This window comes from Rummeliibacillus suwonensis (assembly GCF_007896435.1).
GTDB classification, from domain to species: Bacteria; Bacillota; Bacilli; order Bacillales_A; family Planococcaceae; genus Rummeliibacillus; species Rummeliibacillus suwonensis.
On the sequence record NZ_VCBL01000005.1, the window covers coordinates 1 to 57,671 of the forward strand.

The 57,671-nt window shown below is 36.5% G+C and carries 57 protein-coding genes and 1 riboswitch; of the genes, 13 read left to right on the top strand and 44 right to left on the bottom strand.

The window, feature by feature from the left end; all coding sequences use genetic code 11:
• Positions 1-250: 250 nt before the first annotated feature.
• Positions 251-1,150, bottom strand: coding sequence for a DMT family transporter (locus FEU33_RS17130; RefSeq protein ID WP_146550707.1), 900 nt, complete (start codon positions 1,148-1,150; stop codon positions 251-253).
• 128 nt (positions 1,151-1,278) lie between these two features.
• Between FEU33_RS17130 and FEU33_RS17135 the strand changes: the two genes are divergently transcribed.
• The 3 genes from FEU33_RS17135 to FEU33_RS17145 all read left to right on the top strand — a co-directional run bounded on the left by FEU33_RS17135 (position 1,279) and on the right by FEU33_RS17145 (position 3,355).
• Entirely contained in the window at positions 1,279-2,004 is a 726-nt protein-coding gene (locus FEU33_RS17135; RefSeq protein WP_146550708.1) for an MgtC/SapB family protein, read from the top strand.
• An 11-nt stretch (positions 2,005-2,015) separates the two neighbouring features.
• On the top strand, positions 2,016-2,996 hold the full coding sequence (locus FEU33_RS17140) for a cation diffusion facilitator family transporter (protein ID WP_146550709.1): 981 nt from the start codon (positions 2,016-2,018) through the stop codon (positions 2,994-2,996).
• A 107-nt stretch (positions 2,997-3,103) separates the two neighbouring features.
• Complete coding sequence (locus FEU33_RS17145; RefSeq protein ID WP_146550710.1) at positions 3,104-3,355, top strand: DUF378 domain-containing protein; 252 nt, start codon at positions 3,104-3,106, stop codon at positions 3,353-3,355.
• 201 nt (positions 3,356-3,556) lie between these two features.
• On the opposite strand, the gene FEU33_RS17150 is transcribed toward FEU33_RS17145, so the two are convergent.
• From FEU33_RS17150 to pruA, 3 genes are all read right to left on the bottom strand, one after another.
• A complete protein-coding gene (locus FEU33_RS17150; protein ID WP_146550711.1) occupies positions 3,557-4,801 on the bottom strand; it encodes a Glu/Leu/Phe/Val family dehydrogenase in 1,245 nt (414 codons plus the stop codon).
• Positions 4,802-4,900: 99 nt separating this feature from the next.
• Positions 4,901-6,100 (bottom strand): ornithine--oxo-acid transaminase, encoded by a 1,200-nt coding sequence (locus FEU33_RS17155; protein ID WP_146550712.1) that lies wholly within the window; start codon positions 6,098-6,100, stop codon positions 4,901-4,903.
• A 287-nt stretch (positions 6,101-6,387) separates the two neighbouring features.
• Positions 6,388-7,932, bottom strand: coding sequence for an L-glutamate gamma-semialdehyde dehydrogenase (gene pruA / locus FEU33_RS17160; protein ID WP_146550713.1), 1,545 nt, complete (start codon positions 7,930-7,932; stop codon positions 6,388-6,390).
• Between the two features lie 137 nt (positions 7,933-8,069).
• Between pruA and FEU33_RS17165 the strand changes: the two genes are divergently transcribed.
• Complete coding sequence (locus FEU33_RS17165) at positions 8,070-9,377, top strand: AAA-type ATPase lid domain-containing protein (protein WP_146550714.1); 1,308 nt, start codon at positions 8,070-8,072, stop codon at positions 9,375-9,377.
• Between the two features lie 211 nt (positions 9,378-9,588).
• Here the strand turns inward: FEU33_RS17165 and yugI are convergent, their stop codons facing one another.
• On the bottom strand, positions 9,589-9,969 hold the full coding sequence (gene yugI, locus FEU33_RS17170; RefSeq protein ID WP_146550715.1) for a S1 domain-containing post-transcriptional regulator GSP13: 381 nt from the start codon (positions 9,967-9,969) through the stop codon (positions 9,589-9,591).
• A 376-nt stretch (positions 9,970-10,345) separates the two neighbouring features.
• Here yugI and FEU33_RS17175 point away from each other — a divergent pair, with 376 nt between their 5' ends.
• The gene (locus FEU33_RS17175; RefSeq protein ID WP_312753343.1) at positions 10,346-10,564 is read left to right on the top strand and encodes a helix-turn-helix domain-containing protein; all 219 of its coding nucleotides are present in this window, start codon (positions 10,346-10,348) and stop codon (positions 10,562-10,564) included.
• A gap of 219 nt (positions 10,565-10,783) precedes the next feature.
• Here FEU33_RS17175 and FEU33_RS17180 read toward each other — a convergent pair whose 3' ends face one another.
• A complete protein-coding gene (locus FEU33_RS17180; RefSeq protein WP_146550716.1) occupies positions 10,784-11,044 on the bottom strand; it encodes a DUF1871 family protein in 261 nt (86 codons plus the stop codon).
• A gap of 75 nt (positions 11,045-11,119) precedes the next feature.
• On the opposite strand from FEU33_RS17180, the gene FEU33_RS17185 reads away from it, so the two are divergent.
• Entirely contained in the window at positions 11,120-12,301 is a 1,182-nt protein-coding gene (locus tag FEU33_RS17185) for a MalY/PatB family protein (RefSeq protein ID WP_146550717.1), read from the top strand.
• 318 nt (positions 12,302-12,619) lie between these two features.
• Here the strand turns inward: FEU33_RS17185 and FEU33_RS17190 are convergent, their stop codons facing one another.
• Together FEU33_RS17190 and FEU33_RS17195 are read right to left on the bottom strand one after the other, a co-directional pair.
• A complete protein-coding gene (locus tag FEU33_RS17190) occupies positions 12,620-12,823 on the bottom strand; it encodes a hypothetical protein (RefSeq protein ID WP_146550718.1) in 204 nt (67 codons plus the stop codon).
• 18 nt (positions 12,824-12,841) lie between these two features.
• Positions 12,842-13,432, bottom strand: a complete 591-nt coding sequence (locus tag FEU33_RS17195; RefSeq protein WP_146550719.1) for a peptidylprolyl isomerase — start codon at positions 13,430-13,432, stop codon at positions 12,842-12,844.
• Between the two features lie 572 nt (positions 13,433-14,004).
• Between FEU33_RS17195 and FEU33_RS17200 the strand changes: the two genes are divergently transcribed.
• A complete protein-coding gene (locus tag FEU33_RS17200; protein ID WP_146550720.1) occupies positions 14,005-15,861 on the top strand; it encodes a transglycosylase domain-containing protein in 1,857 nt (618 codons plus the stop codon).
• Between the two features lie 400 nt (positions 15,862-16,261).
• On the opposite strand, the gene FEU33_RS17205 is transcribed toward FEU33_RS17200, so the two are convergent.
• The 3 genes from FEU33_RS17205 to FEU33_RS17215 form a co-directional block, all read right to left on the bottom strand.
• The gene (locus tag FEU33_RS17205) at positions 16,262-16,825 is read right to left on the bottom strand and encodes a YufK family protein (protein WP_146550721.1); all 564 of its coding nucleotides are present in this window, start codon (positions 16,823-16,825) and stop codon (positions 16,262-16,264) included.
• A gap of 172 nt (positions 16,826-16,997) precedes the next feature.
• Positions 16,998-17,189: a hypothetical protein gene (locus FEU33_RS17210; protein WP_146550722.1), complete on the bottom strand. Its 192-nt coding sequence runs from the start codon at positions 17,187-17,189 to the stop codon at positions 16,998-17,000.
• Positions 17,190-17,250: 61 nt separating this feature from the next.
• The gene (locus FEU33_RS17215) at positions 17,251-18,762 is read right to left on the bottom strand and encodes a leucyl aminopeptidase (RefSeq protein WP_146550723.1); all 1,512 of its coding nucleotides are present in this window, start codon (positions 18,760-18,762) and stop codon (positions 17,251-17,253) included.
• 247 nt (positions 18,763-19,009) lie between these two features.
• Between FEU33_RS17215 and FEU33_RS17220 the strand changes: the two genes are divergently transcribed.
• Positions 19,010-19,477 carry a divergent PAP2 family protein gene (locus FEU33_RS17220; protein WP_146550724.1) on the top strand — a complete coding sequence of 156 codons (468 nt, stop codon included), beginning with the start codon at positions 19,010-19,012 and terminating at the stop codon, positions 19,475-19,477.
• 225 nt (positions 19,478-19,702) lie between these two features.
• Here FEU33_RS17220 and FEU33_RS17225 read toward each other — a convergent pair whose 3' ends face one another.
• The 3 genes from FEU33_RS17225 to FEU33_RS17235 all read right to left on the bottom strand — a co-directional run bounded on the left by FEU33_RS17225 (position 19,703) and on the right by FEU33_RS17235 (position 21,247).
• Complete coding sequence (locus tag FEU33_RS17225) at positions 19,703-20,032, bottom strand: YuiB family protein (RefSeq protein WP_146550725.1); 330 nt, start codon at positions 20,030-20,032, stop codon at positions 19,703-19,705.
• Positions 20,033-20,134: 102 nt separating this feature from the next.
• On the bottom strand, positions 20,135-20,635 hold the full coding sequence (locus FEU33_RS17230) for an NUDIX domain-containing protein (protein ID WP_312753347.1): 501 nt from the start codon (positions 20,633-20,635) through the stop codon (positions 20,135-20,137).
• A 249-nt stretch (positions 20,636-20,884) separates the two neighbouring features.
• Positions 20,885-21,247, bottom strand: a complete 363-nt coding sequence (locus tag FEU33_RS17235) for a HesB/IscA family protein (RefSeq protein ID WP_146550726.1) — start codon at positions 21,245-21,247, stop codon at positions 20,885-20,887.
• Positions 21,248-21,391: 144 nt separating this feature from the next.
• On the opposite strand from FEU33_RS17235, the gene FEU33_RS17240 reads away from it, so the two are divergent.
• Positions 21,392-22,081, top strand: coding sequence for a DUF2225 domain-containing protein (locus FEU33_RS17240; protein ID WP_146550727.1), 690 nt, complete (start codon positions 21,392-21,394; stop codon positions 22,079-22,081).
• Between the two features lie 339 nt (positions 22,082-22,420).
• Here the strand turns inward: FEU33_RS17240 and FEU33_RS17245 are convergent, their stop codons facing one another.
• Positions 22,421-22,663, bottom strand: coding sequence for a NifU family protein (locus tag FEU33_RS17245; protein WP_146550728.1), 243 nt, complete (start codon positions 22,661-22,663; stop codon positions 22,421-22,423).
• 81 nt (positions 22,664-22,744) lie between these two features.
• Between FEU33_RS17245 and FEU33_RS17250 the strand changes: the two genes are divergently transcribed.
• Positions 22,745-23,071 (top strand): YuzD family protein, encoded by a 327-nt coding sequence (locus FEU33_RS17250; protein ID WP_146550729.1) that lies wholly within the window; start codon positions 22,745-22,747, stop codon positions 23,069-23,071.
• 47 nt (positions 23,072-23,118) lie between these two features.
• On the opposite strand, the gene FEU33_RS17255 is transcribed toward FEU33_RS17250, so the two are convergent.
• From FEU33_RS17255 to FEU33_RS17285, 7 genes are all read right to left on the bottom strand, one after another.
• Positions 23,119-23,853: an ABC transporter ATP-binding protein gene (locus FEU33_RS17255; protein ID WP_146550730.1), complete on the bottom strand. Its 735-nt coding sequence runs from the start codon at positions 23,851-23,853 to the stop codon at positions 23,119-23,121.
• A gap of 3 nt (positions 23,854-23,856) precedes the next feature.
• Positions 23,857-24,702: an ABC transporter permease gene (locus tag FEU33_RS17260; RefSeq protein WP_243881389.1), complete on the bottom strand. Its 846-nt coding sequence runs from the start codon at positions 24,700-24,702 to the stop codon at positions 23,857-23,859.
• A 12-nt stretch (positions 24,703-24,714) separates the two neighbouring features.
• Positions 24,715-25,701: an aliphatic sulfonate ABC transporter substrate-binding protein gene (locus FEU33_RS17265; protein ID WP_146550731.1), complete on the bottom strand. Its 987-nt coding sequence runs from the start codon at positions 25,699-25,701 to the stop codon at positions 24,715-24,717.
• Between the two features lie 1,008 nt (positions 25,702-26,709).
• On the bottom strand, positions 26,710-27,282 hold the full coding sequence (locus FEU33_RS17270) for a hypothetical protein (protein ID WP_146550732.1): 573 nt from the start codon (positions 27,280-27,282) through the stop codon (positions 26,710-26,712).
• Positions 27,283-27,317: 35 nt separating this feature from the next.
• Positions 27,318-28,274: a hypothetical protein gene (locus FEU33_RS17275; protein WP_146550733.1), complete on the bottom strand. Its 957-nt coding sequence runs from the start codon at positions 28,272-28,274 to the stop codon at positions 27,318-27,320.
• Positions 28,267-28,992, bottom strand: coding sequence for a S8 family serine peptidase (locus FEU33_RS17280; RefSeq protein ID WP_342355273.1), 726 nt, complete (start codon positions 28,990-28,992; stop codon positions 28,267-28,269). Before FEU33_RS17280 ends, FEU33_RS17275 begins: the two co-directional genes overlap by 8 nt.
• A gap of 437 nt (positions 28,993-29,429) precedes the next feature.
• The gene (locus FEU33_RS17285) at positions 29,430-30,494 is read right to left on the bottom strand and encodes an NAD(P)/FAD-dependent oxidoreductase (RefSeq protein ID WP_146550735.1); all 1,065 of its coding nucleotides are present in this window, start codon (positions 30,492-30,494) and stop codon (positions 29,430-29,432) included.
• 183 nt (positions 30,495-30,677) lie between these two features.
• Between FEU33_RS17285 and FEU33_RS17290 the strand changes: the two genes are divergently transcribed.
• The gene (locus FEU33_RS17290) at positions 30,678-30,914 is read left to right on the top strand and encodes a YuzB family protein (protein ID WP_146550736.1); all 237 of its coding nucleotides are present in this window, start codon (positions 30,678-30,680) and stop codon (positions 30,912-30,914) included.
• Between the two features lie 108 nt (positions 30,915-31,022).
• Here the strand turns inward: FEU33_RS17290 and FEU33_RS17295 are convergent, their stop codons facing one another.
• Positions 31,023-31,787 (bottom strand): TIGR01457 family HAD-type hydrolase, encoded by a 765-nt coding sequence (locus FEU33_RS17295; protein ID WP_146550737.1) that lies wholly within the window; start codon positions 31,785-31,787, stop codon positions 31,023-31,025.
• A 2-nt stretch (positions 31,788-31,789) separates the two neighbouring features.
• Entirely contained in the window at positions 31,790-32,236 is a 447-nt protein-coding gene (locus tag FEU33_RS17300; protein ID WP_146550738.1) for a DUF86 domain-containing protein, read from the bottom strand.
• Between the two features lie 87 nt (positions 32,237-32,323).
• Between FEU33_RS17300 and FEU33_RS17305 the strand changes: the two genes are divergently transcribed.
• Positions 32,324-32,590: a DUF3055 domain-containing protein gene (locus FEU33_RS17305; protein ID WP_146550739.1), complete on the top strand. Its 267-nt coding sequence runs from the start codon at positions 32,324-32,326 to the stop codon at positions 32,588-32,590.
• Between the two features lie 171 nt (positions 32,591-32,761).
• Here FEU33_RS17305 and FEU33_RS17310 read toward each other — a convergent pair whose 3' ends face one another.
• From FEU33_RS17310 to gltB, 15 genes are all read right to left on the bottom strand, one after another.
• Positions 32,762-33,130: a YutD family protein gene (locus FEU33_RS17310; protein WP_146550740.1), complete on the bottom strand. Its 369-nt coding sequence runs from the start codon at positions 33,128-33,130 to the stop codon at positions 32,762-32,764.
• Between the two features lie 28 nt (positions 33,131-33,158).
• Positions 33,159-34,076, bottom strand: a complete 918-nt coding sequence (gene lipA, locus FEU33_RS17315; RefSeq protein WP_146550741.1) for a lipoyl synthase — start codon at positions 34,074-34,076, stop codon at positions 33,159-33,161.
• 109 nt (positions 34,077-34,185) lie between these two features.
• A complete protein-coding gene (gene yunB / locus FEU33_RS17320) occupies positions 34,186-35,034 on the bottom strand; it encodes a sporulation protein YunB (protein ID WP_146550803.1) in 849 nt (282 codons plus the stop codon).
• 64 nt (positions 35,035-35,098) lie between these two features.
• Complete coding sequence (locus FEU33_RS17325; protein WP_146550742.1) at positions 35,099-36,193, bottom strand: HD-GYP domain-containing protein; 1,095 nt, start codon at positions 36,191-36,193, stop codon at positions 35,099-35,101.
• A 48-nt stretch (positions 36,194-36,241) separates the two neighbouring features.
• Positions 36,242-37,621: a bifunctional metallophosphatase/5'-nucleotidase gene (locus FEU33_RS17330; protein ID WP_146550743.1), complete on the bottom strand. Its 1,380-nt coding sequence runs from the start codon at positions 37,619-37,621 to the stop codon at positions 36,242-36,244.
• Between the two features lie 18 nt (positions 37,622-37,639).
• The gene (locus tag FEU33_RS17335) at positions 37,640-38,464 is read right to left on the bottom strand and encodes a sulfite exporter TauE/SafE family protein (protein ID WP_146550744.1); all 825 of its coding nucleotides are present in this window, start codon (positions 38,462-38,464) and stop codon (positions 37,640-37,642) included.
• 2 nt (positions 38,465-38,466) lie between these two features.
• Positions 38,467-39,321 (bottom strand): DUF72 domain-containing protein, encoded by an 855-nt coding sequence (locus tag FEU33_RS17340; protein ID WP_146550745.1) that lies wholly within the window; start codon positions 39,319-39,321, stop codon positions 38,467-38,469.
• 291 nt (positions 39,322-39,612) lie between these two features.
• Positions 39,613-39,981: a VOC family protein gene (locus FEU33_RS17345; RefSeq protein WP_146550746.1), complete on the bottom strand. Its 369-nt coding sequence runs from the start codon at positions 39,979-39,981 to the stop codon at positions 39,613-39,615.
• 189 nt (positions 39,982-40,170) lie between these two features.
• The gene (sufB, locus tag FEU33_RS17350) at positions 40,171-41,568 is read right to left on the bottom strand and encodes a Fe-S cluster assembly protein SufB (protein ID WP_146550747.1); all 1,398 of its coding nucleotides are present in this window, start codon (positions 41,566-41,568) and stop codon (positions 40,171-40,173) included.
• A gap of 32 nt (positions 41,569-41,600) precedes the next feature.
• On the bottom strand, positions 41,601-42,038 hold the full coding sequence (gene sufU / locus FEU33_RS17355) for a Fe-S cluster assembly sulfur transfer protein SufU (protein ID WP_186725950.1): 438 nt from the start codon (positions 42,036-42,038) through the stop codon (positions 41,601-41,603).
• Positions 42,025-43,257: a cysteine desulfurase gene (locus FEU33_RS17360; protein WP_146550748.1), complete on the bottom strand. Its 1,233-nt coding sequence runs from the start codon at positions 43,255-43,257 to the stop codon at positions 42,025-42,027. Before FEU33_RS17360 ends, sufU begins: the two co-directional genes overlap by 14 nt.
• On the bottom strand, positions 43,257-44,564 hold the full coding sequence (gene sufD, locus FEU33_RS17365) for a Fe-S cluster assembly protein SufD (RefSeq protein ID WP_146550749.1): 1,308 nt from the start codon (positions 44,562-44,564) through the stop codon (positions 43,257-43,259). The genes FEU33_RS17360 and sufD overlap by 1 nt, the downstream gene beginning before the upstream one ends.
• 19 nt (positions 44,565-44,583) lie before the next feature.
• The gene (gene sufC, locus FEU33_RS17370) at positions 44,584-45,369 is read right to left on the bottom strand and encodes a Fe-S cluster assembly ATPase SufC (protein WP_146550750.1); all 786 of its coding nucleotides are present in this window, start codon (positions 45,367-45,369) and stop codon (positions 44,584-44,586) included.
• An 894-nt stretch (positions 45,370-46,263) separates the two neighbouring features.
• Positions 46,264-47,745, bottom strand: a complete 1,482-nt coding sequence (locus FEU33_RS17375; RefSeq protein ID WP_146550751.1) for a glutamate synthase subunit beta — start codon at positions 47,743-47,745, stop codon at positions 46,264-46,266.
• A gap of 13 nt (positions 47,746-47,758) precedes the next feature.
• The gene (gene gltB / locus FEU33_RS17380; RefSeq protein WP_146550752.1) at positions 47,759-52,276 is read right to left on the bottom strand and encodes a glutamate synthase large subunit; all 4,518 of its coding nucleotides are present in this window, start codon (positions 52,274-52,276) and stop codon (positions 47,759-47,761) included.
• 123 nt (positions 52,277-52,399) lie between these two features.
• Between gltB and gltC the strand changes: the two genes are divergently transcribed.
• Positions 52,400-53,302, top strand: coding sequence for a glutamate biosynthesis transcriptional regulator GltC (gene gltC / locus FEU33_RS17385; protein WP_146550753.1), 903 nt, complete (start codon positions 52,400-52,402; stop codon positions 53,300-53,302).
• Between the two features lie 397 nt (positions 53,303-53,699).
• Here the strand turns inward: gltC and FEU33_RS17390 are convergent, their stop codons facing one another.
• The 5 genes from FEU33_RS17390 to FEU33_RS17410 form a co-directional block, all read right to left on the bottom strand.
• Entirely contained in the window at positions 53,700-54,542 is an 843-nt protein-coding gene (locus FEU33_RS17390; protein WP_146550754.1) for a MetQ/NlpA family ABC transporter substrate-binding protein, read from the bottom strand.
• A 59-nt stretch (positions 54,543-54,601) separates the two neighbouring features.
• Positions 54,602-55,270, bottom strand: a complete 669-nt coding sequence (locus FEU33_RS17395) for a methionine ABC transporter permease (RefSeq protein WP_146550755.1) — start codon at positions 55,268-55,270, stop codon at positions 54,602-54,604.
• Positions 55,260-56,288, bottom strand: coding sequence for a methionine ABC transporter ATP-binding protein (locus tag FEU33_RS17400; protein WP_146550756.1), 1,029 nt, complete (start codon positions 56,286-56,288; stop codon positions 55,260-55,262). The genes FEU33_RS17395 and FEU33_RS17400 overlap by 11 nt, the downstream gene beginning before the upstream one ends.
• A gap of 379 nt (positions 56,289-56,667) precedes the next feature.
• Positions 56,668-56,772, bottom strand: a riboswitch (SAM riboswitch).
• A 56-nt stretch (positions 56,773-56,828) separates the two neighbouring features.
• The gene (locus tag FEU33_RS17405; RefSeq protein WP_146550757.1) at positions 56,829-57,137 is read right to left on the bottom strand and encodes a thioredoxin family protein; all 309 of its coding nucleotides are present in this window, start codon (positions 57,135-57,137) and stop codon (positions 56,829-56,831) included.
• A gap of 13 nt (positions 57,138-57,150) precedes the next feature.
• Positions 57,151-57,492 carry a toprim domain-containing protein gene (locus FEU33_RS17410; RefSeq protein ID WP_146550758.1) on the bottom strand — a complete coding sequence of 114 codons (342 nt, stop codon included), beginning with the start codon at positions 57,490-57,492 and terminating at the stop codon, positions 57,151-57,153.
• Between the last annotated feature and the right edge of the window lie 179 nt (positions 57,493-57,671).

Below are 57,671 nucleotides of genomic sequence, written 5' to 3' on the forward strand. Positions count from 1 at the left end.
GATGATATCTATTTTGTCTTTGTCACTAACGGAGGTTAGTGAACAAATTTTATTGATTAACGTCTTGCTTGTTCAGTTTTCAAGGTTCATATTTGCCGGTATTTCGGCAACTCATATATCCTATCATTTTCAATTTCTTTTGTCAATCATTTTATTGGAAAAGTTTTTCTGGAATTGAAAGGATTATGTATTGTTTTTTTGTCGTATGTCTTAACGACATATATTAATATAACTTATCTTTTTCAATAAATCAACTGTTTTTTTGAAATAATTTTTTTATTTTTGATTCATCAATAACAAACAGTGCAATTCCCACGATTACAATAGCTCCACCCATTACTTGAGTAACGACTAAATGTTCATTGAATACAAAATACGCAAGAATAGATGCTCCTACTGGTTCGAACAAAATAGCTATTGAAATAACATTTGCTGACACCCATTTAATTGCCCAATTAAATAAATTATGTCCTAAAAGATTAGGAACAATCGCCAATAATGCAAACCATACCCAACTCATCATTGGATATGAGCCAAATGATTCTCCCTTAAAGAGGACATAAAAGAATAATATAATAGTACTTGCTGTATATACAATGATGGTATATGTAGTAAGCGAAACCCTTTTCCTCACTTCTTGTCCAAATAACATATAACCTGTTACTAATGCACATGCAATTAGTGCTAATATATCTCCGTAAAACGCCATTCCACCAACATGAAAATCACCCCAGCTAATAAGTACGCTGCCTGCAATGGCAATCATTCCTGAAATAACTGTTTTATAAGCAATTGGTTCTTTAAAGCAAAAATATGTACCTGCAATCGCAAATAATGGTTGTAGTGTTACAAGAACCGTGGAGCTTGCTACAGATGTATAGCGTAGAGATTCAAACCATAGTATAAAATGAAACGCTAAAAAAATTCCGGCAACAATTGAAAAAATCCAGTCTTTCCTCACAATATTAAATATTTCTTCGCGAGAATACATTAAGAAAGATGGCATCATCAACAACACTGAAAACAACATCCTATAAAAAGCAACTACACCCGAGTCCGCATCCGCTAATTTCACTAATATAGCAGATGTTGAAACAGAAATAACCCCAATTAGTATTGCCACTAATGGGGGAATTTTAGGCTTATTCATTCTCCCACCCCCAAAATCATATAGCACTTTTTTAAAACAAAGTTGTACAATACGAATATGTCATTGTCTATCATTTTTGCATTATATATATTCTATCGCAAGTTAAATTTACGAAAGGAGGAGATTTTTTGCATTCTTTGGTAGAAAATTCACTTACATACGAGACAATTATAAAGCTTGGTATTGCAGCTGCTTTAAGTTTAGCTATAGGGATTGAAAGAGAGTTAAAAAGAAAGCCGATTGGATTAAAGACCAGTCTCGTCATTGCAACATTTAGTTGCCTTTTAACGATCATATCCATTCAATCTGTGCTTAACGCCAAACCAATACCTGGTATTACTGTTTCGACGGACCCTCTTCGATTAGCAGCTCAAATCGTGAGTGGAATTGGTTTTTTGGGAGCAGGTGTTATTTTTCGGAGAGACAACGATAGTATTAGTGGATTAACAACTGCAGCAATGATTTGGGGATCTGCAGGTATTGGCATCGCTGTTGGTGCAGGTTTTTACCTTCAAGCGATAGCCGCTGTCATACTTGTTCTTCTTGGTGTAGAAGTAATTGCTCCTCTCTTCTTTAAAATAGGTCCTAAACGCCTGCACACAAAAGATGTTTCCCTTTTACTCCATCTGAAAGATGCAAATGATATCCAAAATATATTAAAATATCTTCATAACAACAACATGGAAGTGGATAATATTCGTATAAAGGATATTCGATTATCGAACAATGAAATACAGCATCAAGTAAGGCTTAAATTTTCAGGATTATCAGCAAAGCTTGACACGCTTTCTCTATACAACGAAATCAAGAAACTTCCTTATACAGAAGAAATAGAAATTGAAATATTACCTTAAAGGAGTTCATCATGAAAAATATGTGGAAACTTTTGAAAAACGGAAACAAACCCTCTCTACTCGCAGCATTTGTCAACTTATTTTTAGGCATCGTGAAAGCCGTTGCTTATTTCTTTACAGGAAATGTGGCCATGTTCGCAGAAATGATGCATTCACTTGGTGATGCAGCAAACCAATTCTTTGTATACGTTGGCTCTGCTCTTTCCAAAAAGGCTCCAACGCGACAATTTCCTAAGGGATTTGGACGTGTTGTAAATTTAGTTTGTTTAGGCGCCGTATTAATTGTTGGGATCTTATCATATGAAACGGTGTTAGAAGGATGGCATCAAATCCAACATCCTGCTGAATCTTCTAAGATGTGGATCAGCTTATTAGTATTAGGTATTGGCATTGTCATGGAAGGTTCTGTTTTATTAAAAGCCTCCACAGAAATTGCCCACGATGCCGGTATGCAAGCCAACCCTATTACAGCTATTCCAAAAGCATTTACACATTTAGATAGCGCGAAACCTGCTACAAAATTAGTATTTATGGAAGACTTAGTTGCCACATCAGGCGGTGCACTCGCATTTTTAGCCGTCATCATTTCACATTTCACTGGCTTTTTGCAAGCTGAAGGAATAGCCTCTATTTTAATTGGTTTGATGATGTTCTATGTAGTTGGTGTCGTATTTTTAGAAAATGCACGTGGTGTAATTGGCGAAACAGATGAAGAAATGCTCAACCATATTGCTCATTTAGTTTTGGATGATCCGAACATCCACGATATTAAAAAGCTGGTTGTTCTGAAAGAAGGAGAATTCCTTCATGTTGAACTGATTGCTGAAATTGAACCTACATTAAGTTTTGCTTATGTAGATGATATCCGCGATCACTTAGTAGAACTTATACTTTCACAAAAAAATGTTTCAAAAGTTCACATCTCATTTGATGAGGATAATGGTATTCAAGAATGGAAACATATTAGTGACAGACCTGAGGAATTAAAATAAATAACTTTGATGCGAAGAGGGATATTTAGAACTCTTCGCATTTTTATTTTTTATGATTGAATGAATTTCAGATTTATGCCACAAACTATTTGTGGAGGTGAGATTTGATGAACGGTATACAAAGATTTGCTCTCTTTCTAACTATCATCGGAGCACTTAATTGGGGGCTTTTAGGCTTATTCCAATTTGACGTTGTGGCTACTCTATTCCGTGATGGTCAAGCTAGTTTTGGAGCAAGAGCCATTTATACAATAATAGGCCTAGCAGGGCTTATTTCTTTAGGTCTATTATTCGCACCAAATAGAACAACACGACGTGTAACGAAAAAGGATAATGTTCGTCCACTAAAAAGTGTATAGAGTGAAACTTCATATGGTGGGGGTTTCTTCATCCCCTACCGCATGAATTGAACTAATGGGAATTTTACTGGCAGTCGATCCTTACTTATCCTTCGCTTTTACTTGAGGCTTAAAGCTAAAGCAGGAGACATACTGTCCGTTAGTGTACACTAAAAAACTGGAGAACATTTATTTTGTCCTCCAGCTTTTTAAATATTAGAATTACACCCAACCTCTGAAACGCGATGCTTCAGCAGTTTTGCGTACACCTACCATATATGCAGCCAAACGCATATCCACATGACGTGTCATCGCTACATTATAAACATTATGAAAGGCTTCTATCAATTTCTTCTTCAGTTTTTCCGTTACCTCTTCTTCTGACCAATAGTAACCTTGATTGTTTTGAACCCATTCGAAGTAAGATACTGTTACACCACCAGCACTTGCCACTACGTCTGGAACCAATAAAATACCTCGTTCATGGAGAATTTTTGTTGCCTCCGTTGTAGTAGGACTATTGGCGGCTTCCACTACGATTTTGGCTTGAATACTATGTGCATTTTCTGCTGTAATCTGATTTTCAATGGCAGCTGGTACAAGAATATCACAGTCTAGCTCTAATAACTCTTGATTGGAAATGGAGTTTTCAAACAAAGTGGATACTGTACCAAAACTATCACGACGATCTAGTAAATAATCAATATCCAAACCATCTGAATCATACAATGCACCATATGCATCTGATATACCAATAACTTTTGCTCCCAAGTCATTCATAAATTTAGCTAAAAAGCTACCAGCATTACCAAACCCTTGGATAACAACTCGTGCATTTTTAATATCAATATCGCGACATTTCGCAGCTTCTTCAATAGCGATCGTAACACCTTGTGCGGTTGCACGATCACGACCTTGGGAACCGCCAAGTACGATAGGTTTTCCTGTGATAAAACCTGGTGAATTAAATTCATCAATTCGGCTATATTCATCCATCATCCAAGCCATGATTTGGGAATTAGTAAATACATCAGGAGCTGGGATATCCTTTGTAGGACCAACAATTTGACTTGTCGCTCGAACATAACCTCTACTTAAACGTTCTACCTCACCCATTGACATTTGACGTGGGTCACAAATGACACCGCCTTTACCACCACCATATGGTAAATCAACGATACCTGCTTTTAAAGTCATCCACATAGATAAAGCTTTTACTTCTTCCACTGTCACTTGAGGGTGGAAGCGAACACCTCCTTTGGTAGGACCAACAGCATCATTATGTTGTGCACGATAACCTGTAAAAATTTTCACAGAACCATTATCCATTTTTACTGGTATACGTACTTCTAACATGCGTAGTGGCTCTTTTAAAAGTTCATACATAGCTTCGTCATAGCCAAGTTTTTGAAGTGCTTCTTTTATAACAGCTTGTGTAGATGTAAACAGGTTTAGATTTTCTGCCATTTAATTTTCTCGCCTCTTTTATTCTTAATAATGGTTAACATAGTAACTATTTTGCGTTCATTGTAACATAGTTTCTATGGCTGTGTTGACTATTTCTAATTATTTTTTAAAGACTTTCCTAATTTTATCCAACGCCCAATCCAATTCTTCTTTTGAAATGACCAATGGTGGAGCAAAGCGAATAACAGATTCATGTGTTTCTTTACATAATAAACCATATTCCATCAATTTTTCACAAAATGGCCGTGCTTCTATATTTAGTTCCATCCCAATAAATAACCCACGACCACGGACCTCCTTAATCGTTTCGTTTTCAATTTTTCTTAATTCTTCAATAAAATATTGTCCTAGTTTCAACGAACGTTCGGCGAGCTTTTCATCACGTAAAACGTTTAATGACGCAATAGAAACCGCACATGCCATTGGATTACCGCCAAATGTTGAACCATGAGAACCCGGATTAAATACTCCAAGGATTTCTTTGCTAGACACTACGCATGAAATCGGGAATACGCCACCACCTAACGCTTTCCCTAAAATATACACATCAGGATTTACATCTTCCCAATCACAGGCAAACATTTTACCTGTTCTCCCAAGACCTGCTTGAATTTCGTCCGCAATGAATAATACGTTATTTTGTCGACAGAGCTCACGAGCAGCCTTTAAATATCCAGACGGTGGTATGATGATCCCCGCTTCTCCTTGAATAGGTTCAACAAGAAATGCAGCTGTATTTGGGGTAATAGCCTCTCTCAATGCTTCTAAATCGCCATAGTCAACAAGTTTGATACCTGGAAGTAGTGGTCCAAAGCCACGGCGATATTCAGGATCAGATGTCAATGAAACCGCCATCATTGTACGACCATGGAAATTTCCATTACAAGCAATTACCTCCGCTTTATCATCTTCTACACCTTTGACATCATATGCCCAGCGACGCGCCGCTTTAAATGCTGTTTCAACTGCTTCTGCACCTGTATTCATCGGTAGCACCATTTCCTTACCCGTAACTTCACACACCAATTCATACCATGGACCAAGCTGATCGCTATGAAAAGCTCTAGAAGTCAAGGTTACTCGATCCGCTTGTTCTTTTAAGGCTTGAATGATTTTAGGATGCCGATGACCTTGATTAACAGCTGAATAGGCTGATAACATATCCATATATTTATTCCCCTCTGGATCCTTTACCCAGACGCCTTCTGCTTCAGAAATAACAATCGGAAGTGGCAGATAGTTTTTGGCACCATATTTATTTGTTTGGACAATGATTTTTTCGGAACTTGTTGATAACATTTAAGCTTCCCCCTTGTGTTGTTATGAAAATAAAGTGAAACTCCATCAGTGGCCCCCACTGATGGTTAGCTGAACCAATCGGACTTTTACGGGCAGTTGTTCCCCCACCTATCTTTCTCGTTTCCCTCTAAATCTTGAGATGGGGGGTCTTACTGCCCGTTAAAGCGGGATAAAGCCCCTTTACATGACATATGAATGATCACTCTTTATGACAATATAAGATCAAGGTTTCTATTAATAAAGCAGGCAAAATGAGAAAATTCTTTGCCTGCTTTATAGTCAATCTATTAAAGTGTTTCTGCTACTGATTTAGATTGCATGTGTAATAGCAAGAAATCTGGACCACCTGCTTTAGAGCAAGTACCTGACATATTGTAACCGCCAAATGGTTGATAACCAACGATTGCTCCCGTACAACCACGATTAATATAAAGATTTCCTACAAAAAATTCTTCACGAGCTTTTTCTATGTGTTGCCGATTGGTAGAAATAACTGCCCCTGTCAAACCATACTCAGTATTATTGGCAACTTCAATAGCTTCATCAAAATCTTTAACTTTAGAAATCGCAACGATTGGGCCAAAAATTTCTTCTTGCATTAATCGTGCATTGGGTGCTACATCCACTACTACTGTTGGGTTGACGAAATAACCGACTGAATCGTCTGCAGTACCCCCTGCCACAATACGACCTTCCTCATTGGCTACTTCAAAGTAGCTTGTTACTTTTTTAAAGGCTGCTTCGTCGATAACTGTTGCCATAAAGTGATGATAATCTGTTGGATCTCCAACTGTTAATCCATTTGTCAGCTCGACTACTCGCGCTACTACTTGATCGTAAACATCCTCTACAATGACTGCACGGGAACAGGCTGAACATTTTTGACCACTAAAACCAAACGCAGATTTCACAATCGATTGAGCTGCTAATTCAAGATCTGCTTCTTTATCCACAACGATTGTATCTTTTCCCCCCATCTCAGCGATTACACGTTTAATCCAAAGTTGGCCTTTGTTTTGAACGGCTGCACGCTGATTGATGCGAAGTCCCACGTCACGAGAACCCGTAAAACTTACAAAACGGGTACGCGGATGATCGACCAAATAGTCCCCGACTTCCGCTCCTGAACCCGGTATGTAGTTTACAACTCCAGCCGGAAGTCCTGCTTCCTCTAGAATTTCTATAAATTTATAGGCGATGATTGGTGTTGTAGAGGCGGGTTTCAGTAATACTGTATTTCCTGTGACAACCGCTGCAACTGTTGTACCTGCCATAATCGCGAATGGGAAATTCCAAGGGGAAATAACAACACCAACACCTAGAGAGATATATCCAAATTGATTGTTCTCACCAGGACGACTTTGAACAGCTTTGCCATCCTTCAATTCAAGCATTTGTCGGCCATAGTATTCCATAAAATCAATGGCTTCCGCTGTATCTGCATCTGCTTCTACCCATGGTTTGCCCGCTTCAATCGTCATCAGTGCTGACATTTCATGACGACGCCTTTTTGTAATAGCAGCCGCTTTGAAAAGAATATCCGCACGCACTTCAGGCTTTACCTTACTCCACGTTTTAAATGTTTCATCAGCAGTCTTCATTGCTTTTTCAGCCAGTTCTTGGTTTGCTTTTGACACATTCCCTACAACCTCCGTTTTCTTAGCTGGATTGTAGGATACTATCTTATCTTTTGTTAAAATACGTTCTCCGCCAATAATCAATGGATAATCTTTGCCAAGCTCACTTTGTACTTCTTCTAAAGCCTCTTGGTATGCTTGACGATTTTCCCCCTTTGAAAAATCTGTTAATGGTTCTGTTGTATACGGAATCATTTCATATCCTCCCTTGTGATTGAAGTGCAAAAAATATTTGCATTTCTATATTGATTACACCTATAATAATGCAAAAGATCATTGCATTTTTCAAGTACAATTATCAAAAAAATCTAAAAATTTTTCAGGTGATATAAATGAAAGGGAATAAAGAAAATTTATTACCGTTTTATAAATTCGCAACTGAACACGCTTCCGTTGGCATACATGCAGTGGATAAAAGTGGTAATACTATTATCTATAATGAGAAAATGATGGAGATCGAAGGGCTTTATCTCACAGATATACGTGATCGCTCGATTGTAGAACTTTTCCAATTTGAAAAAGAAGATAGCACACTGCTTAAAGTATTACAAACAAAGAAACCCATCCAAAATATCAAACAAACATATTGGAATCAAAACGGGCAAGAAATTACGACCATCAATGATACGTTTCCCATCATAGAAAAGAATGAGCTGATTGGTGCGATCGAAATTGCCCGAGATATTACAACATTAGAAAAACTCATGTATCAACCGCTGAGACGTTATGGTGAGTCGATTACATTCAATGTCATCACTGCAGTTTCTGAACCTATGCGCAAAGTAATTGAAACCGCCAAAAAAGCCGCTATTACTAAACTTCCTGTCTTGCTGATTGGTGAGTCAGGTACTGGTAAGGATTTAATCGCAGAAGCCATACATCATTCCGCAACTCCCGCCACAGAAAACTATATGACGTTTTTTTGTCATAAATCAGATGGATCGACAGTTGAGCGATTAAAAAAACACTTACACACAAATGACAGGAGCACAATCTTTTGCGAACGCATTGAATATTTGTCACTTGAACTACAAAAAGAATGTTTGAGATTGCTCGAAGAACATCGACAAGATTCACATCTCTTTATCGCAAGTATCGGCGGAGATCCTATTGACTTGATTGCATCTGGAGAATTATTAAAAGAGCTGTATTATTTCTTTGCAGCGGTTTCGATCAATGTTCCGCCACTACGTGAACGAAAAGAGGATATTCAGCCATTCGTTGCTGATTATTTAAAACGCTATGAAAAACGCTTTGGTGTAAAGTTAAAAGGAATGTCAAAAGAAGTGGAACAGCTGTTTATGAGCTATGATTGGCCTGGAAATTTAAAGGAGTTAGAAATTTTACTGGACGATGTGATGGCTTTAGTAACAAATGAAGAGGAAATTACTGATGAGCTATTACCAATCCATTTCAAATGGAAGTTGCAAGCATATGATGCTTCTGCAAAAAAAACTGATTCTTTTATCTTTCAAAATGATAAAGAGCTTTTGCCACTTGATGGTTATTTAAGGAGAGCGGAAGAATATTATTTAAATAAAGTGCTTAATATGTATCATCATAATATTACGAAAGCTGCGGAAGCGCTTGGTATGAGCCGACAAAATTTACAATACCGTATTCGAAAAATGAAAAAATAGTTTGTTGAATGAGCATTTAGGCTTTATAGGCAGTCGTTCCCCCACTTATTCGTCTTTACCTTTTATCTAGGCCTTGAAGTGAGCTCTTACTACCTATTAATGCAAGATAAAACGTTTGTTTACAACCTAATTGTCCCTACATCTCAGCATGAAATTAGAGAAGCCTACAAACAAAAACTATTTCGTCAAAGTGAGCGAAATAGCTTTTGTTTTACTTAATACCAGATTCTTCGATCCAATCACGTAGCTTGACTTTCAGTGAATTAAAACCTACTGAATCCTTTTCATCTACACGATCTTGAAGTGATTTACGAGGCTGTTGTAAATCTTTTCTTTTCATCGGCGGACGTTCTTGCAATGCACGGATTGATAAACTAATTTTTTGGGCATCTGCGTCTACTTCAAGCACCTTTACTTGAACTACATCGCCGACATTCAAAAAATCAGTAATGTTCTTTACAAAGCCGTACGTGATTTCAGATATATGCACAAGACCTTGTGTCGTTTCATCTAATGCGACAAATGCGCCATATGGCTGGATACCAGTAACTTTTCCTGTAAGCACATCTCCTACTTCATATTTTTTTGCCATTTTGCCCTTCCTACTTTCCGTTACTTCTATATACGCTTTTTCACGTAAATTATAGCATAGTCCTAAAACTCGGGCAAAAAATCACTGGTCAAAAAGTTATTTTTCCTAAAATATTTCATGATTTTGATACGGCAAAAATATATGATCATTTTTTGAATAAATAATATAAATATTCTTACTTCTTTAAAGAATACATAATTTTCTGCTTCAAAACATGCTATAATATAAAAACACATCGATAAATCAATTTCATAAATACTTTTTGATTAAAAATACGAACGTTTTTACTTTTTACGTACATTAGCATTCGGAATAACATCAAATTTTACATTATGAAATTGATTCAAATACGTAAATTTGAAGGGGTGCTTTATATATGATGAAAGAGAATCTTCATACTCAACTAAGTATGTTACGAAAAGAACGTAATCTTACTTTAGATGAACTGTCTTTAAAAGCTCGAGTAGGTGTTGAAAAATTGGCTCGATATGAATCTGGTGAAGATATACCTTCAGAACAAACATTATTAAAGCTTTCAAATGCCCTTGAGGTGCCAGTTTCTAATTTGTTAGATGGCATACCCAAACATGAATAAAAAAGAGCATGCTGTGTCCTAAAAGATGTTACTTTGAAATCTTTTAGGGCACTTTTTTTGTTGCGTAGGATTTGCTTTCTATAGAATACTGCTATTTCCAAACAGGAACTTGAGAAGTGAAAGGCGACAGCTTCTGTTGAAAAAAGCAAGTACATCGAGAGAACTCCTGCTAATTACTAATTCTTTCAAATCCGATTCAATCGTATCTCTCTTCCTTTATTACAATATACATTTTGCCTCGAATTTGATTGCTAATAGTTTGTAAGATATATCGATACATTTCTCAATTGGAATCCATTGTTCAAATGATTGTTCATAAATATTTTGGATGACTTTTCCTAGTTCTGAAGGATCATCGATATATTGTAATGCCGCCACAACATCCGCTGCCTCTGTATCATATGTAAAATCAGTCATTTCAAAAGGATTCCAATCTTCTAAAGTGTGTATGGCTTTTCTATTCATTTCAATACTTCTCATTCATTTTCACCTTATTGCTTTCCTATTATAATCGTTATGATAACATAATTGATAAAAAAGGAAAGAGGGATATGCTTGAACAACTTCGATCATGTAGAAAATAGAGTACAAACCAATTCTATCAAATGGGATAAAATCTCTTCTGCTTTTCACTTAAAAGAGGCAACAGATATACTCCCAATGTGGGTTGCCGATATGGATTTTTCAGCTCCTGAAGTTCTCATCGATTCGCTCAAAAAACGCCTGGAACACCCTGTATTTGGCTATTCTTTTGCAAGCGAGTCTTGTACAAAAGCTTTTACAAATTGGGTAGAAAAACGTCATGGTCTGCATGTCGAACCTAAATGGGTTTTATACCATCAAGGTGTTGTACCAGCTATAGCTTCCATTATTGAAACCTTTACAGAAGAAGGGGACGCAGTGCTTGTTGCACCGCCCATTTATCCTCCCTTATTTATGGTTCCCCAAAAATTAAAGCGTATTGTGAAAGAATGCCCTTTACTCGAAAAAGAAGGTATTTATTCTTTTGATTTTGAAAACTTTGATGCCCTAACAAAAGATGAAAATGTGAAACTATTCATCCTATGTCATCCACATAATCCTGGTGGCATTGATTGGTCAGTAGATGTTCTCCAAAAAATTGTCCAAATATGTGTGAAAAACGATGTTCTGATAGTATCTGATGAAATTCATGCAGATCTAATGATAGATGGACATAAACATACGCCGCTTGTAAAAATAGCTGGAGATTTTCAAGATCACATCATTACTTGTATGGCTCCTACAAAAACATTCAATATTGCAGGTATTCAAGCAGCTATGATGATTGTGCCAGACAACAAAAAACGATTGCAATTGAAAAGAAATGCCAATATGCATGCGGCACTTGGGTTATCCGTTTTCGCTATCACAGCCATTGAAGCCGTCTATTCGTCTAAAGGTGAGGAATGGCTAGATGAGCTATTGCCATATATCTCATCTAATATGGACCTAGTTATTCATCGACTGACTACATCGATTCCCGGCATTAAAATCCATAAGCCTCAAGCCACTTATCTATTATGGATTGACTATAGGGATACAGGATTGAAGGAGGAAGAAGTAATGGATCGGTTACTCACTATAGGAAAATTAGCGCTTGAATCTGGAACAAAATACGGAGAGCAAGGCAGAGGATTTTTACGTATGAATGTAGCTTGCGCACGTTCAATAGTTGAAGATGGCATAAATCGTTTTATCAAAGCCTTCAAAAATTGATAGATGATATTTTTATTCAAATCAATTTAAATGATATCCAACAAAACTTGAGGGGTGTGTGACAGGCGCTGATACTCAAAAATGCAATCGCACTTTCTTCATACGAATTTTCGTTTCGCATGAAGCAGCAGTATATTCTCCACTTCAAAACTGTAGTTAAAAGGAAGGGAATAAAGAGCGATCAACGGCCTATAGTTCTACTAACACATAATGCCAAATGAAAAACCCTACCCTACTCTGAAAAGTGTTACTTTATCTGCTTTTAAACAAAAAAGAAATTCTCGCCTTCTAAACAAGGAGGCAAGAATTTCAAAACAGCTACTTATGCAAAGATTGTTTTTCCTTTAAAATTTTTTCTTCTAATTCTTTCGTTTTCTCTAAATCTTTTCTCGCTTTTCTTCTAAAAAAATTAAAAACAAGGATACATAAAACGAGGATAATCGCCATTTCAATTGCTGCTGGAATATACTCTGATTTATCATCGGGAAAATATAGGAATTCGTTTAAAATCCAAAGATTCATGGTTCATACGTCTCCTTATTATTTTTCAATAACTTTAATTGCTTCAATCACTACATCTTCAAGTGGTTTGTCTTGGAAATTTTTTTCAACATTAGCGATTTCATCAACAACATTCAAACCTTCAACTACTTGACCAAATACAGTGTGTTTTCCATCTAACCATGGAGTGCCACCATGTTCTTTATAAGCATCGATAACTTCTTGTGGGAAACCAGCATCTTGCATTTGTCCAATCATATTGGCAGGAATTTCAGCCATTTGAACAATAAAGAATTGACTACCATTTGTATTTGGTCCGGCATTTGCCATTGAAAGTGCACCGCGAAGATTCATCAATTCAGGGGCAAATTCATCTTCAAAAGAATGTCCATAGATACTTTCGCCACCCATACCTGTACCAGTAGGATCGCCGCCTTGGATCATAAAATCTTTAATAACACGATGGAAGATGATTCCTTCATAATAACCGTTTTTCGCATGTGTTAAAAAATTCTCAACTGTTTTTGGCGCTTGTTCAGGGAACAATTTAATTTTGATAGGACCCAATGTGGTCGTCATTTCTACTAATACTTCATTGTCTGCTACTTCATTGGATAATTGTGGATACATTATTGCATCTCCTTTAAAATAATAATTTTATTCCGCATTTAACGGATTAGAAGAACTCATTCAAGATTCTACTAAAACTAGACAAATAATGGGCATCATCCGATTGGAAAGATCCGATTGGTTCATCTAGCATGTAGCGGAAGATAAAGAATCTTCCGCTATGTGAAGTTTCAAGTTACTGTGAAAAGTGATGCTATCGTCTTCTAGCGTTATGAGTATTACGAATATATTCTTTTCTTAACTATAACATACCGTCCTAGTCTAACATAAAGGACCATATTTTTCATTTACAAGACATACATGATGTACATTTCAATAACACTAGTACGCTAGTATATATCATAAAACAATACACAGGATGTCCACCATTCTATTATACATTGAAATGGGTAGCTCATTTTTGAAAAAGTTATGGCAAAATAGAGCATACTAAAGAATTCATACTGTTTTTAAAAGAAAAACCCTTAATTCTCTTAAAATCTTCCTTTGCTCTCACTCTCCTGATAAAAATGTGCTATTCTGTTAGTTGATAGTGTCATTATCTATACATAGAACTAAAGAGGAGGATATTTTTGAGAAAAGTAGTAGGCAGCCTTATCATAATTTGTAGTCTTCCTCTGCTATTTTTTCTTTTTGAAAAAATTTCAACTGAATTACAAACGGCTAAAGCCTTTGAAAAACAATTTACAGCCAATGTTCAATTAGATGATCCTAATGTGATGGTCCCTACTATTCTTAGGGATCGCCATCAAAAAGTCTTTTCGGAAGAATACACTGAATGGAGAAAACCTTTACAACTCGCTGATATTCCTAAATTTGCGCAGCAACTATTTATTTACAGTGAGGATGAAGACTTTTATCAACATATAGGTTTTGATTTATCCGCCATCGTTCGAGCCTTCATGGCAAATAATGCAAGTGGAGTATCTTCACAAGGTGGTAGTACAATTACCCAACAACTTGTTCGTATGCGGTATCTATCTACAGAAAAAACCTATGAACGCAAAATGCTTGAGATCTTCTACTCTTATGAACTGGAACGCAAAACGACCAAAGATGAAATTTTAAATATGTATTTAAACGAAATGTATTTTAGTAATGGTACCTATGGGATAAACGGTGCTGCAACCTATTATTTCAATAAACCCGTTTTCCAATTATCTAAAGCACAGATGGCATTTATAGCAGCTATTCCTAATAACCCATCACTTTATGATCCATTAAGACATTTCAAGTATACAAAAAAAAGGCAAGAACGTTTAATTGATAAATTAGTAGAAAAAAATGTTTTATCTAAAAGTGAAGCTGATAAAATTAAAAAAGAAAAAATTATCATCAAATTGAAGAAGAAAAAGCAATTGTATCCCGCTTATAGCACATATGTGATGAATGAATTTCGTTCACTTATCGCAACAAAAGAAGGCTATCAAAGCCGGTTACGATCTGCTAAAACAGCAAAACAAAAAAAAGCTATCCAAGCAAAATTTGCTAAACGTATCAATCAATTATTGAGGCAAGGCCTAACCATTGAAACGGCATTATCGCCAACAAAACAGGCCGCTGACAAAGCGAATATCGATCAGATTTTGACAAACAGAGGGAAATTACAAGCCTCTGCTGTTGTGATTGATAACAGCAAACGAGAAATCATTAGTATATACGCTGGGAAAGGCTATCAAAAATATGATTATAACCGTGCTTTCCAGGGTTATCGTCAACCTGGTTCAGCCTTTAAGCCTTTAATAGATTATGCCCCTTACTTCGAAGAAACGAATGCCACCCCCCAAACATATGTGAGTGGTGCACCTTTCTGTAAGGGAAACTATTGTCCGGAAAACTATAAAGGTCAAATCATTGGAAATGTAACCATCCAACAGGGTTTCCGCAACAGTTATAACACAGTAGCCATGAGATTGTTCGATCATATTGGGATAAACAAGGCGTTTTCTTACTTAAAGCCATTTCAATTTGATGCATTAACTAAACAGGATCGTACCTATTCTGCAGCAATTGGCGGATTGACTCATGGGGTTACAACAGCTGAATTAGCTGATGCTTATACAAGTTTTATCGATGGCGATTATTCCCCCGCCCATACAATACGCAGTGTAAAAGATAGCCATGGAAATGTCCTTTATAAATGGGGAAAGCAGTCTCGACAAGTTTGGTCCACCAGTACTGTGTCGCAGATCCGCTTCTTAATGTCTGATGTTGTTCAGCATGGTACAGGTGTCGGCATACATATTAATGCCCCTTACGTTGGTGCCAAAACAGGAACAACAAATGATTACCGTGATTACTGGCTTGCAGGTTTAACCAATCGTTATACCGCTGCTGTATGGATCGGTTTTGACCGACCACAAAACATGGAAAGTCTTGAAGATGCCAAGATCCATCATCGTATTTTTTCAAGTATTATGAACAACTAAACGAACAGGTCATATGAAAATAAAGTGAAGCTTCCATCAGTGGGGGGGTTTCTTCATCCCCCTACTGAGCTAGAGGAACTCAGGTTAAAAGCGTCACGTCCTGTGGCAACACCTGAGTAACCAACATCTTGTTGGCCCGAACCAATCGGACTTTTACGGACAGTTGATCCCACCTATCTTTCTCGTTTTTCTCTAACCTTGATGTTGGGGGTCTTACTGCCCGTTAAAGCGGGATAAAAATAGTATGCTAGGGATATCCCCGGCATACTATTTTTGATATGCAGGTAAAATTGGAGAGAGGATCATGTACATTCCGCCCTGCATCAACAAATCGCATGAAACTTTTACTAAATCTGTGTAAAAAACCTTTTCAAGTATGGGCGCAATCGCTTATGAAAGTTTATTTTGAAAACGGTAAGCTGGAGACAATCCCATTATACAGTTTAAATACGACATAAATGATCAATGTTAAAAGGACAAACCATATGACAATTTCAAATAGCATCACACCAACCGTAGCACCTAATGTCATGTAATTACTCAGCTTATAAATAACATATACAAAATAAATAAACGTCGTAGCCATAAAAATAGCGAGCAAGATCCAAAACGATTGAATCCCCGCCGCTGAGGCTAATGCCCCGAAGAAAAAGATGACATTCCCACCGCGTGCCTCATGTACTGTTTTTCCATCTAAATCTTTTGAGAAAAAAAGCATCGCCAGTTCATGAATGGTCTCTCCGATCAATTTCAATGCTGAGAATAGCATGAAATAACATAATGCAAAGATAATTAATAAAAAGATTCGCATTTGTATTTCAGATAAAAATTCTCGCATTCCCGAATATACGCCAATAGATTTGAATAGTTCAATAGATTCTGTCACCGTATATAAGCCAAACGTTAAACTAAACAAAATAATTGTGATTAATGGCAAATATCCGTAGATATATGGATTTTTCATTACTAAAATTCCTCTTTTTTAATAGTATTTCCTATTACATAATAGCTAAAAACAATGCTCACTATCAAGAGCAATCGAGTAATATATCCTAGTTACAGGAAAATTTCTAGTTTAAGCGAGAGCAATTCAAAAAGCCTTTACCCAAATTGAAGTAGGTAAAAGCTTTTTTATTTTACCAATAAGGTCTATATGGTGGGTAGAATGGTCTTCTATAAAACGGGGGATAAAATGGTCTTCTATAATAATTATACGGTGGAAATGGACGAAATGCTGATCCGACTAATCCTCCTAAAAAGCCGCCTATGAATGGTCCACCAAATCCTCCAAACCCTCCACCATATGGATATGAATAATATGGATACATCGTCAACCTCCTCTCGCTCTATCCTATGTCAAGGAAGTGAGCTAAAATAGGAAGTTGCCTATTATTTTAAATCTTCCTGTGCTAAACGTTCGACAAATGTAGCAAGTGTTCGTACCATTACCCCTGTACCGCCTTTTGGCCCTAAATCATATTCGCTCAACGCATCTGAAGTACCTGCAATATCTAAGTGAATCCAAGGTGTATCTCCTACAAATTCACCGACAAAGCCGCCACCAAAGATCATATGTCCATCACTACCTGGAGAATTGTTCAAGTCAGCTATATCACTTTTACGGATACGTTTTTTATCATTTTCTGTTAGAGGCAATTGCCATACAAATTCACCTGTTTCAGCAGATGCTTTTAAGAACGCATCAAAAAATTCCTGATTATTTGTTAAAGCGCCTGTTTTGTCATAGCCGAGTGCTGTAATCACACCACCTGTCAAGGTAGCCAGATCAATCAAATAATTTGCACCTTGTTGTTTCGCATAAGTAACTGCATCTGCTAAGACTAAGCGCCCTTCAGCATCCGTATTTAAAATTTCAACCGTTTTGCCGCTATAGGTCGTAATGACGTCATCTGGTTTAAAAGCACCGCCAGAAATCATATTGTCTGTCGATCCGATTACCCCCATTACATTTTTGTTTGGACGTAATTCACCGATAATTCGCATCGCCCCTAAGACCACAGCTGCTCCGCCCATATCACCTTTCATCCCTACAAGACCTGCTTTCGATTTAATGGAATAACCACCTGTATCAAACGTTACTCCTTTACCGACAAAGCCAATGACATCTTCCCAATTCTCTTCCCCCTGATATTTCAAGGTGATCATACGTGGTTCTTCTTTAGAACCTTTATTGACAGCGAGGATCGCCCCCATTCCGAGCTCTTCAAGCTGTGCTTTATCTAAAATTTCAACCTCAAAATCATATTGTTTCGCAAGCTCGACAGCATACTCTGCTAATTTAGAGGAAGTGAGCATATTTCCAGGCTTATTGATCAATGAGCGTGCTTCGTTTACTGCAGTAGCATAGATTTCTCCAACTTCAAAACCAGCTGCAATTTCTTCTATATCTTGATGGGTGATGAAGTTCACTTCTTCTAGCGCAACTTCCGCCACATTTGATGTTGTTTTATAATTTTCCACTGTGTAAGCACCCATCATAATTCCCTCGGCAGCCATGATAACTGCGTCAGATGCAGGGATCTCCTCTGTTTCAAATGAATCCACCCACAAGGTCATCGATACTTTTCTTGTTTTTTGAAGTGTCTTCCCAACTAATCCAAATGCTTCACGTAGTGTATCAGGTGTTAACGTTTTACGATTTCCTAAACCGACAAATAGAAGACGTTTTACTTTTGCTTTAGACGAATATACGGGAATCTTCGTAATCGCCTTTGCAGTTGTTTGAATATCTCCATCTTTAATCCATTGTTCAATTGGTTGGCCAAAGAATTCTATGAATTGATCCCAATTAGCCATATTATTTTGGTTTTTGGATACACCGACGATTAAAACATCTGTAGCCACTGAATCAAAATTCGGGATATTTTTATTGATATACATTGTTTTACCTCTTTTCAACCTTATTATCATTATTATATCAAATTCATTCGATACCCAAAGGATTTAAAACCATTTAACTTAGAAGATGATTACTGATTGCCTTCTGTGCTATAGTAAAAGTAGGTATCATATAGTGTTGCGTCAAGATTTTTAGAATAATCGAATGAAAGATCTCCATTCAAAATCTTGTTCCAATACCAAAAAAGCTGAATAGATTAAAAGTAAAGGCTGAAAGGTGCTGATTATGATGGAATTTTTTCACAATACCCCTTTGATCGCTGCATTGCTCGGTATTTTAATCGCACAATTTGTGAAAATCCCTATTCATTTTATTGCAACAAAAGAAATCGATTGGAAACTTTTCACCTCAACTGGCGGAATGCCAAGCTCTCATTCAGCAGCCGTTTCTGCTTTAACAACGGCCATTGGATTCGAATCCGGGATATCTTCTCCATTATTTGCTGCTTGTATTATTTTTTCGGTTATTGTCATGTTTGATGCAACTGGAATTCGTTATCAGGCAGGACAACAAGCAATCGTCATCAATCAAATGCGCAAAGACTTTCAAACCCTCATCATGATGACAAAAGAATTTCCCGATAAAAAACCTGAAGAAAAAATTGAAGATTTAAAAACCTTATTGGGTCACCGACCTATTGAAGTTTTTTTTGGCTGTTTAACAGGTATACTTCTTTCCGTTCTTATTTATATTTAGAATTTCCTGTTTCATAGCTGTACATATTCCTTCCAAAGAAAAAAGTAGTGAGGTAAACACCACTCACTACTTTTTTCTCGTATTAACAAGCTGTCAAATTCTCACTTCAAAACATAAGAAAACACAGGTTGCTAAGCAGAAGCTGCTGTCTGCATAAGTCCGATTGATTCGACTAATACACAGTGAAGAAATAAAAACCCTCGCGCTACGTAAAGCCCCATTATGTCAAAACATTTGGTAACCCATTTTGCGTAAGATTTTCATCACTATACCGGAAATAATAGCTCCTACAAGGCCACTAGCAAGAATAAGAATATCCGCAGGCTGTAATGACACTAATTTATGTCCTAAAGCAGAAAATGCCGTCCCTGCTTTAAAGAAATAATCTAGGAAACTAACATCGTCCACAATAAAAATGACTACAATAGGATACAGAATAGCCATAAACCATGTAGATCGAAGCAACATATTCAATAAGAATCCAATTCCAAAGAACATGACTAAAAAAATTAGCATGGATAGGATTAATTGGATAATAGAAAATCCACCAGTCATATGTTCGAAACCTCCATATTCTCTCACATAAGTGTAACTGATTGAGGCAACGCTTTCAATGACTAGGTATATTTTTCTATCAGTTTGTCGAAAATCTGTCAACTAGAAGAACAATTTATAATCAGTATAGCCAAATATATTATCTCGATCCATGCCTTCCAATGTTGCTGGTCTTGTTTTTAATGGCAAATCTACTAATTGAAGCAATAGCAGTGATGTACGCGGATCTTCTTTTAATGCCTGTGGGGACATCCAGCATGCTTCATATAATTCATCTAGTTGAACTTGAATTTGCTGCTCTTGTGTATGAGCGGTTAAATAAAAAACGACCATATTATCACTAATATCATATTTGATAACACCGGTTCTTAAACCTAATAGTCCCTGCATAGAAGCCTTAATCCCTGTTTCCTCCAATAATTCACGTTGACAGGCTTGATCAACGGTTTCTCCAGGTTTCACAAAGCCAGCTGGTATCGACCACATACCATCTAATCCACCATATCGTTTCATAACAACTAGCCATTCACCATTTTCGTTTTCGACTAAACCAGCTACACCAAGCCAAACTCTTGTACGTTCTTCGCTTTTTATGTAAATCACCTCTTCATCTAAGTATTTTTGCTTTCCTATATCTTATTTCATCCATCAGTCCTGTGTGATGAAGTATGTTTAGCTAAGAAAAAACCTCTTTAATCCATATTATATGAACAAATACATTATGAATCAAAGAGGATATTGACGATCCAAATTCACAATTTTAAGGTCGTTATCATGTGTATTTGAGATCCTATACATATAATTTATAATCCTATCTATTGGCATTCCAAACTTATTTTACTCACTTACTCATCAGCATTCTTCTGGTGTACCAGCATTCTTCGCTGTCCTAAAAGAGCTTCCACATCCACATGAGGCAATGGCATTCGGATTGTCAATGGTGAAGCCGCCACCCATTAGAGATTGTTTAAAGTCAATTTTAGTTCCTTGAAGAATGGGGGCATCTTCGCTTGATACGACAATTTGTAAACCATGTTCTTCAAAAACCTCATCATCTTCTTGTTTTTCATGATCAAAGACCATCGCATATGAAAGGCCACTACAACCGCCACCTTTTATGCCAACACGTAAATAAGAACCTTCTTCTCCATTGTTACGCATCATTTCTTGAATATGAAATGCTGCAGCTTCTGTAATATCAACAACTTGTGTCATCCGAGTCACCTCTTTCCTATATCCATCATAACAAATTTTTTAATGTTGCGTAAAACAACAAATACTCACAAAAAAATCAATTTTATTCTCAACTCTATATGATATAATTTTCCTATAATCATTATAGGAAACGGGGTTAATTTTATGGAAGTTTCTCCCTACTATGAGAAGCAAATTGACTGTATACATTGTAAAAAAAAGTTCAAATCTATGAAAGTAAGATCGAATTTTGTTAAAATCAAAGAAACAGAGAGCGACTTTCATCCAATCTATGAAAACGATGTGAATCCTTTGCTTTATAATGTCTTCGTTTGTGAACATTGCGGCTTTTCATTCACAGAAGACTTTTCGAAATATTTTGCTCCGGGAATAAAAGAAAAAATCGATGAAAAAATATCTTCACATTGGAAAACACACGATTTCTCAGGGGAACGAACCATTTCTGATGCACTACAAGCCTATAAGCTAGGACTTGTATGTGGAAATATAAAAAAAGAAAAACATATTACCTTAGCTGGACTTGCACTTCGTACAGCATGGTTATATCGATCCATTGGCGATGAAGAACAAGAAAAGCGGTTTATGGAGATTTCGCGAGATCAATATATTGACTCCTACTCTGTGGAAGATTATAAGGGAACTTCCATGACAGAAATCCGAGTTATTTACCTAATTGCCGAGTTGTCTCGCCGAATCAATGAGCGTGATCAAGCCATACGCTATTTCTCAAAAGTCATTGAAATGCAACGAAATTCAAATGAAGTAAAAATCATCGAAATGGCTAAAGAACAGTGGCAACAAATGCGAGATGAAAAAGAACGCACCGAAGAATAGGGACTCTAGCATTTTTATAACTATAAAGAGGCATTTTACACAGTGATCGTTTTTTCCTCCCTCACTGTGTATTCATTGAAACAATCAGAATCTTTATAAGTATAAAGGACAAAAGAATCGTTGGATAAAGAGAAGCTTCCATCAATGGGGGTTTTCTTCATCCCCCACTGATGGTTAGCTGAACCAATCGGGCTTTTACGGGCAGTTGGTCCCCCGTCTATCTTTCTCGTTTTTCTCTAAACCTTGAAGTTGGGGGCTTACTGCCTGTTAACGCGGGATAAAAAAAGGCTGTACCTTCCAATTGCTTTACACAATTTTTGGTCAGCCCATTCGATTGTATTAAAAAACTTGTTCTACTTCCACAACGCCTGGTACTTCTTCTAAAAGTGCACGTTCAATACCTGCTTTTAAAGTAATGGTTGAACTTGGGCAGCTACCACATGCGCCTAACAAACGTAATTTCACAACACCATCTTCTACATCTACTAAATGGCAATCCCCTCCATCACGAAGAAGAAATGGGCGTAATTTATCTAATACTTCTTGTACTTGGGCTTTCATATCTGAAACAGATTCTGTCATACTTATCGACTCCTTTCCTTAAAATTATTATAATGTCTATAAGATAAAAAATCCATTATAGAATGCGGAGGTTGATCGATCATGGCAAGTAATTCCGTGTCAATCGAAATATACGGAGCCAATGTGCACTGTGCAAGCTGTGTGAATGCACCATCTTCAAAAGATACTTATGAATGGCTTCAAGCCGCAATTGACCGAAAATATCCAAACACGCCTTACAATATCACTTATATCGATATTGAGCAACCAATTGAGAATGAGCACCATGCGAAATGGGCACAACGAATCTTGAATGATGAATTTTTTTATCCCCTCGTATTGATCAATAATCAGGTGATAGGAGAAGGGTACATACAGTTAAAACCAATTTATACAGAACTTGAAAAACTTGGCTTCCAATCCGTTTAAACGGTGGAAGCCCTTTTATTGATTCATCACAACTCTATTTTATCAAACTATACCCGAACTGCTTCAATTTGTAGAGTTTGCAAAATCTTCTTTTTCATACTTGCTAATTCCTCGCTAGCCCTGTCCCTTGGCCGAGGCTCATCGATAACAAATTCACGTTCCACCTCGCCAGGTTTTCCAGATAACAAGATGATGCGGTCACATAAGTAAAGTGCCTCATCAATATCATGTGTAACAATAACAGTCGTCACTTTTTCCTCTTGCCAAATATCGAGCATCAAATCTTGTAGCTGCATTTTGGTGAAGGCGTCTAGGGCACTAAATGGCTCATCCATTAATAATAATCCAGGTTTTGCCGCAACTGCTCGTGCGATAGAAACACGTTGAGCCATACCACCTGATAATTCCTTTACATATAAATTTTCAGCTCCACTAAGTCCTACTTGCTTCAATAATTTTTTGGCTAACTCATTATTACCTTTTGGATCTCCCTTTAAAGTAAAGGTGACATTCTCTAAAACAGTTAACCAGGGGAATAATCGGGCTTCCTGAAAGACAACCCCTACCTCTGGATGTGGTCCATTGATTTTATCACCTGCAATGACAATATCGCCATTATAATCTTTATCAAGCCCCGCAATTGTACGTAATATCGTACTTTTTCCAGATCCACTTTTACCAATTAAGCCAATCGTCTCGCCTTCATTCGCATAAAAAGATACGTTTTTTACCCCGTTTTGATTATCGAATATACGCGATAATCGTTTAACCTCTAGTACCATTTATTAACCTCCTATCACACTATTATCTCGCCATTTCAATACACGATCTTCAACAAGTTTAATAAGCCAATCTGTTAATTTTCCAACAATAGCGAACAAGATAATACTGCCAATGATCAAATCAGGAGCGGATGAGTTTTGCCCAATCACCAAGAGATAACCTAACCCCTTGCTTGCCCCCATTAATTCGGCAGCAACGACGAACATCCATCCTAACCCTAAGCCGCTTCGAAGACCTGTAAAAAAGGAGGGGAGGCTTGCTGGTAAAATAATACGCCTAACCAGCTCATAATGGCTAAAACCCGCAACCTTTCCAACTTCTATTAGTTTACGATCCACATTTAAAATGCCGCTGACAACGTTTAAATACACTGGAAAGAATACACCGACTGCAATCAAGCTAATTTTGGAAGGCTCTCCGATTCCCATCCAGAGGATAAATAATGGAACCCATGCAAGAGATGGAATTGATTTAAATGCCTGAATCATCGGATCAAAAATACGCTCAGCCTTACGGTAAAAACCGACAATCGAACCAAGCACCACAGCCAGCACCGTACCGATAAATGAACCTACAAATACTCGATATACAGTTATCCCTAAGTGTCCCCAAAGTGTCCCATCTACCGCCAATCCTTGAATTGTTTCAATAACCGCTAATGGAGATGGAAGTTGATAAGATGACACTCTTCCTGTCGCTGTTACAAAAATCCATAAAGCTAACAAAAGAACAGGGAGCAATAAGCTTAATGCAATTTGGGTGACTTTTCGATTTGATTTTTTCTTTTTTGTAGGCGTTTCATCCTCATATGCGATTGATTGTGAAAGCTCGACCATTTTTTTCGCCATCTAAATTCCTCCCTATTGCTGAATTATTTTTTTCGCTAAAGATGGATCAATCAGATCATCCGTTATTTTTTTTACATCGACATCTGGCTTGATCACTTTCGATTTTTGTAGCACTTCTCCAGCTGCATTTAACGCCTTCACTTGATCCTCTCCCGGAATCGGATGGTCAAAATTAGTACGTTTTAGTTGGATCTTTGCTGTATTTAAATCAATTTTCGCCTCTTTCGCTATGATTTCTGCCGCCTCATCCGGATTCTCTTGAATCCATTTGCGTGCCTTTTCATACGCCTGGATAACTTTCTCCACCGCTTTTGGGTGTGCTTTTTTAAATTCTTCTCGTACATTTAAAAAATTGTATGTGTTGAATGCTGTATTTCGATAAAATAACCTTGCATGGGCTTCTTGCTCCGCAGTTGCCATGATCGGATCAAGTCCCGCCCAAGCTACAACGTCCCCTTTTACTAATGCTTGATAACCGTCATTATGTTGTAGATTTATATATTGAATATCTTTTTCCGTCAAACCTACTTCATTTAATGCACGTAACAAGAAAATATAAGGATCTGTCCCATATGTTGCTGCTACTTTTTTTCCTTTTAAGTCCTTAACGGTTTTGATCGATTTATCTAATGTAGCCAATGCCGTCCATTCCGGTTGTGATAAAACATATATATTTTGAATCGGTACCTCTTTGGATTTGGTTATTAATGTTGCTGCCCCTGCGGCTGAACCAAAATCAATACTGTTACTTGTTAAAAATTCTAATGCCTTGTTGCTTCCTTGACTTAATGTCCACTCTACTTTTACATTGTCTTTTTTAAATTCTTCTTCTAACCAGCCAAATTTCTTTAATACTAAACTAGTCGGAGAATAATAGGCATAATCTAAACGCACCGTTTTTAATTCCTCATTTTTAGCCGCTTTGCCATTACCACATGCCTGTAATACCCCAACAACTAGCAATATGAGTGTTAATAATAAAATATTCGTTTTCTTCATACTAAACCTCCAAATAAATCACAAATTTTCTGTAAAATTTGAATTTTTCATTTTTATAATGTATCCATAATGTTATTATTACAATTCTTATTTGTCAACTATGCATTATTAGTTTTAAAGCATTATTCTATTTTATCTAAATTAAAAAACATCCAGAACATTATATTCTGAATGTCTTTGAATATTTAACAGATTAGAAATCAGGTGTATTGATTATCCAATTTTGTCCATAAATATATAGTGTATTCGCTGATTTCCGCTATGGCTTACTCGTTTTCCTGCGGGCAAGCCTTCGCTGCAATTTACATAAATGGAGCTAAAAATACATGGTTTTTTATAGATTATGTTAAATATATCTCCTGATTTCTGCCTGATCGACACACTTGATTAGAAATAGAAGTAATATGTATTCAAATATTATTTACGTAAACAAATCCTATTACATTCTTCATCTTCTCATTCTCTTTTTCTTTCATTCATTTCTCTTATAAACGGAAATTCAATGATTTGATGTTCATACGGTATTGGATTTATACACTGCTTTTTTGTTTAGGATCATTCATCGCTGGATTGTTTTACTATCGTAATATGGGATTTTTGAATCTAACGGATATTTGGTTAAGCATTCGATTTATCCCGAATATTCTTTTTCTTTCTTCTTTTTTATTGTGTATGATTTCCTTAACAAAAAACGCTTATTTTGGTCTTTTCATGACTTTAACTTACTTTATAGGAGATTTGCTATCAGATGCTCGATTATTTAAGATCTTTTCACTAGGGGCAAATACCAATAATTTTCTTTACAATACTTCTCTTATATATTATTTGGCAAATAGACTGATTTTGGTCGTTCTTTCCATTGTTTTTCTATATCTTGCTTGTCGCAATCTACGTATCAGATAGACAGACACGCGGCAGAATAGGATCTTACAAATGATGAAATTGATCATCATTTTTTTTAGAAAAGTCCTAGAAATAAGAAACATTTTCTAGGATTTTCTACACTATTTAATACAATGGTTTTCCTTTCTTACTATCACTAAGCATCTTTTCATATATTTCATTTGCCTCTAAAATTTCCTCTGTTATTTCATCATCATCTTCTTGATCCATGTATTTTAGACTTTCTACATCTCTATTTGTATGTGACATAAATTCCATAAAGCCTTTTACAATAGCTTGTTTGATTGCTTCAACTGAAAAATACTCTGTCTTTTGATCATTATAGACAAAGCGTAGCATCTTTTCTGTTGGATGTTTTTCAAAATAAGTTTCTGCACCTGGACAATCATAGGCGATATAAAACTTTTTAAAGTTTTCCTCTCGTTTTAATAAATAGGTGTAGGAACGCCACGTCATATGTAAATTTACAGTCTCGATTGGTTTTGAAAATATTTTTTCATCGATACAAAAATTAATTGTACCAGGAACATATCCAGAATAACTATAATACAATTCATTATAAATTTGAAATTCTTTATCATCTCTACAATTTACATAATTTACACAATTTATATATTCATCATCATTATCCTCATAAAACGGATTAATATAATAAGTTTCAAATGTAATATTTTTCATATTTTTATCCTCCCTAATAAAAACTTTAATTATAATTATTGTTTATTTTCTTTTTTCTTAGAAGATACTGGATAAAATGTTGTTACCGATGCCTTTTTATTTGTTCCATTGGAATTTAAAACTATTCGATAAGTGACTTTATTTATTTTTTTCGTAACAGAAATATCAACTTTGTATTTTAGATTTTTTGAAATTACTTTTTGATTGTTGTTAATTGTTTGTTTTATATAATTTTGGATGGTTTTGATTGATAAATCTGGATCAAAAAAAGAGTATTCTGTTTTACCTATACCATTCCAATATTTAGGATGATGATGTTGTAAAATATGAGTCAATTTATTTTTAGAAAGTGTAATCGATTTTGAACTATTTTTCAGTCGAAATGTAGAACCTTTATAATATCTTAATGCATTTTTCACCTTTTTACCTGAAACACCTTTATATACTTTCTTACCAACTTTAACCGTTGACTTTGTTGCATTTTTTGTACTAATTTTCACAAGAGCTTTTAACGCGTTACCGCCTAATTTAAATACTAAGCCCCAAATAGATAATTGACCTGTTTGAAGATCAACATTATATACCTGTTTTGTATCTTCGTCTATAAATTTTACAAAGTTAGGTTGACTTTCATTGTAAAATGCTTGATATACTTTTTCATTTTTTCCATTTTTAAAAGTATAGTAAATCTGATTACCTTTAATACTTATATTTCCTTGAATAGATGTACCGTTTAAAGAATCTGCCTGGAAATCTAAATTTGTTTTATGAGTGGTTGTTTCTAAATCTACCTTTACTTGGCTTTCTTTTGTATTCAGCTCATCTACCAAAATATCTTTGATTTCTTGTTCATTTTTTGTTAAATTCTCTTCAGGAATTTGATTTTTTACTGTATCTGCTTTAGCTATATTATATGAATCTACAAATATTGTTCCAATTATACTGAAAAGTAGTGTAAAAATCAGAGTATATATATTATTTTTTTTAATCAATTAAATCATCTCTCTTTTTGAAATTTTTTGAATCGAAAAGCTTTTGATTATTTAACATGTTGTTAATAACAGAGCCTGTTGCATATGCGGTAGATATAGAAGTACCTGTATAAGATTTATATTTTCCTTTTATAAAATAATCGATCTCGTCAACAGCCGAATAGTCACTAATTTTGTTATTCTCTTGGGCACCTATCGCAATCACATCATCATAAAGTGCAGGGTATTCTGTATAAAAACCATATGTATTACCACCAGCAGCAATAATTATTATTCCTCTATTTATTGCCTTTTCTATTGTTTTTTTTAATTTTGGTTGTTCTTTATTAAAGCCTAGACTCAAATTAACAATATCTACATCATTAGCTATGGCATCGTTTATTGAAGATATCACTTTATCTACGGAAGCGTTATGATCAAATGTTGAGACTTGATAATCATAAATAGTTAAAGATTGTCTTCTTTTTAATTTTGCTTCAGTTAATAAAGCTTGCAAAACAACACTTCCATGAATACTTGTTACTTTACAATTATGTCGTTTAATAATATTTATATTTTTATTTTTAAACATAGATGGATTGATTCCTGAATCTAGAATAGCGACTTTGACACGATCTTTTCTATGGATTTTTAAATCAGATGGATTTAGAGTAATAAATACAACAAACGAAGAAATGGATAAGATCAGAAATATAAGTAATAGTTTGAACTTTATTATGAATCATCTCCTTTGTTTTTTTATTATAAAATATCAAATTTATGGAACAAGAGTATTTAGAAGTAATTAAATATAATATATATTGTTAAATATTTATCAAAAATGCAAAAAAATGATATATTATATGTGAAATATAGAATAAAAGTAATTTTAGTAAAACTATTTTCTTTATAATATATATAAGTTTCCAATACTTTTGAACTGATTTTATTTAAACAAATCCAAGATAGGTTCTGCGTGATTTTTTGAATATAAAAGAAAAATTACAAAACTATACGAATATTTAATTCAAAAACGAGATGTTTAAAACGTTCGAGGATTGAGGGAAATAGCCTATCTATTTGGAAGAGGCAGATTTCAAGAGACCGTTGTGAAAGGAAATGGATTCATAAAAAACAGGCTAGAAACATTGATGCATCAACGTTTCTAGCCATCGTTTACCCGTTGTGGCGTTTGTACATCCACAGTAGCCCGGATTTCATCAAGCGTGCGATTCTTCCAGTGACAGTTGTATCTGCTAAATACACGAATCCTTGTTTTTTACCAAGGGCCCCCATAAAGCCTTTCAACTTGATCTCTGGCATTTTTTCCGGTAGTGGTTGATCGCTCCAACGTAATTTTAAGACTTTGACAATGAGCTCTGCTTGTTCTTCAGCAAGCTGTGCACTCGGACCGAATTGGGATGCTGCGCAATCTCCCACAACATAGACATGTTCGTCATTTGGAACATTCATATATTGAGTGATGGCAACTCGCCCATGATCTAACTCTAGCCCTGTATCTCGTACAACTTGTACTGGTTGAATACCCGCAGTCCAAACGACCGCATCCAATTCAATTTTTTCTTCGTGATTATAGAGGACATGCTCTTCTACTTTTGTGATATTCGATTCTGCGATGACTTCAACATCGTGATTGTCAAACCATTTCTTAACGTATTTACTCAAGCGTTCTGGAAAATCTTTTAAAATACGCGGTCCACGGTCAAATAGCTTGATCTTTAAATCGGCTCGACTTTCCCGTAATTCACTTGCCAATTCGATCCCGCTTAACCCTGCACCTACTATGCCAACAGTTGAGCCTGAAGGTAGGCCTGCTAATCCATTGTAAGTAATTCGTGAGTTCGCCATTGTTTGGATACCATAAGAGAACTCTTTTGCGCCTGGTACTCCATGATAATTGTCTTCACATCCAAGTCCAATGACCAAATCATCATATTCAACCTTTGTGCCGTTATCAAGGAGAATTACTTTATTTTCTAAATCAATTTTGGTAATTTCCCCATATACGGTTGAAAGTTTTTCATTTTCAGGAAAACTAACTCGAATTTCTTTTTCAGGTGTCGTTCCAGCAGCCAATGCATAAAATTCTGTTTTCAAACTATGGAATGGTGTACGATCCACGAGCGTAATTTGTACATCTTCTGGAAAATTATCTGGCAATAAGCGAAGTAAAATACGCATATTACCATAACCACCACCTAATAATACTAATCGTCTCATCATAATCTCCCTTATTAACAATTTTGTCACAATCATTCTTTCATTAATGAGTATAGCTGATTGTGAGAACTTTCACAATATGTTTGTGATAAATTTCACAAATCAAGTAGAAAGTTCATCTAAGTAGAAGAATTGACGAATAAAAAAAATAATAGTAGCATTCGAAGAGTGAGGTGACGTTTGATGAATCCACTTGTTGAATTTTGCGTCAGCAACTTGGCTAACGGCTCCCAAGAAGCATTAGAAGTGCTAGAAAGGGATCCTAATATAGATGTATTAGAATATGGTTGTTTAAGCTATTGTTCTAGATGTTCTGAAAAATTATATGCACTCGTCAATGGAGAATTTGTTGAAGCCGATACGCCAGAGGAATTAACGAAAAAAATTTATCAATTCATAGAAGAAAATCCTTTGTTCTAAGAATAGAAGATAAAGCTACTACAAGATAAAGAGCACAGCATGCTTTTCAGCTAGCATGTTGTGCTCTATTTTCTTCATAGGCTGATTTTATTTTTAGATGACCCGATATCATTCTATCCATTCTCGTAAGGAGTCTATAGCATATGTCGGTGGTCTATCTTTTGCTAGAACTTCCTTTGTACGTGTAACACCTGTATTGACATGTAATGTATCGATTCCATAATGAATCCCTGCAAGAATATCGGTATCATAGTTGTCACCTATCATGAGCATTTCTTCTTTTTGTAAATGGAATTGTTGCTGAATGATTTCAAGCATATAGGGTGCTGGCTTGCCTATATAGATCGGGGCAATATCTGTTACATTATGGATCAGCTCCGCCATTGCCCCATTGCCGGGTGCAAATCCATACTCGGTTGGAAACTTTATGTCACCGTTCGTTGCAACGAATGCTGCTCCATTTTCAATAGCGTAACAGGCATCCGCTAACATTTGATACGTTATCTCTGTATTCATCCCTTGCACTAGAACGTCTGGGTTATGGTCGGCAATTTTCATCCCTACTTCAGATAGCGCTTGTCTTAGTCCATCGTCACCTAGAACTTTGACGTTCTTATGGTCAAAGTGTTCGGAAACGTATCTTGCGGTAGCAATCGCAGAAGTCATAATATGATCGCTCTTTGCTTCGATCCCCATTTTATGCAATTTACTCTGTACTTGGATACTAGTCATCTTTGCATTATTCGTTACAAAGAAGGGCTCGGTCCCTTGCTGCTGCAAGTAATCAATAAATTCTTTTGCTTCGGGTACAGGTTTCGAACCTTTATACACGGTCCCATCGAGATCGAAGCAGTATGCTTTATACTTCCTCATGATTATTCCTCAGGGAGAAATGCAGAAACAGGTCCCAACTCGTTGACTAAATAATTTTTGACACAAGGAGAAAATTCTTGAATAGTCGTTAAATGAGTATTTAAAACATCGACTACTTCCTCATCGTTCACTTCTAAAATATCGCGTACAAGACCGCGGCGAAGGCCAATCAAAGTTTTTAATGGGCGATCCATTTCAGTTGTAATTACTTTTTCATCCACTAAAATATCGATAATATCCTCATAGCTGCCAGGATCACGCATAATGAATCCATCAATCATTGAATTGCCGACATCTATAATGGCTTCTATTAATATATTTGCAATACGTTCTGCAGCTAATTTATGCACATCATCTATTAACCAATCCTCTGTTTGTTGAAAAGTATTCATAAGAGAATCCATATATTCAAGATTATTGATAATTTTTTTTCGATCAACAAAATACATTTTGTTTCCTCCATTCGAATTGAAAAGGTTGATACTTTATTCTCCTCTATAGTACCATAACTTTAGAATCGGAAGGGGTTATGAATAATGGATAGATTTTTCTTATATGATGAGCTAGAAGAAAATAAGGCAAGATTCGTCAGTTTTATGGGTGAAAACCAACGTTATGATTTAGCTGTTATACAAAGTGCACGCTTTTATGGAAAAGTGCTTGTTTTAGATATGCAACATAATCGTTTTGCAATTATAGGAACAGATGATTTAGATGAGCCAGGTTATTTAGAAGAGGTCTACAAACGACCACCTGAGGAAGCACAGGAGATAAGAGAATATTTGTATGAATTACTTGGATGAGTAATGTCTATATTCTCTCTTTCTATTCCGATTGATCACACTTTTGACTCAGAAATCGTGATTATAACAAAGAGGAAAAACTCCTTCATCCATATAAAAACATCGAGTGAAGGCAACTTGAAGCCCTACTCGATGTTTTAGGATATTCTAATTATTTAGTTGAAATACTTTTTACATCAAATTTTCCGACTCATCTATCCAAGAAACGTTCTCTTCTTCAACCTTATTTTCTGCCATACTCACCGAGGGAACATCGCTCACAGTTGCTTTTCCCACTTTCTTCAATACAAAATAGGAACAGCCAAAGTTGCAATACTCATATAGATAGTCCTGTAATGTGCTAATCTTTGTATCAAAAGTGGCTTTTTGATTTTTATCTTCATAGAAGCCTTTTAAACGAAGCTGACCATATCCCCAGTCCCCAACGATATAATCATATTTAGATAAAATATCGCTAAACCGATTGTTGAAATCTTCATTTTTAAATCCATCTTTTACATTCTCAATGATTTCATACATTGATTGATCTGCAATAATCATTTGATCACCATCCATCTGTTATTGGTGATTACGCATTTTCCCAATACACTTGCTTGTGTTTAGCTGCTTCATTCACCTGTTCGTCTGCATGATAACTACTACGAACTAATGGACCTGCTTCACAATGGCTAAAGCCTTTAGACATTGCTATTTTACGAAGTTTGCCAAATTCCAATGGAGAATAATATTTTTTCACTTGTAAATGTTTTTTTGTTGGTTGTAGGTACTGACCAATCGTCATGATATCTACATTATTTGCGCGTAAGTCATCCATTACTTCAATAATTTCTTCTTCTGTTTCGCCAAGACCAATCATTAAGGATGATTTTGTCGGGACATCTGGCTGCATTTCTTTTGCACGGCGCAAAAATTCTAAAGAACGATCATATGTTGCACGTGCACGGACTCTTGGCGTTAACCTGCGTACTGTTTCTATATTATGATTCAAAATATCTGGCTTTGCATCCATTAAGATTTGTAGATTTTCTTTGACTCCTCCCATATCAGAAGGTAAAACTTCAATAGATGTAAATGGACTTTTACGACGAATCGCACGAACAGTCTCTGCTAATACACTTGCGCCACCATCTTTTAGATCATCACGTGCTACAACAGTAATCACAACATGTTTTAGATTCATCAGTTGTACCGAATCAGCCACACGTTCAGGTTCTGCTAGATCAAGTTCGGTTGGAAGACCTGTTTTAACTGCACAAAAGCGGCATGCACGTGTACATACATTCCCCAAAATCATAAAAGTGGCTGTACGACGTGCACCCCAACATTCGTGAATATTTGGACATTTTGCTTCCTCACAAACCGTATGTAAATTTTTGTCGCGCATTAATTTTTTTAAACCTTTATATTCTTCGCTTGTATTGAGTTTAATTTTTAGCCAATCTGGTTTTCGAATATATTCTTCTTTTGTTGGTTTACGTGATGTCACGATAAGTCACTCCTATCAATTAGGTAAATGAGTAAATCCCCTACTGTTGTCAATTTAACATATTCAAGGTTTTCTCTCAACCTTGGGTTACTCACAAATAGCATATATCCTAATTATTATCTGATGATGGTGTTTGCGTTGATGGTGTCTGAGATGATGGTGTTTGTGATTGAGGTGTCTCCGGTGATGTGGTTGAGGAATTAGGTGGTGTCGCTGGCAATGGGACTTCGATTGATGGCTGTGTAGATGAAGCATCACTAGAATAAATATACGGAACATTTCCCTTTAATAAGGTTATAGCTACAGGGATTTTTTGTTCAACTTTCGCCGATTTACTATCAAAAGGTACGATTATTTGCACATTCACAGTTGTAAGTACACTATATTTGACCGCAGCATTGTTAATACCAAACTCGTGAATATCCTCTTCTACATTAATTTGTACATTGCCAATAACATGAAAACGAATCGGAATCTTGGGACCTAAATTTCCAAGTAGTGGCATACCTGTGGCCAGACCAATTGGTACATAAAAAACAATTCCCCCATCTTGCTGCATGGTATCTACATCATATTCAATGTCTCCATACTTCGGAAGATGGTCTAGATTGCCTCTTTCTGCTTCTTCTAAATGTGATTGTACAAGCGTTTGGGTTTCAGCCATAATTCGATTAATGATTTCCGTATTCAACTTTGTATCCACCAAGCTTTGGCTTTCTCCATCGCCTACACTCTCTATTACCTCATTGCTATCAAGAACATTGGTTGTACGAGAATTGATTGCTTGCCTGATTACATAAGAGGCTATTTTATTGGTTTCAACTTCTGCATATTGCATAAGGGTTGGCTTGAGTTGAATATTAATGAAATAAAAAAGCAATAGAACACAGCTGAAAAGACCAACCAAAAGGACAGGCAATAATTTTGATCTTTTAAATAGTGACTTTCTTTTTTTCATTAATCGCAAAAAGATACCTCCTAATCATTTATATGATTAGGAGGGCGTCATTATTCGACTGGCGCTAAGTTAAGTATTCGACTTCAACTTTTTCGACTGATATATCCATTTCATCCGCTAAGAATATTTCATAGGTAGCCTTTAGCAATTCACCGTTTTCTTCAAATATTCGAACCCAAGGTCTCTCTGCGTTTTCTTTATTTTGCTTACAAACAATCCCTCTACGTCCATCTGATAATAATAGAACAGTACCATTAGGATAATAACTTACACAACGTTTAAGAGCATTCACGACTTTCTCGTCATATAATGTACCGCTTCCTTCTTTAATAATCTCCATTCCATCTGAAGGAAGCATTTTTTTACGATATACACGATTAGAAGTGACTGCATCAAATACATCTGCTACAGCAATAATTTTGGCATATGGATGAATTTCAAAATCAAGCAGTCCTCTAGGGTAACCACTACCATCTAATCGCTCATGATGCTGAAAAGCACAATGCGCAGACAATAGTGAAATAGTATGTAAATTTCTCAAAACATCAAAACCGTATTTGGTATGTAATTTCATGATTTCATATTCTTCATTTGTCAACCGACCAGGTTTTTTTAGAATTTCTTGAGGAATCATCATCTTTCCTACATCATGAAGGATTGCACCAATACCGATTTGGCGGATTTCAACGGCATTATAATGCATTTCCTTCGCAATCGCAATGGAGTAAATGGCAACTTGTAGTGAATGTTGGTAAATATAATCGTCATAAAGAAAGGCGTCACTTAATACCGTTAAAATTTCATGGTTACTTGTAATATTATCCAGCAGATCATCAATAATCGCAACAAAATGTTTAGACTGCTGATCTAAGCAATAAGTAATATCTTTTCCCTTAAGTTTTTTTAGCTCGTTAAAAGATGATACTATCCGATCGACCGCATGTTGACGTACCGCTCTAGGCATCACTTCTTTAATTTCAATATCTGTTGAAATACTATCATCGATATATACATATTGCACACTCAGGTCTTGCAATCTCTGGATAATCTGCTCTGTTACTTTTACACCTTTTTGTAGTAATGGTCTACCAGCTTCGTTCCAGATTGTCCTGCCAATCACCATATCTGTCTGTAATACTTTCGTTGAAATCAACCGCATAACTTTTTCCCCAATCCGTTTAAGAATCAAAATGCCTAAAGGATGAATTTAATGATTATCATTTTTATTATAAAGTTTTCCATATGACATCAGAATATCACGTAAAAATTGTGGTAACAAGTATGTTTTTGGTAAATTTTTAAACTCTGGAAAGAAATAACCGAACGTAAACATATCTAGCGTCACTAACTTGTAAACTTTTACATTACTGGCTTTCTCACCGTTAATAATCACTTCTCCTGCTGAATTAAGGGAACAACCGTATGTCAAAATTTTACCAAGAACTACACCTCTAAATCCTAATCCTTTTACCTCATTTCTCGGCCACTCAATAGATTGCTGCTGGGCAAGTTCTAATGTTTCTTTAAGCTCTTTACCTGTCAATTCGATCACACAAGCATTGATCGGATGTGGCAAGCATTGATGAACATCGAATGCTGTGACTGTACCCTTAGGAATATCTTTTAAAAAGATACCCGCATTGAACATCGCACAATCTGCTTTCGAAAACTGCAACAATCCTTTAGCAAAAAAGCGAGATAGCGCAGAGTGATGATACCATTCTTTATTTAAATAGTGATCTGCTTCAAATACTGGATGACTTAAAAGCATCTTCCCTTTTTGAAATAATTCTAATTCAAATTGTTCTTCTTCATCAACAGGAGGCAGATCAGAAGTTCTATACAATTCAGTCTTTTTAGAAACGATTTTATTGGTTCGATCATCAAATTGAATCTCCGTATGACCTACAAAGAATCCAAATTTTCCACCACCCGTTAACAATGTATCTCCCACCAATTTACCTTCATATAAAACATGATGTGTATGAGATCCAAAGATGACATCTATTTCAGGACATTGTATGGCTAGCTGCTCATCCATATGAATACCTAAATGTGACATGCAAAGCAATATGTCTACGTAAGGATGGATCTCATTTACTATATTTTTTAGTACAGGTAATGGCTCTTCAATTGTCCACCCCAGTGGTTCGTAATATGTCCGAAATTCTGCAGTTGCAGCAATAACGCCTATTTTTGTACCTTGTGCTGTTGTATATATTTTGAATGGCTTTGCCCATTCAGGATTTTTATTTTCAGTTTTTAAATTTCCCACAATCACGTCAAACTTCGCATCATGATACAACTCATTCAAATCGGCTTTAGATAATGTGATTCCCTCATTGTTACCAATCGTGACTGCATCATATTGCGCGTCATTCAACATCTGTATATTCCCCTTACCAGCTGTTGCCTCTGTATATACATGTGAGCGGTCAATAAAATCACCGATATCAAAAATATAGCAACTATCGCCTACCTCTTCATGCCATTCTTTGCGTTCAGTCAATAATTTTTGAATTCGTGGCCAATAACCGAAATGGCTATGCACATCATTTGTATGATATAAATGAATTGTTTCTAACATGAAGACACCTCTCTAAGCTTAGAACAATCCCTCGTAAACAGAGTGTATTCCAAGTAGCAATAATATAATTCGTAATGTAAATACCAAGGTATTTGAATTTATTCTTTTATTGAAAGCGGCACCTAATTTTGCACCAATATAAGCACCCGGTACAACTGGAAGTGTGTATAACCAAGGTACGTGCCCAAGATAAATATGGCTGATCGAATTGACGATGGATGATAAAAATACCATGAACATAGCCGTTGCAACGGCAACATGTGGTGGAAATGCAAACAAAATGATCATAGCTGGTACAAGCATTGATCCTCCGCCAATTCCAAATAATCCAGATACCATTCCAATAAGAAACGTCAGTAAAACGGCAAACCAAATGGGATAACCGTATATATACTCTTTATCGTCTTTGGAATGATAAAATTGTTGTTTCTTACCATGTTCTACAAACCAATTGATCGGCTTCATATGATCGCGAACAAGTAATATGATCGCTAAAATAATCAGTAATATACCAAAGTATAGATTAAAAGAGGGCAAATCTATGCCCTTATTCATATAAGCACCTACAATTGTTCCTGGCGCACTCCCTAAAAAGAAGATAAAGCCACTCTTATAATCAACCATTTTTGCTTTCATATATGATAATGTAGACGCCAATCCAGTTGCAATCATCATGATGACAGAAAGACCTACAACCTTTTGTGGTGTTAAATCATCTATCATTCCAAACGTTGTACCGATAAATAATGTAGCAGGAATTAGAATGGCACCGCCTCCTAGACCGACAAGTGCACCAATTACCCCTGAGCAAACACCAATGACTGCTAGTAAAATATATTCCATCACTAATCTCCTTCAAATAAATCCAATTGTTTTGGAGATAAATATTGATACTCAATACCAAGCATTTTCTGCAATGTCTTTGCGTTTCCTGCTGCATGATGATCTGAATTATTATTAAATAATACATAGACCTCTTTTGCTGTGTTTTGCAATTTTTCTACCACTTTCTTTAATCCTATTAGTTCTTCATCTGTGTAATTATATAAAAATCGAACCTTTCTCCATTGTTCATTATTTCCCGGATTACGCCAACCATGTATATTTCGCCCATGAATTCGAAGTAAAACTCTGTCTCCTGTAGGAATTGGCACTAAAGGCACTGACCCTTCTCCTGCCTGTGGTTCATCGCAAACTGTATGAAAGAGTTGCTGCTCTCTTAAAAAGTTCAATGTTCCTTCCATAAAATCCTCGCTATACCAAGTGCGATTTCGAAATTCAATAGCAACAGGGAAATCTGCAAGTTGCTGTTTAATGTAACGGATATACTGAACATTCTTTTGCTGGCAGTCAAACCACGGCGGAAATTGGACAAGTACCAGCGCTAATTTTTCAGCCTCCTGAAATATATGTATGGATTTTCTAAAAGCTTCGAACATTTTTTTAGCACTTTCATAGGGATTTTCCTCGCGCAAGTGCCCTGTCATTCCTTGATATGCTTTCACCACAAACTGAAAATGATCAGGGGTTTCTGTTATCCATTTCTGAACATTGGCTACGGAAGGGATGGAGTAGAAAGAAGTGTCCAATTCAACTATCGGAAAGTGACCACTATAATCAAATAGTTTATCTCTAGATGCTGAAGGTGAACGATATAGACTCGGGTGATCACTCCAACCTGTCAATCCTATATAGATCATGATTCTCCCTCCTGTTTGTTAAGTACATCCATCATATCATAGCTACGGGGAGGAACTATATTGTATTGCATTGAAATCGTTTCAAAAAAGAAAGATTTTCAATAATAGGAATGAATCAATTTCCTAACTCAGAATCTTGATGAAAAATGATTTATGAAATTGATTCGAATACTATTCCAAATTTATATTTAGCACGCACTAGCCATTCATATAGATCCCTCAAATTTATGCGCACCAAATAAAAAAGAGATATAACTGCAAATAATACATTGCCGTGTATATCCCAACTTATCAATTAATCACTGTTCCAAAACCGATTAAATAACCATCCAAATCGCGAATCGCAAATTCTTTTAACTTTTCACCATCTATCTCTCTTATTTTCGGATAATAGGCGAAAAGAGCACCTTTGTTTTTTACTTTTTGGAATAATTTATCTAATCTTTCTTCACTCTCTACATAACTAAAAACATTCCACAAATTCCGATTAGGCTTGACATCTTCAATTTTTTCTGCTTGTACTAACTTTATAGCTAGTCCACATTCTTTCTGAAAAAAGATGCCTTCAATCTCCTCACAACTTAATACAGTTTGATAGAAGAATTTAGCCAATTCAATATCTGAAACAAGCAGCACACTTACAGATGATAGTAAATGCATAAGAAACGCTACACCTCATTATAAAGAGTTCACATCTTCGTTCTGAGAATTATCAGAACAATTTTTTAACTAATTCATAATAACATGTTTTTATTGATTAATATACATTTTTTATAAAAAATGCTAAAAAACCCGAAAATCATAATTCATGATTTTCAGGTCTTAGGAAAATGGAATAATGAATGGCTTCTAACCAATAGCCCCTTCCATTTCGAACTTGATTAATCGATTCATTTCGACAGCATATTCCATAGGTAGTTCTTTTGTGAATGGTTCGATGAAGCCCATGACGATCATTTCGGTTGCTTCTTGTTCAGAAACACCGCGACTCATCAAGTAGAATAATTGTTCTTCTGACACTTTTGAAACTTTTGCTTCATGTTCAAGAGCAATTTGGTCATTCATGACTTCGTTGTATGGAACTGTATCAGATGTAGATTGGTTATCCATAATCAACGTATCACATTCAACATTAGCACGTGCATTGGTTGCTTTTTTACCAAATTTCACTTGACCACGATATGTTACGTTACCACCATGTTTTGAAATAGATTTAGAAACAATGGTTGAAGAGGTATTAGGTGCTAAGTGAATCATTTTCGCACCTGTATCTTGGTTTTGACCACGGCCAGCAATGGCGATAGATAAGGTCATACCGCGAGCGCCTTCACCTTTTAAGATACAGGCTGGGTATTTCATCGTCAATTTAGAACCGATATTACCATCTATCCATTCCATTGTAGCGCGTTCTTCACATGTTGCACGTTTTGTAACTAAATTATAAACGTTGTTTGCCCAGTTTTGAATCGTTGTGTAACGGCAATATGCATCTTTTTTGATGAAGATTTCTACAACTGCACTGTGTAGTGAGCTTGTTGTATAAACTGGTGCAGTACATCCTTCAACATAGTGTACGCTTGCACCTTCATCAACAATAATAAGGGTACGTTCAAATTGCCCCATATTTTCAGAATTAATACGGAAATAGGCTTGTAATGGTGTTTCAAGTTCAATACCCTTTGGTACATAGATGAATGATCCACCAGACCAAACAGCTGAGTTAAGGGCCGCGAATTTGTTGTCATTTGGCGGAATTGCTTTACCAAAATATTCTTTGAAGATATCTTCATTTTCACGAAGAGCGGAGTCAGTATCTTTAAAGATAACGCCTAGTTTTTCAAGGTCCTCTTTCATGTTATGGTAAACAACTTCTGATTCATATTGAGCAGACACACCAGCAAGATATTTTTGTTCCGCTTCTGGGATACCCAATTTATCGAAAGTTGCTTTGATTTCTGCTGGCACTTCATCCCAAGACTTTTGAGTTGCTTCAGACGGTTTTACATAGTAAGTAATCTCATCAAAGTTAAGTCCAGATAAATCGCCACCCCATTGTGGCATAGGTTTTGAATAGAATATGTCTAATGATTTTAGACGGAAATCCAACATCCATTGTGGCTCATTTTTCATTTTAGATATTTCTTTAACGATTTCAGGAGTCAACCCACGTTCTGTACGGAAGATCGATACGTCTTTATCATGGAAGCCGTACTCGTAATCGCCAATTTCAGGCATTTTTTTAGCCATTTTTTCTCCTCCATTCTAGATTTTCATCTATATTATAGGTTTGCTTCTTTTATACCTTTTTCCATTGCTTTCCAGGAAAGTGTGGCACATTTAATACGTGCCGGGAATTGTGAAACACCAGATAATGCTTCTACATCACCAAGGTCTATTGAATCATCATGTTTATGTCCAAGCATCATTTCTGAGAAGACATGTGCCAATTCAACAGCTTCTTTTGTTGTTTTGCCTTTAATCGCCTGCGTCATCATAGAAGCAGAAGACATAGAGATGGAACAGCCTTCGCCTTCGAATTTCGCATCTACAACGACACCATCTTCAACCTGTAGAGATAAATGAATACGATCCCCACAAGTTGGATTATTCATATCGATTGATACATTAGAGTTATCAATAACACCTTTATTACGCGGTTTTTTATAATGATCCATAATGACAGAACGATATAGTTGATCTAGTTTATTCATTGACATCAGCAAAATACTCCTTCGCAGAACGCAATCCTTCAATAAGTCGAGCAACATCGGCTTCCGTATTATAAAGATAGAAACTTGCTCGCGCTGTTGCTGTACATTTAAGCCATTTCATCAATGGTTGGGCACAATGATGTCCTGCACGTACAGCAATACCTTCCATATCGAGTACTGTTGCAACATCATGTGGATGGATACCATCTATGTTAAATGTAACAAGACCAGAGCGCTTTGTAGGATCTTGTGGACCATAGATAGATACCCCATCTATTGCATTTAGTTGCTCAATCGCATAACGAGTTAAGTTACGTTCATGTTCGATGATCGCATCCATACCTATTGTTTCTAAGAAATCAATCGCAGCACCTAAGCCGATTGCTCCAGCAATATTAGGTGTGCCCCCTTCGAATTTCCAAGGTAGGTCAGCCCATGTTGACTCATATAAGCCAACTGTACTAATCATTTCCCCACCAAAATCGATTGGACTCATGTTTTCTAGATGCTCTTTTTTACCATATAACACTCCAATACCAGTTGGTCCGCACATCTTATGTCCAGAAAATGCCAAGAAATCACAATCTAAATCTTGGACATCTGTATGAAAATGTGGCACACCTTGAGCACCATCCACTACCATCACTGCACCATGTGCATGCGCTATAGCTGCAATCTCTTTGATAGGATTGACAGTACCTAAAACATTTGAAGCAAAAGCAATTGAAACGATTTTTGTGCGATCTGTAATCGCTTCTTTTACTTGATCAATTGATAGTGTACCATCAGGATTCATGTCAATATATTTAAGTGTTGCATTTTTTTCTTTTGCTAATTGTTGCCATGGAATTAGGTTGGAATGGTGTTCCATGTAAGTAATGACGATTTCGTCACCTTCATCTACATTTGCACGACCAAAACTAGCAGCAACCATATTTAATCCGTTTGTAGTACCTTTTGTAAAGATAACTTCTTCAGTTGACTTTGCATTAATAAATTGGCGGACTTTTTCACGCGCTCCTTCATAAGCATCTGTTGCGCGGTTTCCTAATGTATGCACACCCCGATGGACATTAGAGTTATCGTATTCATAATAGTGTTTAACAGCTTCCAAAACCTGTGTAGGCTTTTGTGAGGTAGCTGCACTATCAAGATAAACGAGTGGGTGTCCATTAACTTCCTGATTCAAAATTGGAAAATAGCTTCGAATATCTGTTTTCATCATTAGCGCACTTTCCTTTCAATGATCTCTGTTAATTGTTTTCTAACACCTTCAATAGGTAACTGATTAACAACCGGGTTAAGGAACCCATGTATGATTAATCGTTCAGCTTCTGCTTTTGAAATGCCTCGACTCATTAGATAATATAGTTGCACAGGATCAACGCGACCTACTGAAGCAGCATGACCTGCTGTTACGTCATCTTCATCGATTAACAGAATGGGGTTAGCATCGCCACGAGCGTTTTTGCTTAACATCAGAACACGTGACTCTTGTTCAGCATCTGCTTTTGTTGCACCATGTTCGATTTTACCAATACCATTGAAAATACCACGGGCAGAATCCTTCATAACACCATGGATTAAGATATAGCCATTTGATGCTTTACCCCAATGTCGAACTTCAGTAGTGAAGTTTTGACTTTGCTCTCCACGACCGACGACAACAGATTTTGTATCTGCATAAGAGCCGTCACCTTTTAGATATGTGATATTTTCTGAAAGCGTATCACTATCATTCATCAAACCTAACGCCCAATCGACTTTTGCATCACGATGTAAAATAGCTCGGCGATTGACATAAGTCGTGAAACCTTTAGCTAGAACATCAACGGCACCAAAAGTAACGTTGGCATTATCATTTACAATGACTTCAGCGATAATATTCGCTTGCCCTTTCGCTTCATCAACAGTAGAAAGATAGTTTTCTACATACGTAACAGAGCTATTGGCTTCTGCAACAACTAATACATGGTTAAATAATGACGCATTCTCATTATCATGTAGAAAAACAGCTTGTATCGGTTCTTCCACAATGACATTTTTAGGAATGTATACAAATACACCACCATTGACTAATGCTGCATGTAAAGCAGTTAGTTTATGTTGGTCTATTTTTACGCCCTCCGTCATAAAATATTTTTGAACTAAATCACTATGTTCACGGGCTGCTGTTAAAATATCCGTCAAAATGACACCTTTTGAAGCGAGCTCTTTCGATAATTGTAAGTATGCTGGTGTATTATTATGCTGAATATAAATATTGTGTTGACCTTCAGCATCAACAATTGCCTTTACTTCTTCGGGAAATTCTTCAAGACTAGCATATGTTGAACTTTCAACTGTATGTGCAGGGAACTCTGTAAAATTCCACTTTTCAACATTTGTTTTATCTGGTTTTACCATTGGTAGCGTTTCTACGTCCGCTAATGCACGTTCACGAAGCTCAGTCAACCAACTAGGTTCATTGTTCGCTTCAGAGAAAGAGCGTACATCTTGAGCGGTTACTGCTAATTTTGTTTCAACCGTCATGTTTGCTCATCCTCCTTTATTATGCTTCTTGTCCTGATGTTTCTTCTTCGTCTTCGATCCCTAATTCTTTTTTAATCCAGTCGTAACCTTCAGCTTCTAGTTTTTCTGCTAATTCAGGACCACCAGAACGAACTACTCTACCTTGCATCATGATGTGAACATGATCAGGCGTAATATAGTTAAGTAAACGTTGATAGTGAGTGATCATTAAACAACCAAAGCCTTCACCGCGCATAGCATTGATCCCTTTTGACACTACTTTTAAGGCATCGATATCAAGACCAGAGTCAATTTCATCTAGGATTGCAAATTTAGGTTTTAACATCATCAATTGAAGAATTTCATTACGTTTCTTTTCCCCGCCTGAGAATCCTTCGTTTAAGTAACGTTGCCCCATTTCTTCAGGCATTTCTAAAAATTCCATTTTGTCATCTAGTTCACGGATGAATTTCATAAGAGAAATTTCGTTACCTTCTCCACGACGTGCATTGATAGCTGAACGTAAAAAATCAGCATTTGTTACACCAGAAATTTCTGATGGGTACTGCATGGCTAAGAACAGGCCAGCTTTTGCACGTTCATCCACTTCCATTTCAAGAACATTTTTACCGTCTAAAGTGATAGAACCTGAAGTAACTTCGTATTTTGGATGTCCCATAATAGCGGACGCTAAAGTGGATTTACCTGTACCATTTGGTCCCATTATTGCATGAATTTCGTTTGTATTGAGTGATAAGTTAACACCCTTTAAAATCTCTTTCTCGTCAATAGCAACGTGAAGATCTTTAATGACTAATGTTGACATTCTATTACCTCCGTTTAATTCAGTGAATGAAATGCATAACCATTTCTAATTTAATATCATTCTAATTTTAGCTTAAAAAAAAATCGTTTGCAAATCATTTGAAAATGTTTCTCAATTTATTCTGAGGATGCTTTATATATAATCTGAAACTCATTTAACACATTATTTCTAAGTATTAATTGAAAATCCATTGATTTTCAATAAAAGATTTCTAATTGAGAATCGATTTCACTACAGAAACATTAAAAACATCATTTTTTAGATATTTTATATACTCAAACGTTATGTACAACTCACACAGTTTAACAGGCAGTGTGTTCTAATATCAAGATGTACTAACAAATAGAGATTATTGTATGATAACTGCTTGTAAAGATGAAGAAAATTCCTAGCAAAATAAAAAAGGCTATCTTCCTTATTTAACATTTCCTTCATCAAGGAATGCCTAAATTAGAAGATAGCTTTTATTATTTATCAAGCGTGTTGATTTTACAAAAATTAGGAGTGTCCGTTTGGCGTAATTTTTGAAAAACCCTGTTTTTTTAGGACCATTTATATAGATTGGAGCGGAGGCTTGCTCAAGTCCTCGAAAATGCATGCGCATTTCCTTCGTGCGGTGTGGATTCGATGAAGCCAATTCAATGTCCCGCGGGAAAAGCGAATAGATGAGACCCCACAGCGTAGCGATTGAAGGAACGGAATCTAAGAACGCCACGTCCTGTGGCAACGATTCCGTGACCAACATCCTGTTGTCCCCAGCATTCGCCCCGCAGGAAAGCGGGCAAGTTGGAGCGGAAATCAACGAATTACCCCATTTTTATGGATTAAATTAGATAATCAACACCCCTGATTATTCATATTACAAATACATGTACTAATGAATGAAGTATGGAATTATTGAGCTATTGCTTGTGTACGAAGAGATTCATTGACACTTTCTGCCACACTTCTACCTTCATTTATAGCCCAAACAACTAAACTTTGACCACGTCTTGCATCACCTGCAGCAAAAACATTTTCCACATTTGTTGCAAAATTAGTTGTTCTTGCAGCAATACGATTATTGGTGATTTTGACACCGAATTGTTCTGCAACACCGTGTTCGGTACCCTCGAAACCAATTGCTACAAATACATAATCTACAGGCCAAACCTTTTCAGTTCCTGGTAATTCATTGAAGTATACATACCCTTCATCACTAATGACTTTTTCCATTTGGATGGTATGCAATTCTTTTACATGCCCATTGCTATCCGCAACAATTTTCTTGGTTTGGATACAATATTCGCGAGGATCACGACCGTATTTTGCATTTGCTTCTGCATAAGCATAATCCAATTTATAGACATGAGGGTTTGTTGGCCATGGATTATCAGCTGCACGATGTTCAGGCAATTGTGGATGCTTACCAAATTGAAATACAGATTTACAATTTTGACGAAGAGATGTAGCAACACAGTCAGCACCTGTATCACCACCACCAATAACGATCACATTTTTGCCCTTCATATCTAAAAATTGACCATCTTCGAAATTGGAATCTAGCAAGCTTTTTGTAGTAGATGTCAAATAATCCATTGCTAGAACAACACCTTCAGCTTCACTACCTTCTATACGTAAATGTCTTTGCTTTGTTGAACCAGTGCAAAGAATGATAGCATCGAATTCTTTTTTCAATTCATCAGCTGTTACGTCCTTACCAATTTCCGTATTCAAGATAAAATGAACGCCTTCGTCTGCAAGCAATTGCACGCGTCTTTCGACAACTTTCTTATCTAATTTCATATTCGGAATACCATAAGTAAGTAAACCACCTGCACGGTCAGATCTTTCGTACACAGTAACAGAATGACCATACTGATTCAGTTGGTCAGCAGCCGCTAAGCCAGCAGGACCTGAACCAACGATAGCGACCTTTTTACCTGTACGATGTTCAGGAATACGAGGTATTATCCATCCATTTTCAAATCCTTTATCGATGATTGCACGTTCAATACTTTTAATCGAAACTGCAGGATCTGATATGGCTAATGTACATGATCCTTCACATGGCGCAGGACAAACTCTTCCCGTAAATTCTGGGAAATTATTCGTTAATAATAGCCGATCAAGGGCTTCCTTCCATTTTCCGTGATAGACTAAATCATTCCATTCAGGGATTACATTATGGATCGGACAACCCGCGGCAGAACCACGGATCTCCATTCCCATATGACAAAACGGTGTACCACAATCCATACAACGTGCACCTTGGATTTGAAGAGCTTCGTCAGTTAATCGTGAAGCATATTCTTTCCAATTTTTGATACGCTCTAGTGGTGGCTGTTCTTTCCCTTTTTCTCGACTATATTCCATAAATCCAGTTTTCTTCCCCATCTAGAACCCCTCCTTATTTATTGGAAAGCACTAAATCCTTTTTCGATGAATTGAACAAAAATGCTTTCATCGTTGCTTGTTCTTCTGACAATCCTTGTGCTTCAAATTCACTAATGCGGCCTAACATTCTCTTATAATCTGTAGGAACTACTTTGACAAAGTGGCCTACATAATCTGACCAGTTCGTTAAAATTTGTTTTGCTTTTGTACTTTCAGTGTAGTGAACATGTTTTTCTAGCAATTGTTGGAGAATCGCTTCATCCTCTTTAGAATGAACGCTCTCAAAACCAATCATTTCTTTGTTACATTTGTCTTTGAAATCTTTAGCATCTTGAGGTAACACATAAGCAATCCCACCGGACATACCAGCTCCGAAGTTTTTACCTACATCACCTAAGATCACTACTCGACCTCCAGTCATATATTCACAACCGTGATCACCGATACCTTCGACCACTACATTAGCGCCACTGTTACGAACGGCAAAACGTTCTCCTGCACGACCATTAATATAGGCTTCGCCACTAGTTGCACCATATAAGCATACATTTCCCGCGATAACATTCGTTTCTGCTTGTCCTCGTACCGGTGAGCTAACCACAACTTTACCACCGGACAACCCTTTACCGAAGTAATCGTTTGCATCACCCTCAACATGCATTAACATTCCTCTTGGGATAAATGCACCAAAGCTTTGACCAGCTGAACCCGTAAAGTTCAATGTAATGGTATCGTCCACAAGTCCTCTCGCACCATAACGTTTTGAAATTTCGCTACCAACGATCGTACCAACAACTCGATCTGTGTTTTTGATAGGATAATGTAGTGAAATTGGTCTTTCTTCTATAATAGATTCTTCTACTTTACTTAAAATTTCACGTAGATCAAGCGATTCATCAAGTTTGTGATTTTGTTGTACTTGTTTTGTTCTTGGTCCTTCATTTTGATGTAGGATTGCTTCTAAATCTAATTGACCAGCTTTCCAATGTTTTTTCGCACGATCACTTACCTCTAATACATCTGTGCGTCCAACCATTTCTTCAAAAGTTCTAAAACCAAGTGTTGCCATATATTCTCGAACTTCTTCTGCTATAAACATCATAAAGTTCACTACATGGTCTGCAGTACCCATGAATTTTTTACGAAGTTCAGGGTTTTGTGTAGCAATACCAACCGGACATGTATCTAAATGACAAGCACGCATCATGACACAGCCAAGTACGATCAATGGAGCAGTTGCAAAGCCGAATTCTTCTGCACCAAGTAATGCTGCCATCACGACATCTTTCCCTGTCATTAATTTACCATCTGTTTCAAGCGTTACACGATTACGAAGTCCATTTAACATTAATGTTTGATGAGCTTCTGATAATCCTAATTCCCATGGAAGACCTGTATGCTTGATACTTGTTTTTGGTGATGCCCCAGTACCACCATCATAACCGCTAATAACAATCACGTCTGCTGCACCTTTTGCTACACCAGCAGCAATTGTACCGATCCCTGATTTTGCTACGAGTTTCACACTGATACGTGCGTCACGGTTCGCATTTTTCAAATCATGAATCAATTCAGCCATGTCTTCGATTGAATAAATATCATGATGTGGTGGTGGTGAAATAAGTCCTACACCTGTTGTTGAACCCCTTACATCAGCAACCCAAGGATAAACTTTATTACCTGGAAGTTGACCACCTTCACCAGGTTTTGCCCCTTGAGCCATTTTAATCTGTAACTCACTCGCATTGACTAAGTAGTGGCTCTTAACGCCAAATCGGCCAGAAGCAATTTGTTTGATCGAGCTTCTACGATTATCACCATTTTCGTCCGGTACAAAGCGACTTGGATGTTCACCACCCTCACCGCTATTACTTTTGCCTCCAATTCGATTCATCGCGATAGCTAATGTTTCATGTGCTTCTTGACTAATTGAACCGTAAGACATAGCCCCTGTCTTGAATCGCTTAACGATGGATTCAGCGGACTCTACTTCTTCTAATGGAATTTTATGTTCCGTCTTTTTGAAGGTTAATAAATTTCTCAAGAAACCGATTTGTTCTTCATTTGCCATTTCAGTGAATTGATGGAACAAGCCAAAGTCACCATTACGTGTAGCTTGTTGTAATGTATGGATCGTTTTTGGATTGAATGCATGGTGTTCTCCTGAACTTCTCCACTGGAAGTTGCTACCTGGTGGTAAAACATGTTCAATGGACTGAACTGCTTCTTCATGTTTTTTCAGAGCTTCTTTCGCAATAGTTGGTAAATCAATACCATCTAGTTTGGATACTGTTCCAGTAAAGTATTTTTCAATCACATCTTTACTGATTCCAACGGCTTCGAAAATTTGAGCTCCACGATAACTTTGAACTGTTGAAATTCCCACTTTTGACATTACTTTAACGACACCTTCTGAAGTTGCCTTTGCGTAACGTCGAACAGCTTCTTCGTAACTGTAGCTGATATGTCCATCTTCAATAGCTTTTGCCAAAGTAGCAAAGGCTAAATATGGATATATCGCATCTACACCATATCCGATCAATGCAGCATAATGATGTACTTCTCTTGTTTCACCTGTTTCAACAATGATACTTACTTTTGTACGTTGCCCTGTTTGTACAAGATGTTGATGAACACTACTTGCTGCAAGTAAAATAGGAATGACAGGTGTGTCTACGCTTAATGATTTATCAGACAAAACAAGTAGCTGAATACCTTTTTCAATCGCTTCATCTGCCTCTTTTGCTAGTCTTGCCAAATCTTTTTCCAAATCTTCTGACATTGCAAGATCAATAGTAGTTATATCAAATTGCTTTTGCGCTTTTAACTTTTGGAATTGACTATTCGTCAACACAGGTGTTTTTAAAAAGATGCGATGACAATTTTCTGCAGTCGGATGTAATAGATCACCTTCTGCACCAAGAAGGGTCATTGTCGAAGTCACAATATGCTCACGAATCGAATCAATTGGTGGGTTTGTTACTTGAGCAAATAATTGCTTGAAATAATTGAATAGCGATTGTGGTTTATCAGATAGGACTGCTAATGGCGCATCATTTCCCATTGAACCAAGCGGATCTTTTCCTCCAACCACCATCGGAACTATATATTTCTGAACATCTTCATGCGTATAACCGAACACCTTTTGTCTAAATAATAGATCATCTATTTTTTCCGGTCTTTCTTCTGAAGGCTCAACCACAACAAGGTTTTCTTCTAACCATTTAGCATATGGTTTTGCCTGTGCCATTTCAGATTTTAATTCTTCATCTGAAACAATCCGTCCTTGTTCTAGATCAACAAGCAACATTTTCCCCGGACTTAGTCGCTCTTTATAAACAATGTTTTCTTCCTCGATATCAACTACACCAACTTCTGATGAGAAAATGATGTAATCATCCTTTGTGACATAATAGCGTGCAGGTCGTAAGCCATTACGGTCCAATATCGCACCAATTTGTTTTCCATCCGTGAAACAAATAGCCGTTGGTCCATCCCAAGGTTCCATCAGACAGCTTTGATATTGGTAAAAGGCTTTTTTCTCAGCGGAGATATGCGGATTTTCTGTCCATGGTTCAGGAATCATCATCATTGCTGTTTGGGCAGGTGTACGACCAGCTAACACGAAAAATTCAAATGCATTATCTAACATCGATGAATCACTACCATTTGGATCTGTAACTGGTAGGACTTTTTCAAGATCTTCTCCGAAAGCTTCAGAAATAAATTGTTGCTCACGCGCCTTCATCCAGTTAATATTACCTCGTAACGTATTAATTTCACCGTTATGAATAATATAGCGATTAGGGTGTGCACGTTCCCAAGATGGGAAAGTATTTGTACTGTAACGTGAATGGACCATAGAAAAAGCTGATGTGAAGCGTTCATCCTGTAAATCTAGGTAAAATTCTACTACTTCTTCCGGTGCTAATAGACCTTTAAACACGATTGTACGGCTTGACATGCTTGCGCAATAAAAATCTTTGTTTTGTTTTTTTGCCCATAATTCTGTTTGTTTTCGAATCAAATACAACTTTCTTTCAAAAGCAAGAGAATCATTTGTATTTACAGCCTTTATAAACACTTGACGAACAACTGGAGCCGTTTCTTTGGCAATGTCGCTCAAGGGTCCAGGATTAACCGGTACAGTGCGCCAGCCAAGTAATTCTTGCCCTTCTTTCACGATGAAATCATTTAGTTTCGTTTCAATTTCTTGTTGCACTTTACTGTTTTTATTAAAAAATAACATTCCTACTCCATATTGTCCGACAGCAGGTAATGTCCAATCTATACAAACTTCGCGGAAAAAGGCATCCGGGATTTGAACCATTAGTCCAGATCCATCTCCTGTTTTGCCGTCACTTCCGCGTCCAGCTCTATGATCTAATCTACATAACATTTCTAAGCCTTTCATCACGATGTCATGTGTGGGTTTACCCTGCAATTGTGCGTAAAGTCCAATACCACATGCATCATGCTCAAATTGTGGAGAGTATAAACCTTGTGCTGTTGGAATTTTGTGAAATGTCATACGATTCCCTCCTTTATATATAAAAAGTGACTTAAGTATATTTTAGTTTTTCAAATTGATATAAACAATATATAATTTGGATAGGATTAATCTATAAAATAGATAAATAGGAGATGACATGGCGTGGAACTAAGACAATTAAGATATTTTGTAGCAGTTGCAGAAAGAGAACATATCTCTGAAGCTGCAGAAAATTTACATGTAGCGCAATCAGCTGTTAGTCGTCAAATCGCCAATTTAGAAGAAGAATTAGGGATAGAATTGTTTGAAAGAGTAGGCCGTAACGTAAAACTAACACCGATTGGTAAGACTTTTCTTGAGTATACAATCGCTGCGTTACAAGCCATTGATTTTGCTAAAAAACAAGTTGATGAATATTTGAATCCTGAAAAAGGGACGATAAAAATCGGTTTTCCTTCAAGCTTGGCAAGTTTTCTTTTGCCTACCGTCATTTCGGCATTTAAAAAAGAGCATCCAAATGTTTCCTTTCACTTAAGACAAGGTTCCTACCGATATCTCATTAATGCCGTCAAACAACGTGAACTAAACTTAGCCTTTTTAGGACCTGTTCCTGCAAAAGATGACGCGATCAATACTAAAATACTCTTTACAGAAAATATTGCGGCTCTTGTGCCCGCATCACACCAGCTTGCCACAAAAGAAGAGATCCAATTAGCAGACCTGCGTAATGAAGGATTCGTGTTATTCCCAGATGGGTACATCTTAAACAAAGTAGTAGTAGAAGCATGTAAATCTGTTGGCTTTACACCCAAAATCAGTTCAGAAGGAGAGGATATGGACGCTTTAAAAGGTTTGGTGGCAGCAGGCATAGGCGTTACACTCTTACCGGAAAGCGCGTTTTACGATTCGACTCCTCGACGCACAAAAAAATTAGCTCTTGTTGAGCCACCATTTACACGTAATGTTGGTGTGATTTATCCTGTTAATCGAGAGCTAGCACCATCTGAAAAAATTTTCTTGAATTTTGTGAGTCAATTCTTTACTAGGTTATCTCAATTCAAATAAAATTCACGTACCATCATATCATATTCAAGAATGAATCTATGTGAAATCATTATATATTTTTTGAAAAAAATAAAATTCTATACGTAAACATTTTTTCTCTTGTCCCGATCCAATTGACCATCATTTTTTTGCATGTGGATCACAATCATTAATTTTTCCATAAACCGGCATAAAAAATTTATGTTTCTAAATACAAAAAGACGCTAAAACAAATAATGTTCTAGCGTCTTTTTCTCTTGCATTGATAAGCGAGAAGTTCCAACCGCAAGACTTAAGTACAAGCAGACAATGAGACATAAGAATCACTGCCTAGAAAAGTCTTTTGTTTCAAACTTCACTAACACATAGAAGAAAATGAACACCACTATGTGAAATTTTACTTTGCTTATGCTATTAATTATTTAGATACTGGTACTACTGAGCCTTTCCATTCTTCATTGATAAAATCTTGAATTTCTTTTGAATGTAATACGTCTACTAATTTTTTCACTGCTTCATTATCTTTGTTTTCTTTCTTCACAGCTATAACATTCACATATGGAGAATCTTTATCTTCAAGAGCAATTGCATCTTTTGTTGGGACTAACCCAGCATCAATTGCGAAGTTAGAGTTGATAACAACTGCATCTCCTTCTTTGTTTTCATACATTTGTACTAGCATTTCAGGGGCAGTTTTTGTGTCGATTTTTATGTTTTTAGGATTTTTAGCAATATCTTTGATTTCAGCTGATGCTTTATCAACGCCATCTTTCAATGTGATCAAGCCTTTAGCTTCTAATAATGTTAAAATACGTCCTTGATCAGCTACAGAATTACTGATAAGAATAGTTGCACCCTTTGGAAGATCATCTAGAGATTTATATTTTTTAGAATAAATACCGATTGGTTCAATATGAATACCTCCAGCATTTACAAAGTCATATCCATTATCTTTAATTTGTTGTTCAAGATAAGGAATGTGTTGGAAATAGTTTGCATCTAAATCACCAGAATCAAGATCTTTGTTTGGTAATACATAATCTTGATATTTTTCGATTTGTAAGTCAACGCCCTCTTTTTTAAGAATTGGTTGCGCTTTTTTAAGAATGACAGCATGTGGTGTATTAGAAGCACCTACTACCAATTTTGTTTCTTTTTCATCTTTTTTTGAATCGTCAGAAGCAGATTTATCATTGCTTCCGCAAGCCGCTAAACTTAATGCTAGTGAAGCTGTTAGGATTCCTGCTATTAGTTTCTTCATAAAATAACCCCTTTTCTATTTTTTCTCTATGTGAACGTTGAAACAACGTATACACCAAATTATCGTTTATCAGTTTTCGATGTGATGAAATCCCCGATAAATTGAATGATAAATACAATGATTAACACTAATATGGTAGCCACCAAGGTTACATCGTTACGACTACGTTGGAAACCATCCATAAATGCCAAGTTACCTAAACCACCTGCACCGATTACGCCTGCCATTGCGGTGTAGCCAACTAATGCTACCGCAGTGACCGTAATACCAGAGATTAGAGCTGGCAAAGATTCTGGGATTAAAACTTTCCAAATGATTGTCCAAGTTTTTGCCCCCATCGAGCGAGCGGCTTCAATAACACCCTTATCGATCTCACGCAAAGCAATCAGAACCATCCGAGCATAGAAGGGTGCGGCACCGATAATCAAAGCTGGTAAAGCTGCATTGGCACCACGAATAGTACCTAATAAGAATTTTGTAAATGGAATTAAAAGAATAACTAAAATGATAAATGGAATAGATCGGAAAATGTTAACAAATGAACCTGTTAATACATTGACAATCTTATTCGCCCAAAGCTGTGTTGGACTTGTTAAAAACAATACAATCCCAAGAACCAGTCCTAAAATAAATGTAAGAAGTGTGGAAACAGCTGTCATATAGATGGTTTCTCTAGTAGCTTCCCACATCATTTCCCAATCAACATTCGGAAAGAGATCATTCAGCATTATTGATCACCTCCGATTTAATGCCTTGCACATCTAAATATTGAATAGCTTTCGCTACATGATCTGTATCGCCAACAATCCGGACAATTAATGTACCATAAGGTCCGCTCTTCGTAGGTGAGATATTGCCGTGAACAATATTCACGTCAACATTGAACTCACGTATTAGTTGTGAAATAACCGGTTGTTCTGTTTTAGAACCTACAAAGAATAACTTAATCAGTTGATCATTCGGATAATCTTCCAGCATTTGTGAAATAGATTCTTTATGTCCTGCTGTTTCCGTTACTTGGGAAACAAATTTTTGGGTGATTTCTGCTTTTGGAGATTGGAAAACTTCGAGAACATTTCCACGTTCCACAATCTTTCCTGCTTCCATTACTGCAACGCGATGGCAAATCTTACGAATGACATGCATTTCATGGGTGATTAATACAATGGTTAACCCCAGTTTTTCATTGATACTTACAAGTAAATCTAAAATTGCATCCGTCGTTTCTGGATCAAGAGCTGACGTAGCCTCATCACAGAGCAATACTTCTGGATCATTGGCCAATGCTCGCGCAATCCCCACACGTTGTTTTTGACCACCAGAGAGTTGAGATGGATAAGATTTTTCTCTTCCTTTCAAACCAACTAGCTCGATTAGTTCAAGCACACGTTTTTGACGTTCTGCTTTACTAATACCAGCAATCTCTAATGGAAAAGCTATATTTTCTTCTACTGTTCTTGACCATAATAAGTTGAAATGTTGGAAGATCATACTTATTTTATGACGAGCATTTCGAAGTTCTTTTCCTCTTATCGCTGAAATGTTTTGTCCGTTTACAATAACTTTCCCTGATGTAGGTTTTTCTAAACCGTTGAGTAATCGGATCATTGTACTTTTCCCAGCGCCGCTATAACCGATAATGCCAAAAATCTCGCCATCATTTATTGATAAGTTAACATCATTAACTGCAGTAAGATACCCATTAGCGGTTTTGTATTTTTTTACGACATTTTCTAACTGAATCATTATCAAAACCACCTTCTATTTTTAAGCAACTGACATGTGAATGTAACTATACATTTGTTTGTCGAATTAGAAAAACTATTTCATTCTTAACCTTGTCCTTATTTAATATATTGCTGATATCCCTCAACAGCCCGCTTGCTCCTGCGGTTACTCGTCGCAGAAAGAATTTGCTCCTGCGGTTACTCGTCGCAGAAAAAGCATGCTCCTGAGACCGCTTATTGCAGAAAAGGCTTCACCTTAAGATCTACACAACTTCTTGCAAGAAGTCGATACCTTTCACTCAAGTATGAGTGTATCAGCAATGTTCTATGTAGGAGTCCAAAATAAAAACCCTTCTGCAAGATTAACAGAAGGGTTCACGCGCAATTACGAAACCGTTCTCTCATCTCCCAAAGTTGTTCACTTTGCGTGAATTGGCACCATATCACATTGTGACGGTTGCCGGGCTTCATAGGGCACTTCCCTCCACCACTCTAAATAAGACAACGTAAATAATTATTTAATTTATGTCTGTTACTTTACCACTCTATGTTAGCATCGTCAATCTTTTTTCTGAAATTTATCAAATAAATATAAAACAGATTGGAATGCATAGATTTTATCTTCTATTTTTCCATTTTTTGCAATCAATAAACACGGAACACTTTCAATTTCGTAATCAATAGCTATCTGTTCGATATAATTGATATTTGCTTTTCCTATTGGAATATCTGGAAAAGTTTCTCCTATTATTTCCATCATTTTAGATGCAATTTTACATGTACCACACATCGGGGTATATAAATAGAAAGCGCATAATGATTGGCTTTCCTTTGTACTCTCCCATTGTTCAATAGACCATTCTTGCATGATATGTCATTCCTTATTCTATAAGATAAGCTGGGTTTACTTTAAAATTCGCAGCTAATAATATTCTAGCTAAATATTTTCTCGGTGTCGCTTCAACTTGTTTATATAAAGTACGCGTTCGTAAAAAGTGCGCTTCTGGATATTCTTTTTTCATCAAAGCTCGTAAACAATCACCTGAATAATCTTCATCAAAAAAAGCATACAAATCATATTCTTCATAGGGGTAAATCAGTTCTTCAAGGTTACTTGCGCTAATAGTTCCATTCGTACAAAGTATCGGAATGTCTTCTGCTAATAAGGGTTGAATTTGCAATTTATCTTGCCTACCTTCTACAATAAGCACTTTATCAGACATGCTAATCACTCCTTACAGTTTTGTCCCGCATAAACAGGCAGTAATCTTATAAGGTTTGCTCTCTGGAATAAAGTGAACAACTGCCTGTATATGTCCGACTGGTTCAACTAACTCTCAATAGGCTAAGAAACACCCATTGTGACAAGTTTCACTTTGTCCCACATTAACAGGCAGTAGAT

Bases quoted from the DNA above. Each gene is read 5' to 3' on its own strand.
- FEU33_RS17400 (WP_146550756.1), bottom strand. From the start codon at position 56,288: ATGATTCAGTTAGAAAATGTCGTAAAAAAATACAAAACCGCTAATGGG.
- sufU (WP_186725950.1), bottom strand. From the start codon at position 42,038: ATGTCAATGAATAAACTAGATCAACTATATCGTTCTGTCATTATGGAT.
- FEU33_RS17325 (WP_146550742.1), bottom strand. From the start codon at position 36,193: ATGCGGTTGATTTCAACGAAAGTATTACAGACAGATATGGTGATTGGC.
- FEU33_RS17405 (WP_146550757.1), bottom strand. From the start codon at position 57,137: ATGCAAGAATGGTCTATTGAACAATGGGAGAGTACAAAGGAAAGCCAA.
- gltB (WP_146550752.1), bottom strand. From the start codon at position 52,276: ATGACATTTCACAAAATTCCAACAGCACAAGGTTTATACTCTCCACAA.
- FEU33_RS17245 (WP_146550728.1), bottom strand. From the start codon at position 22,663: ATGACAGAATCTGTTTCAGATATGAAAGCCCAAGTACAAGAAGTATTA.
- FEU33_RS17335 (WP_146550744.1), bottom strand. From the start codon at position 38,464: ATGGAATATATTTTACTAGCAGTCATTGGTGTTTGCTCAGGGGTAATT.
- sufD (WP_146550749.1), bottom strand. From the start codon at position 44,564: ATGACGGTTGAAACAAAATTAGCAGTAACCGCTCAAGATGTACGCTCT.
- FEU33_RS17310 (WP_146550740.1), bottom strand. From the start codon at position 33,130: ATGATTATTGCAGATCAATCAATGTATGAAATCATTGAGAATGTAAAA.
- FEU33_RS17155 (WP_146550712.1), bottom strand. From the start codon at position 6,100: ATGTTATCAACAAGTTCCGAAAAAATCATTGTCCAAACAAATAAATAT.
- FEU33_RS17210 (WP_146550722.1), bottom strand. From the start codon at position 17,189: ATGTATCCATATTATTCATATCCATATGGTGGAGGGTTTGGAGGATTT.
- FEU33_RS17145 (WP_146550710.1), top strand. From the start codon at position 3,104: ATGAACGGTATACAAAGATTTGCTCTCTTTCTAACTATCATCGGAGCA.
- FEU33_RS17295 (WP_146550737.1), bottom strand. From the start codon at position 31,787: ATGAGGAAGTATAAAGCATACTGCTTCGATCTCGATGGGACCGTGTAT.
- FEU33_RS17390 (WP_146550754.1), bottom strand. From the start codon at position 54,542: ATGAAGAAACTAATAGCAGGAATCCTAACAGCTTCACTAGCATTAAGT.
- FEU33_RS17410 (WP_146550758.1), bottom strand. From the start codon at position 57,492: ATGTCTGATAAAGTGCTTATTGTAGAAGGTAGGCAAGATAAATTGCAA.
- FEU33_RS17255 (WP_146550730.1), bottom strand. From the start codon at position 23,853: ATGGTACTAGAGGTTAAACGATTATCGCGTATATTCGATAATCAAAAC.
- FEU33_RS17345 (WP_146550746.1), bottom strand. From the start codon at position 39,981: ATGCATTTACTATCATCTGTAAGTGTGCTGCTTGTTTCAGATATTGAA.
- FEU33_RS17180 (WP_146550716.1), bottom strand. From the start codon at position 11,044: ATGAGAAGTATTGAAATGAATAGAAAAGCCATACACACTTTAGAAGAT.
- FEU33_RS17375 (WP_146550751.1), bottom strand. From the start codon at position 47,745: ATGGGGAAGAAAACTGGATTTATGGAATATAGTCGAGAAAAAGGGAAA.
- sufC (WP_146550750.1), bottom strand. From the start codon at position 45,369: ATGTCAACATTAGTCATTAAAGATCTTCACGTTGCTATTGACGAGAAA.
- FEU33_RS17240 (WP_146550727.1), top strand. From the start codon at position 21,392: ATGGAAGTTTCTCCCTACTATGAGAAGCAAATTGACTGTATACATTGT.
- FEU33_RS17300 (WP_146550738.1), bottom strand. From the start codon at position 32,236: ATGTATTTTGTTGATCGAAAAAAAATTATCAATAATCTTGAATATATG.
- FEU33_RS17150 (WP_146550711.1), bottom strand. From the start codon at position 4,801: ATGGCAGAAAATCTAAACCTGTTTACATCTACACAAGCTGTTATAAAA.
- FEU33_RS17205 (WP_146550721.1), bottom strand. From the start codon at position 16,825: ATGAAAAATCCATATATCTACGGATATTTGCCATTAATCACAATTATT.
- yunB (WP_146550803.1), bottom strand. From the start codon at position 35,034: ATGAAAAAAAGAAAGTCACTATTTAAAAGATCAAAATTATTGCCTGTC.
- FEU33_RS17360 (WP_146550748.1), bottom strand. From the start codon at position 43,257: ATGATGAAAACAGATATTCGAAGCTATTTTCCAATTTTGAATCAGGAA.
- FEU33_RS17330 (WP_146550743.1), bottom strand. From the start codon at position 37,621: ATGTTAGAAACAATTCATTTATATCATACAAATGATGTGCATAGCCAT.
- FEU33_RS17175 (WP_312753343.1), top strand. From the start codon at position 10,346: ATGATGAAAGAGAATCTTCATACTCAACTAAGTATGTTACGAAAAGAA.
- FEU33_RS17215 (WP_146550723.1), bottom strand. From the start codon at position 18,762: ATGTATATCAATAAAAATATCCCGAATTTTGATTCAGTGGCTACAGAT.
- FEU33_RS17285 (WP_146550735.1), bottom strand. From the start codon at position 30,494: ATGAGACGATTAGTATTATTAGGTGGTGGTTATGGTAATATGCGTATT.
- FEU33_RS17265 (WP_146550731.1), bottom strand. From the start codon at position 25,701: ATGAAGAAAACGAATATTTTATTATTAACACTCATATTGCTAGTTGTT.
- FEU33_RS17190 (WP_146550718.1), bottom strand. From the start codon at position 12,823: ATGAATCTTTGGATTTTAAACGAATTCCTATATTTTCCCGATGATAAA.
- FEU33_RS17165 (WP_146550714.1), top strand. From the start codon at position 8,070: ATGAAAGGGAATAAAGAAAATTTATTACCGTTTTATAAATTCGCAACT.
- FEU33_RS17305 (WP_146550739.1), top strand. From the start codon at position 32,324: ATGGATAGATTTTTCTTATATGATGAGCTAGAAGAAAATAAGGCAAGA.
- yugI (WP_146550715.1), bottom strand. From the start codon at position 9,969: ATGGCAAAAAAATATGAAGTAGGAGATGTGCTTACAGGAAAAGTTACT.
- FEU33_RS17195 (WP_146550719.1), bottom strand. From the start codon at position 13,432: ATGTATCCACAATTATCCAATGAAGTAGCAGACAATGAAGTATTAGTA.
- FEU33_RS17250 (WP_146550729.1), top strand. From the start codon at position 22,745: ATGGCAAGTAATTCCGTGTCAATCGAAATATACGGAGCCAATGTGCAC.
- FEU33_RS17225 (WP_146550725.1), bottom strand. From the start codon at position 20,032: ATGACTGGTGGATTTTCTATTATCCAATTAATCCTATCCATGCTAATT.
- sufB (WP_146550747.1), bottom strand. From the start codon at position 41,568: ATGGCTAAAAAAATGCCTGAAATTGGCGATTACGAGTACGGCTTCCAT.
- FEU33_RS17235 (WP_146550726.1), bottom strand. From the start codon at position 21,247: ATGACACAAGTTGTTGATATTACAGAAGCTGCAGCATTTCATATTCAA.
- FEU33_RS17130 (WP_146550707.1), bottom strand. From the start codon at position 1,150: ATGAATAAGCCTAAAATTCCCCCATTAGTGGCAATACTAATTGGGGTT.
- FEU33_RS17140 (WP_146550709.1), top strand. From the start codon at position 2,016: ATGAAAAATATGTGGAAACTTTTGAAAAACGGAAACAAACCCTCTCTA.
- FEU33_RS17340 (WP_146550745.1), bottom strand. From the start codon at position 39,321: ATGATCTATATAGGATTGACAGGTTGGAGTGATCACCCGAGTCTATAT.
- FEU33_RS17260 (WP_243881389.1), bottom strand. From the start codon at position 24,702: ATGGCGAAAAAAATGGTCGAGCTTTCACAATCAATCGCATATGAGGAT.
- FEU33_RS17290 (WP_146550736.1), top strand. From the start codon at position 30,678: ATGAATCCACTTGTTGAATTTTGCGTCAGCAACTTGGCTAACGGCTCC.
- FEU33_RS17270 (WP_146550732.1), bottom strand. From the start codon at position 27,282: ATGAAAAATATTACATTTGAAACTTATTATATTAATCCGTTTTATGAG.
- pruA (WP_146550713.1), bottom strand. From the start codon at position 7,932: ATGATTCCGTATACAACAGAACCATTAACAGATTTTTCAAAGGGGGAA.
- FEU33_RS17220 (WP_146550724.1), top strand. From the start codon at position 19,010: ATGGAATTTTTTCACAATACCCCTTTGATCGCTGCATTGCTCGGTATT.
- FEU33_RS17395 (WP_146550755.1), bottom strand. From the start codon at position 55,270: ATGCTGAATGATCTCTTTCCGAATGTTGATTGGGAAATGATGTGGGAA.